Below are 56922 nucleotides of genomic sequence, written 5' to 3' on the forward strand. Positions count from 1 at the left end.
CTCCAGAGCCCCGCCGATGGCGGCGCCCAAGGGGCCGAGTTCTCTGGGCAAGGGCTTTTCGTCCTTGTCTCTGCCGAACCAGCCGATCATGATGCGTCTCCCATTCGAGCCCAAGCGATGGCAGCGGGATCTAGCCGCATTCCACTGATGTAGTAAAGGGTCTCGCCACCCCGCACCAGCACCTCGTCCCGGCAATTGAGGTCGGTGATGCCCTGGCTCATCAAGCCCACCAGTGTCACGTGATGCTCACGCTTGAGGCTTAAAAACACGTCTCCATAGAGCAGGGGCCGTTGCAAAGGCGGCACCGGCAGCGAAAACGCCGTGTCGGTGGAGGCAGCCGACAGCAGCCGTGCAGTGATCTCCGAAGAGCCCGGATCGCGGGCTGCACGCGACAAGAGCTCCTCGGCGAGCGAACCCACCGCCTCAACGCGCGGCCGCAGCTGTTTGACCATCTGGGCGGTGCGGTCATCGGCGAAATAAGCGACGATATGGGCATTCGGCGCATGGTCTTCGGCAATCAGCACGGCGGCCAGCGTCTCGTCGTCATTTGCTCCGCGCGCGATGATCGCGCGGGCCTGCGCCACCCCGGCCCGCATCAGAGCGTCGGCATCGGCGAGCCGCTCGGTTCTGATATAGTCGGCGTAGTCGCTGGCGGGATTTTCCGAAAGCTCCTTGGCAACCAGAACGCTCATCGGTTCGTTCGCCTGCCGTTCGGCATGCAGCAGCCGCAGCGTCTGGTGTGTCTGCCCCTCCTGCCAGCCGAGGACGATGATATGGCCGGTGCGTTCGCTGTAGTCACCCAATCCGCGCATACGGTTCCTCCAGATCGTGCCGATCGTTGTCAACAATTTGCCAAGAACGGCGGTGAATATGGCAATGCCGCCGGGAAGAACGAACAGGACGGCAATGATCCGGCCAAATCCCGATTTTGGGGAAAGATCTCCATAGCCGACAGTCGTTGCCGTCACCATATAGTAGTAAATAAAATCGATCGGATTGCCGACGAGATCGCCTTCGCCGACCAGCACAAAGAGCAGGTAGGAGGCGGCCAGATGGATCACCAGAAGAATAAAAAGGGCGGACCAGGCCAATTCGCTGAGCGAGAGATATACACGCCGCAGTAATGAAGCGATAAATGGCACGCGATTCGCCCCCGTTCCCGACGCGTAACCTAGCGAAATTTATTTAGCGCGCCACCCCTTTAAGTGGCATATCGAATACCCAGATATTTTTCGAAATTCTAACCGATGGAGGACTTTTTTTGGAGACCTGGAACCTGACCACCTTAACGCGCCTGTTCGCCGCCGATCCGGAGGCACTCGGCGATGTCGACGTCGCCGTACCCGAACAGGGCGACGTGATATGCGTGACTCTGAAGGAAAAAGGCGATCTCGACGTCTTCGTCGCGGTGAGCGGTGAGCGCGACATCCTTGTCAGCGCCGTTCTGTTGCCGTGCAAGGACGTGCCCAATCGCCAGGCCTTCGAACGCATGGTGCTCAAGACGCACAAATTCGTGCCGCTTTCCAGCTTCGGCATCACCACCATCGACGGTGAGGAATGGTATGAATTGTTCGGTTCGCTGTCGGCACACTCGCCGGCCGACACGGTGGTCGAAGAGGTGGCAATTCTCGCGGCCAATGCCGTCGATGCGGCACATATGATTGAAGAATGGAAAAGCGGGGAGATTGCAGCGTGAGCACCTGGGGAAAGATTTTCACCGCCATTCGCGGCGGCATCAACGAGGCGGCTGAAGCGGCCGCCGACAACCAGTCCATGCGCATTCTCGACCAGGAAATCCGCGACGCCGAACAGTCGCTGCGCCGGGCGCGCTCTGATCTGGCCGGCATCATGGCCTCCAACAAGAGCGTCATGCGCCGGCTTGAAGAAAACCGCGCAAAGGAAAGCAAGGATACCGTCAGCGCTCGCGCTGCGATCTCGGCGGGCCGCACGGATCTCGCTCAGGGTCTGGCGCAGCGCATCGCCACCAGCCGTTCCGAAGTGCAGCGCGACCAGGAAGAGCTCGATCGGCTGCTGCCCCGCCAGCAGCAGATGCTGCGCACGATCCAGGACACCGAAGCACGCATTGCGCAAATGAAGCGCGAGGTGGAGAACGTCAAAGCCAACGAGTCGCTGCTGCGTGCTCAGTCGGCGATCGCCCATAACCAGTCGGGCATCAATACCCGTCTCGGCAGCGCCGTCGAAAGTCTCGAACGCATCAAGAAACGCCAGGAAATCACTGCCGGGCGCATCGAAGCTGGCGCAGAACTCGCCGAACTGGAAAACGGCGGCGATCTCGATCGTCAGCTGCGCGAAGCCGGCATTGGCGGTTCCAGCCATTCCGCCGACGACATTCTCGCACAACTGATGCTCCCCAAACATTCGGCCGAGCCCGTCTTGCTGCCGGCGCCCGCCGGTAGGAAAGACTGATCATTTCCCCAGCGGCCGCCCAATCATTCGGGTGATCTCGAAGATGGGGCGGCCGCCCGTGGAAATTCACCGAAGTCTCCGCAAAGGCAATGGATATCTTCGGACCGAATTTCCGAGGCATATGGCAATGGATGAGGTGCGCACCTCACACGTAGCGGACTTTTCAGCCTCGGAGCGCGACGCTCTTTAGAGATTTTCCTTGAGAAGGACTTCGATCCTTATTCTCTCCTGAGCCGCCAGCGGCTCCCTTGCGTCGGCGCGAGCCCGCATAATGCGAATTGCACTGCGCACGGCGTGTCCGGGGTCCTGCCCGATAACGGCATCGATGCGGTCATCGCGCAACGCTTCCTCGCTGAAGGGCGTGCGCTCGTGGACGACGACCGCGAGGTTGACGAGATCAACGTTGGCGGCGGTTGCCATAAGCGGGATGCGTGCTTCCGAACTCAGAACGTAGACGGCGATAATATCCTTATTGTTTTCGACGACGCGGGCGATGATTTGGTTCGCGCGCCGTTCGTCGGCATGTGTCTCTATCGAGGGAAGAGACCTGAGGAACGGAAATTGCTCGTTTATTATACTGTCGAAACCATGCCGGCGTTGAATGCTGTCCAGCGATTGCATTGTTTCGGCAACGATCATCACCTTGCCGGGCGTCCGGCAGGCAAACCTGCCTATCAATTTTCCAGCCGTCGCCCCGGCTGCGAAGTTATCGACGCCAACGAAATCCGCCGCGGGAAGTTTTTCCTGCCCGGACAGAAATTGGACGACCTTGATGTCTCTTTCGAGAAGTCGCGCCAAGGCATCACGCACTTGAGGCGACTCGGGCGCCATCAGCGCCACGCCGTCGACCTCATCCTCATTTATTCCGGCGAGATACTTCGCGACCCCATGAGGGTCGTCGGCAGGAATCTGAACATAGTCGATTTCGGTCAGGTCGCCCTTGAGGACGTCCTTCAACTCCTTCACCCGCTTTAAGAGCTCCCGAAGATAAAGATCGCCTGACTTGGGCAGGACAAATCGAAACCGATAGCTCTTGTTCCGCGCCAGGCTGACGGCGGCAGGATTGCGAATAAAACCAATCCGTTCAATGGCTTCGTGGACACTGCGTGCTGCCTTCTTACTCACGTTCGGGCGATCGTTCAAAACGCGATCCACTGTCGCGAGGCTGACGCCGGCGGCTTCCGCGAGGTCTTTTGCTGTTGGCCGCATAAGGGCTCCTGCTCCGATTTGGTCGCTCACATTTCCCGCAGAATCGCAAAAAACGCAACAATTGATGTGCGGACCTCAAAAATTGCTTGCATTGAGGTGCGCACCTCAGTTATGGCTATTTTGCGATGGCCTGAACAGTCGGGCCTGAAAAGAGCAATCAAGGAACTTAAGTCGCGGCGCTCTGCCAAAGCCGTTTTATTTACCCCTCTCGATGGAGGTCGAGAGGTCAACGGGAGGACCCTACTGATGAAGTCCGTTTTGATGAACTCGGCATGTGCTGCCGGGATGTATATAGCCGTGTCTGCGACGATGGCGTCCCACGCCCAGGCCGCTGATCTCACCCTGTGCTGGGCGGCATGGGATCCCGCCAATGCTCTCGTCGAACTCAGCAAGGATTTCGAGGCGAAGAGCGGCAACAAGATGCACTTCGAATTCGTTCCCTGGCCGAATTTCGCCGACCGTATGCTCAATGAGCTGAATTCCGGCGGAAAGCTTTGCGACCTGTTGATCGGCGACAGCCAGTGGATCGGCGGCGCGGCGGAGAACGGGCAATACGTCAAGCTCAACGATTTCTTCGATAAAGAGGGAATCAAGATGGACGACTTCATCCCCGCGACCGTGGTCGGTTACGCCGAGTGGCCGAAGAACACGCCCAGCTACTGGGCAATGCCGGCCTTCGGCGACGTGGTCGGATGGACCTATCGCAAGGATTGGTTCTCACGGCCCGAGCTTCAGGCCGAATTCAAGAAGAAATTCGGCCGCGATCTTGCGGTTCCGAAGACCTGGGACGAGCTGATCGATATTGCTGCGTTCTTCCAGGGACGTGACATCGACGGCAAGAAAGTCTACGGCGCGGCAATCTACACCGAGCGGGGCTCCGAAGGCATTACGATGGGCGCCATGAACGCGCTCTACAGCTACGGCTTCGAATATCAGAACCCTAAGAAACCCTACGAGCTCGACGGCTTCGTGAATTCGCCCGCCGCAGTTTCCGGCCTCGAAGAATACAAGAAGCTCTACGATTGCTGCACGCCGCCCGGCCACTCCGATGCCTACATGACCCAGGACGTCGACGCCTACAAATCGGGCCAGGTGGCATTGCAGATGAACTTTACCTTTACCTGGCCGGGGATCAACGCTGACGCCAATGTCGGCGGCGACAAGTCAGGCTACTTCCCGAATCCCGCCGGCCCGAATGGCGCGCAGTTTGCGCAGCTCGGCGGCCAGGGCATCTCTGTTGTCGCTGCTTCCGACAAACAAAAAGAGGCGCTCGATTACATCAAGTGGTTTGCTCAGCCGGAAATCCAGCAGAAATGGTGGAAGCTCGGCGGCTATTCGGCCTTGCGGGCGGTGGTTGAAGACCCAAACTTCGCGTCCAGCCAGCCCTACGCAAAGCCGTTCCTGGATTCGATGGCGATCGTGAAGGATTTCTGGGCCGAACCGGCTTACGCCTCTCTCCTCCAGGCGTCGCAGAAGCGTTTCCATGACTACGTCGTCGCAAACCAGGGCACCGCAAAAGACGCGCTCGACGGTCTGGCCAAGGACTGGAAGGCCGTTTTCGAGGACGACGGAAAATACTGACGCAACTTCTTCCTCCCAGCGGTGAGCGTCACGCAGGGCCGGTCACGTGGACCGAGCCGGCCCTGCTTACTACCATCTTCATGCAAGGAGACGAACATGCTCCATTCATCGATCGACCGGGTCGCCAGCGCGACTCCGCCCGCAATCGCGGCCCGCGTCAGAGGTTTATCTGATCGCGCTATAGCCTGGCTCTTCGTGGCACCGTCGATCGTGTTGCTGCTTGCCATCAACATCTTTCCATTGATTTGGACGATTAGGCTAAGTTTCACGAATTTCAGGGTGAACCGACCCAACGCGCCAATCGAGTTTGTCGGCTTGCGGAACTACCTGAACATCCTGACCGATAACGATATTTGGCAGAGCATGCAGGCAACCGCCCACTTCCTGATCTGGACCATCGTCCTGCAGGTGCTGATCGGCTTCTCGCTTGCCTACCTCATCAACAAGAAGTTCCGCGGCAATGATCTTTGGACGACGATCATCGTACTTCCGATGATGCTGAGCCCTGCGGTTGTCGGCAACTTCTGGACCTTCCTGTATCAGCCGCAAATCGGCCTGTTCAATTACGTGGTCGGTTTCCTCACAGGCAACGATCCCTCCAGCTTCTCGATGATTGCGAGCACATCGCTGGCGCCATGGGCCATCGTCATCGTCGACACCTGGATGTGGACGCCCTTCGTGATGCTGATTTGTCTTGCGGGACTGCGCTCCATTCCGAGCAGCATCTACGAGGCGGCCGAATGCGATCGCGCGAGCAAATGGCGTCAGTTCTGGACCATCACCATTCCGATGGTGCTGCCATTCCTGATGCTGGCCGTTCTTTTCCGCGGCATCGAGAATTTCAAGATGTTCGATCTCGTGGTCCAACTGACGGGTGGCGGGCCTGGCTCCATCACCGAACTGACGTCGATCAACCTGAAGCGCGCCGCTTTCGAGCAATGGCGAACCGGCTACGCATCCGCCTATGCCGTCATTCTTTTCGTCACCGTTTTCGGCCTTGCGTCGATCTACGTCAAAGCACTGAACAAGGTGAAACAGAGATGAGCAGCTATTCCGTAACCGAGCCGTCGGGGCGTCAGAAGTGGTTTGCCGGTAGCCTGGTCGTCCTCTACGCCGTCATCACCCTCCTTCCACTGTTGTGGATCATCGGAACCGGGTTCAAATCGCCTGAAGATGCAATCGCCTATCCGCCCAAATTGATCTTCGAGCCGACGGTTGAAGGATATGTCAACCTCTTCACCACCCGCACTCGCGTGCCGGAGGATCAACTCAAGGCGCTGGGAGAGCCGACGACCTGGTACGATAAACTCGTTCGCAAGGAAGGAGTTGTCATTACCGGTGCTTCGCGCTTTGCCGAGCGGTTCTATAATTCCGTCATCATTGGATTTGGTTCGACCGTCTTGTGCATCGTGCTCGGCACGGCGGCGGCCTATGCCTTCTCGCGTTTCAAAGTGCCTCTGAAGGACGATCTCCTGTTCTTCATACTTTCGACGCGCATGATGCCGCCGATCGCCGTGGCGATCCCGATCGTCCTGATGTTCCGATCGTTGGGCCTCAGCGACACGCATGCCGGCATGATCCTGCTCTATACGGCGGTCAACCTGTCCCTGTCAGTGTGGCTGCTCAAGGGTTTCATCGACGAAATCCCGATCGAATATGAAGAAGCTGCGCTCATCGACGGCTACACGCGCTTCCAGGCCTTCTACAAAGTCGTGCTGCCCCAGGCCGTCACCGGCATCGCCTCAACCGCGATCTTCTGCCTGATCTTCGCATGGAACGAGTACGCTTTTGCCGTGCTCCTGACGTCCGGCAATGCGCAAACAGCGCCGCCGTTCATCCCGACCATCATCGGCGTCAGCGGCCAGGACTGGCCAGCCGTCGCCGCCGGCGCAACCATCTTCCTGGTTCCGGTCATGGTCTTCACCATCCTGCTTCGTAAACATCTCTTGCGCGGCATTACCTTCGGAGCGGTCCGCAAATGACGAAGTTTCTCAATCGCTTATTTCGTCTGCGCCGTGACGCCTGGGAAATGCTGGCATCAGCCCTGATCGCGCTCGGCGTCGTCATGCTGATGCAGCCTGTATCGCTGTCACTCTACTCCTACTCTTTCCTCGTGACGCTTGTGGGCACGGTGATGTTCATCATCGTCAGCCATTTCCCGGAGTGAACCATGGCACAGATCAGAATTCAGAATGTGCGCAAGGATTTTGGGGCCTTCAACGCTGTGAAATCTTCGACCTTCACCGTCGAAGACGGGGAATTCTTCATGCTTCTCGGTCCGTCGGGATGCGGGAAGACGACCACCTTGCGGATGATGGCCGGCCTCGAACTTCCCACCAGCGGCGAAATCTACATCGGCGGGGAAGAGGTGGGAATGAAGAGGGCAAGCGAACGCGATATCGCATTCGTCTTCCAAATGTTCGCGCTCTATCCGCACATGAACGTCCGCAAGAACATCTCCTATCCGCTGGTGAGCCAGGGCATGAAGAGGGCGGAGGTTATCTCGCGTGTAGCGGAGGTCGCAAAGATCCTTCAGATCGAAAGCATCCTCGATAAGCCGGTCGGAGGCCTATCCGGCGGCGACCGCCAGCGCGTCGCACTCGGTCGCGCGATCGTGCGTAACCCAAAGGCCTTCTTCATGGACGAGCCGCTCGGCGCCCTCGACGCCGAGTTTCGCGAGCACATGGCCGAGGAGTTGCGAGCGCTGCATGATCGCATGGGCGCCACCACGGTATACGTGACCCATGACCAATTGGAAGCCATGCAGATGGGTGACAAAATCGTGGTGATGAACCACGGGGTCGTCGAGCAGTTCGGCAAGCCTCAACAGATCTATGACTGGCCGGCGACGAAGTTTGTCGCGAAGTTCATCGGCTCGCCGTCTATGAATTTCCTGGAATTCGAAGGAGCGATCGCAGCCGGTGACAACGAGGTCAGCCTTTCCGGCAACGTCGTGAAGGTGCCGGTCTCTCGCGAAGAACGTCTTGGCAAGCTGGCTCTCGGCGTCAGGCCCGAGCACATCAGGTTCAGCGATGGCTCTGCTTTCAGAGGCCGCATTATCGCCGTCGAATATCTCGGGACGACTCAGATCGTCACGATCGAGACGGCGCACGGCGAGATCAAGGCCCGCACAGTATCCAACCAATCCGCCCGAGTTGACGAATTGATCGGTCTGGATTTCGATTCCAGGACATTGACGATATTTGACTCGGCGACCGGAAATGCTCTTGTTTCCGAGGCCAACCAGGGAGTGCTGCGCCGTGGCTGAGGTCATCCTGAAAAGCATCACGAAGTCATTCGATGGACATCGGGCTCTCGACGACGTTTCCATGATCGTACCGGACGGATCGTTCGTGGTTCTTCTCGGCCCCACGGGCGCCGGCAAGACAACGACGTTGCGGATGGTATCCGGTCTCGACAAGCCGGATAACGGCGAAGTCATGATCGGCGGGCGATCGATGCGCGGGCTGACCCCGGCGCAACGGAATGTCGCGATGGTGTTCCAGCAATATTCGCTCTACCCGCATCTGTCGGTACGGCAGAACCTGGAATTTCCTTTGAAGTCGCCGTTGTTGAAGACGCCGCAAAATGCCATCGATGCGAAGGTGAACACCATCGCGGAGATTCTGCAGATCTCTCATAAGCTCGACAACAAGGCGACCGCGCTTTCGGGCGGAGAAATGCAACGCGTGTCGATCGGGCGCGCCTTGGTCAGAAACCCGCAGATCTATCTGATGGACGAGCCGTTGAGTTCGCTCGACGCCAAGCTTCGCGCCGATCTGCGGATTGAGCTTAAAAACATTCAGGCCAAGTCCGGTGCCACGCTGCTTTATGTCACCCATGACCAGGTCGAAGCGATGACCATGGCGACACATGTCGGCGTCCTCCACGAGGGCAAGCTCGTCCAGTTCGCCTCTCCACGTGAAATCTATGAACAGCCGGTCAGTATCTATGCCGCGACGCGCCTGGGCCAGCCGCGCATCAATGTCGTTCCAGCGGAACTGTTCCCCGGCGCGCCGGCAAAAGCCAAGTCGATAGGGCTGCGTCCGGAGCACATCGCGCAAGGGGACGGCCAGGATGCGACTGTTACGCGCGTCGAGCATCTCGGCGATCAGACACGCCTGCATCTTACGTTCAAGAAACACAATCTGATCACCGTCACCGATGCTCATACCGAGCTTACGAGCGGCGAAACCATCAAGATCCAGCCGAACAAGCCGCTCTACTTCGACGCGGCCGGCATGCGCTTAGTTTAAGGGAGGCGAGAATGTCACAGTTCCTCAATAGCAAGGAAAACGCGGTCACCGAAGCAATCGATGGTGTTCTGGCCACATCGGGCGGCGCGCTCAGCCGGCTCGACGGATATCCTCATATCCGAGTCGTCGTCCGTTCTGACTGGGACAAGTCGAAAGTGGCGATCGTCTCGGGCGGCGGATCGGGACACGAGCCGGCTCATGCCGGCTTCGTCGGCAAGGGAATGCTGACCGCAGCCGTGTGTGGCGATGTCTTCGCCTCTCCAAGCGTCGATGCGATCCTTGCAGGTATCCTGGCCGTCACCGGATCGGCGGGCTGCTTGCTCATCGTGAAGAACTATACCGGTGATCGACTGAACTTCGGCCTCGCGGCCGAACGCGCCCGAGCCTATGGCCTGAATGTCAGCATGGTGATCGTGGACGATGACATCGCCCTGCCCGATCTCCCGCAGTCCCGGGGCGTCGCGGGAACATTGTTCGTTCACAAGATAGCGGGCGCCTTGGCAGAGAGCGGTGCCGACCTCGAGGCCGTTACCAAAGCCGCCCGCCGGGTCGTCGAAAACACGAGCTCGATCGGAATGTCGCTCGACACGTGCACCGTACCTGGCTCGCCGAAAGAGAACCGAATTCCTGAGGGACATGCCGAGCTCGGTCTGGGCATTCATGGTGAAGCCGGCGTCGAGCAGATCGAATATTCCGGTGCGAACGGTGCCGTCGCCGCGATGGTGGAGCGTCTTGCCGCCAGCATGAATGACAAACCCCATGTCGTCCTTGTGAACAACCTCGGCGGCACGTCGACCCTCGAAATGTCGGTCGTGGTTCATGAACTCGCCCGATCGACGATCGCCAGCCAGATTTCTCACATCATCGGACCGGCGTCGATGATGACCTCGCTCGACATGCAGGGATTTTCGATCTCGATTTTTCCTGCCGACAAGCACGAATTGGAGCTTTTGTCCCGTCCGGTCGCGCTCTCGGCCTGGCCCGGCGTGACGGCCGTCAAACCGGTTGCGGTGCTTTCGCTGCCGGACGGGCTGACGCCGATCGCGCCGCTTCCCTCAAAGCACGAACCCACTCGCCGGTTCCTGACAGACTGCTGCACGCTTCTTATCGATGCGGAAAGGGATTTGAATGCGCTCGATGCGAAGTCGGGTGATGGCGATACCGGTTCGACTTTGGCCGGTGCGGCGCGCGCGCTCATTGAAGCGCTCGATCGTCTGCCCCTCTCCGATCATACGCAGCTTTTCCGCGCGATGGGGCAGGAACTCAGCCAGACCATGGGCGGTTCGTCCGGGGTGCTTTTGGCGATCTTCTTTGCCGCGGCCGGCGACGGCGCGTCGAGCGGACTGACCATTCGGGATGCGTTGAAGGCGGGCCTCTCTCGAATGCAGGAAATCGGCGGTGCGCGGATTGGGGATCGAACGATGGTCGATGCTCTCTCGCCCGCCTTGGATGCGCTCGATGAAGGATTTATCGCGGCGGCGGAAGCGGCTCGCGGCGGCGCAAACCTGACCGCTACGCTTCTCCAGGCCAAAGCCGGGCGCGCAGCCTACATCAATGCGAAGCAACTCGAAGGTCACGTCGACCCAGGAGCGGAGGCCGTCGCTCGGCTTTTCGAACACTTGGCCCGTGTCGCGCCGGGCAGCCGGCTGCCGGGCGAACAAGCGCTCGGCGTCGGTGCGACGGGCTGAGCATTGACGATGGAAATTGGCCCAGCCTTACACAGCGCTGGTTGAAAGCATCGCGGCCTCAGCGGTCGCGGCGGCCGATCATCTGAAAGCCGATATGACCAGGCGTACCATCGCCAATTCGCAAGGCATGCCCCTACCCGGTCATCGGCATCTGGAAAATGAACGGGATCACCGCGAACCTCGCTCCGCTTCCAAATCCATATTAGAGCATGATGCCGAAAAGTGTGAGCGGTTTTCGGACGACATCATGCTCTAACTCTGTAATTGAGAACAGGATTCAGACTTTAGGCCGACCGGGCCTAAAATCATCCTGTTCTAGTGGAAACTCGAGGTCTTGAGGAATTCCGCGAGCCGTTCGGTCTTCGGCCGCACAAACATTTCCTTCGGGTCGCCCTCCTCGCAGATGACGCCCTGGTTCATGAAAATGACGCGCGATGAAACCTCGTAGGCGAAACGCATCTCATGGGTGACGAGCAGCATGGTCATGCCGTCGGCGGCAAGCCCCTTGATGACCTGCAGCACTTCGCCGACCAGTTCCGGGTCGAGCGCCGATGTCACCTCGTCGAACAGCATCAGTCGCGGCGACATGGCGATGGCCCGGGCGATGGCGACCCGCTGCTGCTGGCCGCCGGAAAGCTGACCGGGATAATGATTGGTGCGGGCGGAAAGGCCGACACGGTCGAGCCATTTTTCCGCGACGGCGCGGGCGTCCGGCTTGGTCATTTTCTTCACCTTGACGAGGCCGAGCATGACGTTTTCGGCCGCACTCATATGCGGAAAGAGATTGAACTGCTGAAAGGCCATGCCGGTCAGCGCGCGCTGGCGGGCAATCTCTTTCTCGCCCTTGCGGCGGCGGGTTGCGCCGTCGACGCGGTAGCCGATCTCTTCGCCATCGAGGCTGATCGTGCCGCCCTGGAATTCTTCCAGCATGTTGACGCAGCGCAGCAAGGTGGTCTTTCCGGAGCCGGACGAGCCGATAATGGAAATGACCTCGCCTTCCTCCACGGCGCAATCGACACCTTTGAGGACTTCGTGGACGCCGTAAGTCTTGCGCAGACCCTTGATGTCGAGAATGGTCTTGGCCATCGGGGAAACTCCTCAGGACGGCAGGGCGGTCTTGCGCTCGACATATTTGCCGAAATGCTCGATGCCGTAGTTGACGATGAAATAGAGACCGCCGGCCAGGAAATAAAACTGGAGGCTCATGAAATTGCGGGAGATGATCTCCTGCGTGCGCAGGAGCAGCTCCGCGACACCGATGACGGAGAGCAGCGTCGAGGCCTTGACCATCTCGGCCGCCGTATTCACCCAGGCCGGCAGGCACTGGCGCATAGCCTGCGGCCACAGCACCGAGGTGAAGGTCTGGGTAAAGGTCAGGCCGATCGCCTTGGCCGCTTCGGTCTGCCCCTTCGGGATCGCCTGAAGCGCGCCGCGGACAATTTCGCCGACATGGGAAGAGCAGAAAATCGCAAGGGCGAGCACGCCGGCGGAGAACGGCCCGAGATCGAGCCCGACGGCCGCGGAGACATAATAGCTTGCCAGCACCAGCACGAGCACCGGCGTGCCGCGGATGATATCGGTATAGGCGCGCACGATCAGACGCGAAACAAAGCCGCCATAGACGAGCGCCAGGCCGACGAACACGCCGAGGACGGAGCCGGCGAGAATGGCCAGCAGTGAGATCGATACGGTCACGCCGATGCCATTGATAATGACGTAGCGGGCGATCCAGAGTTGTTCGAGAAAGGTGTGGGACATCGGGTCTATCTCGGCAGGGCCAGACGGCGCTCGACGAAGCGCATCACGGCGGCGATCAGGAAACAGGTCGCGACATAGAGGGCGGAGGTGACCATCCAGGTTTCGATGACGCGAAAGCTTTCGACATTGATCTTGCGGGCAGCAAAGGTCAGTTCCGGCACGGCGATGGCGGCGGCAAGCGAGGTGTCCTTGAAGAGCGAGATAATCGTCGAGGACAGCGACGGCAGCACGTTGCGGAGCATCAGCGGGGCAATGATGGAGCTGCGGATCTGCATCCCCGTCAGGCCGATGGCGAGGCCGGCTTCCGTCAGCCCTTTCGGGATCGACAGCAGGCCGGCGCGGAACACTTCGGCCAGATAGGCGCCGGAATAGAGGGAGAGAACCAGCACAAAGCTTTTTATCTTGTCGAGGCGCAAGCCCATCTGCGGCAGCGCAAAAAAGGCGAATAGTACCAGGACGAGAATCGGCAGGTTGCGAATGACAGTGACATAGACCCGCGCCGGAACTACCGCCAGGCGGTTTTTGGACGTCAGCGCAAAGGCCACGACGAGACCGATCACGGCCCCGATCAGGATCGAGATCACCGCCAGGCCGAGGCTCAGCGCAAGCCCGCTCAACAGAAAATCGAAATTGCGCCAGACGGCACCGAAGTTCAACGTATAACCCATGCGGGCCGCCCTTTCAGACTAACGCATCGTGCACGATGCGCAGATTCAAAGTGTTGCAGCGTATTTTGTGCGTCTGGAAAGACGCGCGGCGCTGCAGCGGAGCGGGAGACAGGTCCCGCTCCGCATGGCCGTTACTTGAACTCGACGGGGAAGCCGATCTGCGGCGGCGTCAGATCCTTGCCGAACCAGGTCTTGAAGGACTTGGCGTAAAAGTCGAACTCGACGCCGGTCATGGCTTCGTGCAGGGCGGTGTTGACGAAGTTCAGCCAGTCCTGATCGCCGCGCTTGACGGCGCAGGCGTAGGTCTGCGGGTTCCAGCCGTAGCCGGCATCTTTGTAGCGGCCCGGATTCTGCGTCATGTACCAGGCGAGCGACGACTGGTCGGTGGCAACGGCATCGGCGCGTCCCGACTCCAGGGCCTGATAGATCAGGTCGACGGAATCATACTGATCGACGGTGGCCTCCGGCAATGCCGCGTGCACCATCGTCTCGGCATAGACGTTCTGCAGAACCGAGATGGTGACGGAGGAACCGGCAGCCTTGAGAGCGGCGTAATCGCCATATTTTCCGTCCGCCTTGAGCATCAGACCAACGCCCTCGCGATAATAAGGAATGGTGAAGGCGACCTGCTGGGCGCGTTCGCCGGTAACGGTCATGAACTGGCAGGTGATATCGACCTTATCGGTGGTGATGTTCGGTATGCGGGCGTCGGAGGACTGGTTTACATATTCGATCTTCTCAGGATCGCCGAATAGCGCCTTGGCGATGATATGGCCCATGTCGACGTCGAAACCCTGCAGCTTGTCGTCGGCGCTCTTGAAGTGCCAGGGCGCGTTGGTGCTGCCCGTGCCGAGCACGAGATGGCCGCGGGCCAGCACTTCATCGAGCTTGCTGCCGTCGGCCAGTGCAGGCGTGGAGAGCAGCGCGGCGGCGGCCAGCGACATCACGCCGGTGCGAAAGGAAATAGTCATGGCGTTCCCCTTATGGATGGTTCCCTTATTCCAGTATAATGGACGCTTGTCTGTTTTACTGGAATAGCCTATCAAGTGCCATCAAGGACGAATTGTCAATGGGTCATGCTGAAAAAACGCGCAGCGGCGCACGTGGTGATTTTTTCGGCAGTGCAGCATTTTCCTGCCGCTTGCGAGGCTGATCGCCTGGCTGCGTTCCGACGTGTCGGGGAATGGATATGGAGGCCGCATCGCAGCGGCCGGCAATGTCTTCATTGCCGAAGCGAGACAGAAGTCCAACCTTATGACAAGGGCAAGAGCGCGTGCTTCAGGTTATCCAGTGGGGTGCCACGCTCTACTCGAACCCGAGGCGCCGCCCCCCCGGAGCTGCCCTCAGACCCACGGCGCCGCGCCTTTAGGCGTGCAAGCAACGCTGTCGCTTTGATTTGAGCTAAATCAGAATTCTTCCCAATCGGACTTCAGCGCGGCAGCCGCCGATCCATGAGCCGAGCCCGTGCGGACAACTTTTAAAGCCGACGGCACCGAAGGGTGACGCCCCGCCTGCGACGACGAAGATCGTGTTTTCGGCCCGTCATCGAAACGGAACTGCTCAAGGAGCTTGAACAGCGCGGCAGCCTCCCGGGCAAGGCCATGGCTTGCAGCAGTCTGCTCCTCGACCATTGCGGCATTCTGCTGCGTTCCCTGGTCGACGGTGTTGATGGCCTGGCTGATGCCGCCGAGCGCCGTCGATTGCTCGCGCGCCGCCTCGACAATCGCCGTGACGTTGGTATTGATTTCGTGAACCTGAGTGGCGATTTCCCGCAGCGCCGATCCAGCGTTCGTCACCAGGGCGACGCCGTTTGCGACATGGGAACCGGACGCCGTAATCAGGCTCTTGATTTCTTTCGCCGCCTTCGCCGAGCGCTGCGCCAGTTCGCGCACCTCCTGGGCGACGACCGCAAACCCCTTGCCGGCCTCCCCTGCCCGCGCCGCTTCTACGCCGGCATTGAGCGCCAAAAGGTTTGTCTGGAAGGCAATCTCATCGATGACGCCGATGATGTTGGAAATTTCGCGAGACGAGGTTTCGATCTGATCCATCGCTCCGATCGCATCCCGCACCACCTGGCCGGAATGCTCCGCATGGTCCCTGGTGCGCGCCACCAGTTGACCGGCCTCCTCGGCGCGGCGGCTCGAATCCTTGACCGTGGTGGTAATCTCCTCAAGCGCGGCCGCCGTCTCTTCGACGGATGCCGCCTGCTGCTCGGTGCGTTTTGCCAGGTCATCGGCTGCCGTGCGGATTTCGTTGGAACCGGCCGAAATCGCCTTGGCGTTTTCCGCCACCGTTGCCATCGCGTCCTTCAGCTTCTCCGAGGCGCTGTTGAAATCGGTGCGCAGCCGCTCCAGCGAAGGAATGAAAGGCTTCACGATCGTCTGCGACAGGTCGCCGTCGGCAAAGTTCGTCAGGCAGTAAGCAAGTTGTTCGACATTCTCGACGCGTGCCGTCACGTCGGTTGCGAACTTGACGACTTTGAACACTTTGCCGTTCAGGTCGAAGATCGGATTGTAGGAGGCCTGGATATAGACTTTGCGCCCGCCCTTCCCCACCCGCATGAATTCGTCGGCAATCAGCTGGCCGCTCGCAAGCTTTCGCCAGAATTCCTTGTAGGCCTCCGACCTCGAATAGTCGGCTTCGCAGAACATCGAATGATGTTTGCCCTGGATCTCGGCAAGCGAATAGCCGAGGGCGGCAAGGAAATTGTCGTTGGCACCAAGCACTTCGCCGGCCGGCGTGAATTCGATGATCGCCTGAGCCCGCGACAAGGCGTTGATCTTGCCCGCATCCTCGGCGGATTTCAGCTTCTGCGCGGTGATGTCGGTTGCAATCTTGATGACCTTGACCGGTCTTCCGCGCCGGAACACGGGATTGTAGGACGCTTCGATCCAGACCTCGCGGCCGCCTTTTCCGAGCCGCTTATATTGCTGCTGATCGAATTTCCCGGCTGACAGCTTCGTCCAGAAAGCCTTGTATTCCGCCGAGGATGCATAGGCAGGTTCGACGAACATGCGGTGATGTTGTCCGGCGATCTCCCGCAACTCATAGCCGAGCGCCCGGCAGAAGTTTTCGTTCGCGGTGAGGATCATGCCTGACAAGTCGAATTCGATCATGGCTTGCGAGTTCGATAGAGCGGCGAGAGCCGCAACAGCATTTGCACCACGATCGAGAATATTCATCGCAATCCCCCCAGATTTCATAACCGGCAATTCGGACACGTCGCGAATATTTGCCTATGCTTATTAATGGGGATTTAATGATTAATATAAGGTTTAACGGGTCTTCTGAAGAGAATATTACACTCATCAAGAGATAAGGCCAAAGATCACTCAACCGGTTTTCAATTGCGCCATCGCAAGCAGTGTGTCCGCGCTGATCGACGCTGAGCCGGTCAGGATCGAAAGTGCCGACGACGTGGTGCCCGTGCCGTTGGCGACATCATACATGGCAGTGAAGCGTTTGATCAGATCGTCGACTTTGTCAGGATCTGCCAGATCCTTGATGTCGATGAAGTTGTTGACCATCTCGGCTTGCTTGTCGACGTCCATGTTCGAGACATAACTGGACAGATTGAAGGTCGTGGTAAAGAACTGGAAGAGCGCGCTGTCGCCCAGAATGCCATAGGCGCTCGAGATCTCCGGCGCCTTGCGCTGGAAGTAGAGCGCCAGGCGCACGCCGGTGTTGCTGTCACCCTGGTCGTCTTCGAGCGTCAGCCTGACATAGGAGTCGATCGTTTCCAGCACGTCGCCGCGCTGCTGCACCGTCCCGGTGGGATCGGCGAAAATATTGCCGTTCTGATCGAAATTGAACGAGCCGACGAGTTCGGCGAAGCGACTGTCATCCAGCTTGTTGACGTAACTGTCTTCGTCGTCGAGATCGGAAGAAAACATCTTCTTCAATTGGTCTGAGGTGACATCGTCCGGGTTGAGCCCCTTTGCCTCGAGCGCAAGGCTAACCAGGCGATCATCGGCCAGAAATTCGCTCGCCGTCGTGATCGTCGCCATCTGCTCGCGGAAATAGCTGATCTCGTCATCCGCCGCGTCGGTCGCCTCGGTCAGTTCGTCCCCGTCGAGGTAGCGGATCTTGTTCTGCTTGTAATAGGCGGCATAATCGTCGACGACGGATTCGGACATGGCCTGCAAAGGAACGGTAACGTCGCCATCGCTGTCGAAGTTGAATGCTTTGCGAAAGGCGACGAACCGGTCGTCGTCCAGGCTATTGACATAGCTTTTCGAGTCCGTTGGATCGCTTTCGAGAATTTTCCGCACCTGGCTTCTCGAAACGCTGTCCGGATCGATGTCGAAGGCGCGCAACGCCATTTCCCACATTTCCGGAAGATCGTCGTTGCCGTCAACGTCGTCATCGGCATTGGAGACGAGGAAATCGTCGATCGAGGTAACGCTGGCGATGCGCGTCGTATAATTGTCGACGGCATCTTCTGTGTCGGTGTTGGCGATCAGTGTCTGATAATTATCATCGAAGGCCGCCGTGGTCGTGGCGGTCTGTTCCGAGGTCTGGGCGGTGTCGCCATTGGCAAGCGCGCCGTCCTCGTCGAAATTGAAGGCGTCGTGCAGATCCGACAGGCCGATCGCGTCGGCGGTGTCGGCGCTTTTCAACGCCGCGGAAATGAAGCTATCGGTTTCGTCGTCGGTCAGTCCGTAGGCGATCCTGAGATAGCCGACCAGCTTGTCGTCGTTCATCAACTGATCGACGGAGGTGACGTTGCCAATCTCCGCGGCAAAATAGGTGTCATAGGCCTCTCCGGTGTCCGAAGAAGCAATCGTCGAGGAGGCTACCGCATAACCGCTCGTCACCAGCGAGATCTGGTCTTCCGACATCACGTCGCCGTTGGTCGAGCCGTCCTCGTTGAAGTTGAAGGCTTTTGCGAGGCTGACATAGACGTCGTCGCCGAGCTGGTTGACGAAACTGTCGGGATCGTCGAGATCGCTCGTCAAAACCTGCTTGAGGAAACTGGTGGAGGTGTATTCGGTGCTGAGACCGAAGGCCGTCAGCGCATAGTTCTTCAGTCTCGAACTCGACAGAAGGTCATCGACCGACGTGATTGACGAGATATTCTCTTCGAAATAATCCGTCTCGTCGGCAATGTCTTCCGCCTCGGTGTCGAAGGAACTCTCATAAGCATCGAGCAGAGTGTCCCGCTGCACGTCCGATTGCGCCGTCTTCGTCTCTCCGCCGAATTTGAAGGCGGCGGCGAACTCGGCATAGCGACCGTCGCTCAAACTGTTGGCGAAGCTCGATGAATCGCTGAGATCGCTTTCCAGCACCTTCTTCATGAAGGCCTTGGCATAGGTCATGTCGTCGAGCCCGTAGGCCTTCATGGCATAGGAATAGAGCTTGTAATCGCCCATGAACTCGTCGACCGTGGTGACCTTGCCGATGTTTTCCTTGTAATAGGCGCTGTCGCGGGCAACCGTGCCCTGGGACGCCACGCTCGAGAGGCTGGCGTTGAGATTACGCGCGACTGCGAGATAGCTTACATAGGTGGAAACCAATGCTTGTCCCTTTTCATGGGCGCGGCAGCGCGCGCGAAAGCCTGCCGGCAGCCGCGGTGATAATTTCGATCCTGCTGGGATGTCGTCGCCGGTCATGGCGATGCGCAGCCACATTCATGTGGCCGAATCAATTTAATAGAACTATATAGTTCTATAATTCATTCAATGGGGAATTGGAAGACAAAAGTCGAAGCATCGCTTTTCGGGTCTACGAAGCCCCGACGCCGGCGGCGAAGATTGCGATGCAGCGGCGAAGATGGGCGAGCAGTCCGACCCGGTCGGGCCATGCCTGGGCGCGCCCTTCCGGCGGACCCATACCGCCGAAGATCATGTCCATCAGCATCCGGGCTCCGCTCGCCGGATCATCAAGCGTCAATCTGCCTTCCGCCCGGCGATCGCTCAACCAGTCGGCGAGGTGTTGACGGCTGGCAAGCATGCCTTCGCGCTGGAGAATGTCGATAAGCTCTGGAAACTGCGCCGCTTCGCGAAAGACGAGCTGCAGAAAACCGGCGCGGTCCGCATCCTTCGCCTCATCCATGTCGATCATGAAGATATGCTCGAGGCTTTCGGCGATCGGAAGGTCTTCCGCGGGCCTCGGCAGGTCGAGCATCAGGCGCCGATGCGCGCCCACCACGGCGGCAAACAGCTCTTCCTTGCTCTGAAACAGCTTGTAGAGCGTCTGTTTCGAGACACCCGCCTCGGTGGCCACCACCGCGGTGGTGCTTCCGGCATAGCCGTACTTTACAAAAACACGGCGGGCGATTTCGACGATATGCGTCCGCTTGTCCTCATCGCTGGAGACTTTCGGCCGGCCTCGCTTGCGCGGCTCATCTGCGGGCTCGTCGACACCATCCATGACGATCTAAACCGCTTTACAGAAGCGCACGCCGACGGCCCGGAAAAGCGGACTGCGATTTCTGAGGGATGAGTTTTTCGGTTGTGGCATTAGTAATTTCGATTTAGAGAACTAATCAGTTCTGTAATGCGTTGCATCCCCACCCTCTTTAGCGATGGAGCGCTTATGACGACCATTTCCGCCGCAACATCGATTTCTTCCTATTCCTATAGCAAGAACTCGACATCCGCATCCCAGGACATCCTATCCTGTAATACGGTTTCGGCAAAAAAATCAACCACAAGCCAGCAGCTCGGCGAAGACTCGACCAACAGCGCCGAAAAACTCATGTCCCAGCTGATGTCGCTGACGATGAACGGCCTTAGCGGACAGTCCGGCTCCAGCGGGGAGCAGGACGGTGATGAAGGCATGGATGTTGCGCAGCTGGACACCGATGGCGACGGCTATGTGAGCAAGGCCGAGTTCGTCGCGGCCAGGCCATCAGACGTGACCGAGGATCAGGCGGGTTCGCTGTTCGACAGCTTCGACAGCGAAAGCGCCGGCTCGCTGTCGGTCGATGCGCTCACCGAGGCCATGTCCGCCCAGAGATCGGAGCGGGCGGGCGGGCCACCGCCGCCGCCGCCCGAAGGCGATGACGAGCTTTCATCGCTGCTCTCCGATCTCGATACCGATGGAGACGGGCTGGTGAGCAAGGCGGAATTCGTCGCAGGCCGGCCGTCCGATGTGAGCGAGGATCAGGCAGGCACGCTGTTCGACAGCTTCGACAGCGAAAGCGCCGGCTCGCTGTCGGTCGATGCATTGACCGAGGCGATGTCCGCTCAGTCGTCGCAACGGCCCGACGGACCGCCACCGCCGCCGCCCGCCGAGGATGAGCAGACCGCATCCCTGCTGTCCGATCTCGATACCGATGGAGACGGGCTCGTATCATTGGACGAGTTCATGGCCGGCAGGCCGGACGACGTCACCGAAAGCCAGGCGAGCCAGCTATTCGATCTTCTCGACACATCGGGCAGCGGTTCATTGTCCACAAGCACCACGAGTTGACAGCCGATAAGGAGCGTCGCGTCGCAGTCACTGGAGAAGCTGCAATGCGGCGGTCTGACAGCGGCCCGGCAATCGAGCCGGCAGAGCTTTCAGCCGGGCCGCTGAACTATCGAAGTATTTACATGGTGCGCCGTGACAGGCGCACCGCACCAGCGCGCGGATGAGCCGCAGCGCCTATCGCCATCACGGGGTCAATCCAGACAATCAGATCATCCACCGGTGTGGGCTTTGCCCGGCGCCAGTGATGTCGTGCGCCCGTTATTCGGGCCTGGAGGCCTCTCGTCACATGGCATGTTCCCAAACCTTAAAGGATTGAGCCATGAGCATTTTTGGAAGCATGAAAACCGCCGTCTCCGGCATGAGCGCCCAGGCAAACCGGCTGAGCACGGTTTCCGACAATATCGCCAACGCAAACACGGTCGGCTACAAAGCCGTCTCCACATCCTTCTCGTCGCTAGTGCTGCCGTCGTCCTCAGGCAATTACAATTCCGGCGGCGTCCAGACATCCGTGCGCCAGGCGATTTCTCAACAGGGCGACATTTCCTATACGACCTCGGATTATGACCTGGCGATATCAGGAGATGGCTTCTTCATCGTGCAAAGCGCCGACGGCACCCCGGTCCTCACCCGGGCCGGCGACTTCTCCGTCGACAGCGACGGCAACCTGGTCAACGGCGCCGGTTTTACCCTCATGGGATATTCCTATGATTCCGGTGTGCCGGCGGTTGTTGTCAACGGCTTCGATGGGCTGGTGCCGGTCAACGTATCCCAATCGGGATTGAGCGCGGTTGCTTCGACCAGCGCCTATTTCAGCGGCAACCTGAATTCCGAGGCAACCGTCGTCACCGATACGACGACGCTGCCGAGCGCCAACACGTCCGATGTCACCGACGATACGCAGAAGATGTCGCTCGTTGCCTATGACAGCCTCGGCGGCACCGTCCAGTACGACTACTATTTCACCAAGACTGGTGTGACGACGGATTCCACCGGCGCGGTCACCGGAAGCACCTGGGAGGTAGCGGTTTACCGCAATGCCGATGCCTCTACCGGCGGCACGACGTCCTTCCCTTACTCCTCCAGTGCCGTGAGCGTCGCGACGCTCTCCTTCGACGCCGACGGCCAGCTGACCTCTTCGGCCGACACCGATATCGTCGATCCGGTCACTGCAAAGACGATCACCATGGATTATTCGGACTTCACCCAGCTTGCCTCCGACTTCTCGGCGACAGGCTCTGCCGATGGTCAGGCCGCAAGTGCGGTGAGTTCGGTGTCCATCGGCACGGACGGGGTGGTGTCGGTTTCCTATGCGAACGGGGCGACCAAGGCTCTCTATCAGATCCCGCTTGCGACGGTCGCCAGCCCCGATAATCTGACGCTGCTCAGCGGCAACGTCTACAGCGCCAACGGCCAGTCGGGCGTTACCGTCACCGGCTTTCCGCAGACAAACGGGCTCGGCTCCATTCAATCAGGCGCCCTCGAGAGCTCGAACGTCGATCTCGCCGGCGAACTGACGGAGATGATCGAGGCACAGCGCAGCTATACCGCCAATTCGAAGGTGTTTCAGACCGGCTCCGATATCATGGATGTCCTCGTCAACCTGAAACGATAGAGGGAGCGCCTAGATGTCGCTTACCTCCGCCTTGAACAGCGTCCAAAGTATTTTCAACAATACGGGCCAGCAAAGCAGTGTCGTCTCGACCAACATCGCCAATGTCGGAAATTCCGACTATGTGAGACGGGAGGCGTCGATCACGACGTCTCTCTCCGGCGCCCAGGTCGTCAGCATCAGCCGGGCGCAGGAAACTGCGCTGCTGGCGCAATATCTGCAATCGAACTCTAAGGACAGCGCGCAGCAGACGCTGGTGACCGGCCTCGAAAGCTTGAAGTCGCTGATGGGCGGCAACGATTACGAGACCTCGCCGAGCACATACCTCTCGGCATTTCAGCAGGCGCTGCAGACCTTCGCCACATCACCGAGCAGCACGACCGCGGCGCAATCGGCCGTCACCTCCGCGCAGGATCTTGCCAATTCGCTGAATACCGCAAGCGACGGCGTCCAGTCGATCAGGGCCGATGCCGACGCGGAGATCGCCACGCAGGTCTCCTCGCTGAATACGCTGCTGTCGCAGTTCGAGACGGCCAACAATGCCGTCAAGCTGGCGACGGCGACGGGCGCCGATACCTCCTCGGCGCTCGACGAACGAGAAAAGCTGTTGAAGCAGATCTCCTCGATCGTCGGCGTCACCACCGCGGTGCGCGACAACAACGACATGGCGCTCTACACCTCCGACGGCACGGTGCTGTTCGAGACCGTACCGCGCACCGTCACATACGTGCCGACGACAACCTATGTGGCCGGAACGGAGGGCAATTCGGTCTATATCGACGGCGTTGCGCTCGACGCCGGCGCGGGATCGACGACCAGCGCCTCGGGCAGCCTCCAGGCGCTGCTGCAGCTTCGCGACGACATCGCGCCGACATTCCAGGCCCAGCTCGACGAGATCGCCAAGTCGCTCGTCCAGGCCTTCTCGGAAACCGACGGCAGCACCAGCGCGCCCGGACTTTTCGTCTGGACCACCGCGTCGGGGACATCAGGGGGAACACCGTCGGATTCCGACGATATCACCGGCATCGCGTCGTCGATCTCGGTCAATCTTGCCGTCGTTACCAGCGAGGGCGGTGATGCCACGAAGCTGCGCGACGGAACGATCAGCGGCATCACCGATCTCAACAGCGCGGGAGACAGCGGGTTCTCGGACAATCTCGACGCCCTCTATACGGCGTTGACGGAACAGCGCTCGTTCTCCTCAGACGCCGGTCTTTCCTCGTCGTCTCCGCCCTCTTCGGCCAGGATCTGAGCTCCGACGCGCAGAGCACCGTCGCGACGAAGGCGATCGGTTATGCGGCGCAGGCGACATCGGGCATCGTCACCCAGCAAAGCCAGCTCGGCCTCTCGCAGGAGCGGCTCGAAAAGGCGAATGACGCCCTCGATGCCCAGTCGAGCCTGCTCCAGGGAAAACTCGTCGATCTCCAGGGCGTGGATGCCTACGAGGCATCGACACTCGCCAACCAGCTGCAGACGCAGCTGGAAACAGCCTACACGCTCGTCTCGAAACTCCAGGGCCTGAGCCTGGTCAACTATCTCTGACGGATTGAACATGCGGGAATTAAAACGGCTGCAAATACCGGCCTTAACCAGAGAGCCCAACGCGAGCTGCTCCGAAATCGTGGCGGAGGCGGCCTTCGCGCTTGCCTCCGGCATCATCAATACGATCCCTTTCGTCGGCAACAAGCTCGACGAACAACAGGCCCAGGCCTGGCCGCGATCGGGGATTTTCACCGATGACGGCGTCGAGATGACGGGCACACCCCCTGAAATATTCGAGCTTTGCGAGCTTTTGGCCTCCTATATCGAGAAAGGCTCGTCATTCGACGTCTTCGAGGTTTTCCACAAGATTGCTCGGATCGACCGCTTGATCGACTGGCGTCAGGGCGCCTTGCTTTCCCCAGAGTCTGAGAACACAAGGCATTGATAGACTAATGTAAAATATCTTCCGGAAGGTGTTGTAGTCATGCCCGCGTCGCCAGGGGGCATGGCATAGGCCGGGCTTGCATGTCGCCTGTGCGTTGCGGCAGGGTGGGCCTTGCCTTAAAGGAGACCGAGGCTGCTGCCGAAGGTCTTTCGGCAACGGTCTTTCAGGGACCAAGTGTGTTGTCGATGTCAAAGCCGCGCGCGAAGCTGCCATTCTCCGAAGAGACCTTGCAGGCCATGCTGATCCGCGTGCTGCGCCCGCTGGTTAAACTCGCTCTCGCCTCCGGTTTCAACTTCACCGCCTTTACCACCGTGCTTCGCCGCCTTTACATCGAAGTGGCGGAGAAGGAATTCGCGCTGCCGAACAAGCAGCAGACGGATAGCCGCATCTCGCTCCTGACGGGCATCCACCGCAAGGACGTCAACCGGCTGCGCGGACTGGCGCTCGATCCCTCATTCCTCACTGTCGGCGTTTCACAGACGAGCCGCATCCTTGCCCGCTGGCTTGCCGACCCGCTCTATTGCGATGCCGAGGACAGACCGAGCGCCCTGCCGCGAACATCAAGCGACGGCAGTCCGTCATTCGAAAGCCTGGTGAGCGACATCACCAAAGACGTCCATCCGCGCTCCATCCTGGACGAATGGCTGGACCGAGGCATCGTCGTTCTTGATGAGAACGGCCGGGTCCAGCTCGACCTCTCATCGATCGTCCCGAATGCCGGCGACGACGCCCGCCGGCATTATTTCACCCGCAACCTTCGTGATCATGTGCAGGCGTCGGTCATGAACCTGATGAACGAGCCTCCTCCCTATTTCGAACGCGCCGTTCACTATGACGGCATGTCGCCCGCGCTGGCGGCCCGGCTCGACGAACTTGCGCGCCAGGAAAGCATGACGCTGCTCCTGAAGCTCAACAAGATCGCCCATCAGGCGATCAAGGACGATGCCGGCGGCAACAGCCGCTGGATCGCGGGGCTCTATGTCATGACCGAGGAACGCGAAACGGATCCTGCAGCAGAAACCGCCTCCAAGCAGGAGATCGACGAATGAGCCCGTCGGCGATCTCGAGAAGACAGTTTCTGCTGGGCGGCATCGCGCTTCAGGTCCTGCGGCCGGAACTTGCCGCCGCGCAGCCGACAAGCACCAGCGATCACGGAATCGGCGGGTCCGGTCTTGCCATACAGGGAGGCGAGAACGAAGATCACGGGATCGGCGGAACCGGCATTGTCGGGACCATCCAGGGTTTCGGCAGCATCATCGTCAACAATATCCACATACCGTTCAGCGCGACGACGCCGGTGGAGATCGATGGGCGGCGCGTACCCGCGAGCGCGATGAAGGTCGGCCATGTCGCCCGGGTGCTGCTGACAGGAAAACGCGCCGCCCGCATTACGATCGTCAGCGAGGTCCAGGGCCGTATCGACCGGATCGATAAGACCGGCATGACCATATTGGCGCAAACCGTCGACACATCAGGTTTAGCGACGAAGGGCCTACGGAAAGGCAAACGGGTTGCCGTGTTCGGCATCCGCAAACCCGACGGTACGATCATTGCCCGGCGTATCGAGCCCCGTTCCGTGTCCGACGGCGCCCATCTCCGCGGTGTTCCCGTCAAGAACGGTAACCGCGTCGTGATCGGCGGCCTTTCGCTTGGAAGCACGCATGGCTACCTCGCCGGCAAACAAACGCTCGTGCGCCTCAAGGCGATCGCCGATCGCTCGGTGATTACCCGCGTTCAGACCGAACCGGTGGTGCCAGGCCTCAAACGCGGCATTGTCAATATCGAGGCCTTCCGGCCCACGGACAGAGGCGAGGCGGGTTCCGGACCGGGTTCGGCGCCTTCCGGCTTCGTCGATATCGGCGTCCGGGATTCGAGCAGAATGACCGGCTTTCCCGGACCTGGTCCCGATGGCTTCGGTTCCCGCCCGCCGCACGCCCCGGGGGATGGACCGCGGCCCGATCACGCGCCTTTCGGCAGAGGTGGGCCGGACGGAGATTTTCCGGCTCCGGACAGGCGAGGCCCGCCACCCGGCCCCGGCGGCCCGCCTCCGGGGTCGCCGCCCCCGGATCCGGGTCCGCACTGAAAACGCAGTCACCCATATTGACATATGGGAAATTTTCCCATTTTATTGCTCTTGCGAATTCGCATTGGGTGATTCCAGGACGGGTTTGCCGATTGGCTAGCGGGTTCGCCCCACGCCCGCTAGCCAATCGTTTGATTTTAAAACGCTTTTTAAGTCAAACCATGTGCACGCGTAATTGCGGGAATGGCCCACGCTCGATGGGGCCATCCGAACCAGTCATCATTGCCCAAGAGGAATCAGAAATTGCTTTTGCTGGAACGCGAACCGGATATTTCGATCGAGATGGATGAGCCGGCCGTCGTCGCGACCTGGGAAAACCGCACGCAAATCATCGAAATCATGCAGAGCGCGCGTGAGATGAGCCAGGAATTCCAAAATCTTTGGAAGAACAGCGGCGAAACGGGTCGGCTCAGCCAGGACGATACGGATAGATTGGTCGAGCTGCTGCGCGAGATCGGTGACCTCAACAATACGCTGATGCGATTGGCGTGAAAGGCGTCGTTGCCGGACTATCACTGACGGCCGACTGCTGCTGAACGTCGGCAACTGAACAACCGTCCGCCAGGATTTGGCTCGTTACTTCCTCTCACCGCCAGGCATCAAAAGGTCCATGGGGAGATTAATTCAAGCCCAGTGGTCGCGAAATCGTCGAGGTTTCGCGTGGCAAGTCGACTGCCATTGACCCGCGCAATTGCGGCGATCATACCATCCGGCGCCGACATTCCGCGCCCCCGACGAGCGGCATCGCCCATTATGTCGCCGTAGGCGAGAGCAGCCTCCTCGGTCAAACCAAAAATCCGATCCGCGAAACGGCGGCGCCATTCAGACAGCCCCCGTTCGAGGCGTTCGGCTCGCTGATCGGGCCGGATCTTCTGGATGCCGAAAGCGATTTCGGCAATCGTCACCGTCGGCAGCGCCAATTCAGCATCATGACGGACGAGCCATGCGGTCACGGCTTCGTTGGGAAATTTTTTCAAGGTTTCCGAAACAACGTTGGTATCGAGAAAAATCAAAGCTCAATGCCCTTATGAACCTGCCGGCCTTTCCCGATGACTGCTTCAAGGTCGATGTCCGTCCCGCTTTGCTGCGACAGCCTATGATAAAAGGACGCAGCCGGCTCTCGACCAGCTTCACGGATTTCGTAAGATTCGAGGGCGCGCTCGACAATGTCGGCTATCGAGCGGTTTTCGCGGCGCGCAAGCCGGTGCGCGAGATCACGCGCCTTTGCGCTTCTTACCGAAAGCTGCGGCTCGGCCATATTGATCTCCTTTTCCAGTAAATATAGCCACTGCTACGCCTGCCATCAAGATGGCAAATGATGGCTTGATATTGGGAGCTCTTAGCAACGCATGATTACCCCAATTTTGGACAATCGACGGGCGAGAAAAAAGCCGGCCAATCCCCGACCACTAAAGGAATTAACTATATTTCAGTGGTCTTGCGAAATAATGCGGTACGTAGATCAGGCCTTTCGACGTGGAAAGGCCACAAGTTATTTGGAGAAAAGCCTTGGCTTTTACTATTGCCCGTAGCCTGGTGGCATTTGGTGTCGCCGTTTCAGCAGGCCTTTTCATGTCGATCGGATTGCAGCAATCGGCCCTCGAACGGCTGAAGGTCAACGGCCCGGTTTACGAGCAGGTCGTCTACGGTAAGGATCTGATCGCCGATATTCTGCCGCCGCCGCTGTTTGTGGTCGAATCCTACATGCTGTCCTTCGAGGCGAGCAAATTTCCCGAACTCACCGACACCAATCTAGCCAAGATCGCCAATCTCAAGGCCGCTTACGACGACCGCCGCGCCTATTGGAAAACCACCCGGCTGCCACAGACTTTGAAGGACGAACTTGAAAACGATGTCCTCGCCAAGGGTGATACATTCTGGGACGTGATGAACAGTCAAATCATCCCGGCCCTGAACGCCAAGGACGAAGACAAGGCGCATGGGGCGATCGAGCAGTTGCGCGTCGCCTTTCATTCGCACCAGGACGCGGTGGAGAAGCTCGTCGCCAATTCCGATGCCTTCCTGAAGGGCGAGGAGCACAATGCCGCCTCGGAAATCGTCACCTGGACGATCTATGCCGGGGCAGCAGGCTTCGGATCCTTCGCTCTGTTGCTGGTCGGGCTCTACCTCCTGCGCCGACGCGCCATCGTACCGCTCGACGGCATGAAAGCCTATATGGGCAACCTCGCAGACGGCGATTTTTCGACCGAGGTTCCCTATGCCAGCCGCTCCGACGAGATCGGCGCCATGTCCAAGGCCGTGGCGGTCTTCCGCCGCAACGCGCTCGAGCGGCAGGAGGCGCAGAAGCGCGAGACGGCGCTTCGCGATGCGGAATTCGAACGCGAACGCAGCCAGATGGCCGACAAGGCGGCCGAAGAGCAGGTCCGCGAAACGGTGATCGCTCAATTGACCCACGGCTTGGACCAGCTATCGCACGGCAATCTCGATTGTCGGATCGCCACACCCTTTGCCGCCGCTTACGAGACTTTGCGCGCCAAGTTCAACGACAGCATGGACGCGCTTTGTGCCTCGATGGCCGAGATCGCCCAGACCTCCAAACAAGTGGACAGCGCCTCGGCCGACATTACGGGTGCAACCGAGAGCCTCGCATCGCGTACGGAACAGCAAGCCGCGATGCTCGAAGAGGCCACAGCCGCGCTCGGCGAGATGAATGCCAAGGCGAAAGACGCCTCCGATCATGCCGGCAAGGCGACCGGCATGATGGCCGAGACCCGCAACAGCGCCGAACATTCGGCGGCCGTCGTTCGCGAAGCGATCGCCGCCATGGAACGGATCGAGGGCTCGTCCTCGCAGATCGGCGACATCGTCAACGTCATCGACGAAATCGCCTTCCAGACCAATTTGCTGGCGCTGAATGCCGGGGTTGAAGCGGCCCGGGCAGGCGAAGCCGGCAAGGGTTTTGCCGTCGTGGCGCAGGAGGTGCGGGAACTTGCTATGCGCTCGGCCAACGCCGCCAAGGAGATCAGGGCTCTGATTTCCACATCCTCGTCGCAGGTTTCCAACGGGGTGGAGCTTGTCAACCGCACCGGCAAGGCGCTTCAGGAAATCGAAGGACAGGTCGAGCAGGTTGCTGGGCTCATCGCCCGGATCGTGTCTGTATCCTCCGAGCAGGCGGTGGCGATCCGCGAGATCAATGCCTCCGTCAATGCTCTCGACCAGGTGACGCAACACAATGCGACGATGGCCGTCGAAACCGCTTCGGCCTGCCGCGCGCTCGGCACCCAAACGCAGACATTGGCAGGGGTCGTCAGGCGCTTTCAGATCGACGCGGCAGCGAGCATGTCAAGGCCTCGTCAAGCGGCTTGATTGCCGGCCTCTTCAGCCGGTAACGATCGCGACCACGGCGACGCAATCGCCTGACTTGACCAGTCCGGGAAAATGCCGGGCGCAGAGGATGCCATCCATGCCGGCGCGGACCTCGTGGGGGGCCACTCCGGTCCGCCCGGTCGGATAGATGCGAGCGATGACGGCATCCTTACCGACGGCTTCACCGAGATCGATGATGGGCTCGATCAACCCGCCCTCCTCAGCGAAGGAAAAACACCGGCCGTCCGGCATGTCGAGCCAAGTGGTCGGACCGACATCGGCGGCGCCCGCAACGATCCCGGCGTGGCGCAGCACGTTCATGTTGCCGCGCTTGGCAATCGCCGCACTCTTGGCCGTAGCCGTCCCGCCGCCGCCGAGTTCCGTGGTGATGAAGACCTTGCCCATCTCCTCGGCCGCGGTGTCGTACATGCCGACCGCATCGATCTCCAGCATCTTCATCGAATAGGGCGCGGCAAAGGCTGTCACATATTCCAAAGCCTGTGCCTCTTGTTGCTTGTTGGACAGGATATGACCTGCGCAGAACGGCAGAAAATCGAGCGTCTTGCCGCCGGAATGGAAATCGAGAACCAGATCGGCCATCGGCAGGAGCACTCGCTGGAAATAGTCGGCGATCTTCTGCGTCACCGTGCCGTCCGGCCGGCCCGGAAAGCTGCGGTTCATGTTGCCCCTGTCGATCGGCGAGGTCCTGGTTCCCGCAAGGAATGCCGGATAATTCATCGCCGGCACGATGATGACGGCGCCGCTCACCTCCTCGGCCTTCAGCGAGCGGGCAAGGTCGAAAAGCGCGATCGGTCCTTCATACTCGTCGCCGTGATTGCCGCCGGTCAGCAGTGCCGTCGGTCCCTCGCCGTTCCTGACGACCGTTAGAGGGATCATCACCGAGCCCCACGCGGAATCGTCGCGGCTGTAAGGCAGCCTGAGGAAGCCATGCTGGACGCCCTCGGCGGTGAAATCCACCGTCGCGCTGATCGGCGACGGCCGCAAGCCAATCTCTGTCATGACGGCCTCAATCCTTGACCATCAGCTTGCGCGGCACATTGGCGAAGCATTCGACACCGCTTTCGGTGATCAGGATACTCTCGGTCGTTTCGAAACCCATGTCGTCGAGCCAGAGGCCGGTCATGAAGTGGAAGGTCATGCCGGGCTTCAACTCCGTCCGGTCGCCCGGCCGCAGACTCATGGTCCGCTCGCCCCAGTCCGGCGGATAGGACAGCCCGATCGGATAACCGGTGCGGTTGTCCTTGACGATGCCGTATTTCTTCAGCACCGCGAAGAAGGCGTTGGCGATGTCCTCGCAGGTATTGCCGGGCTTGGCGACGGCAAGACCGGCTTCCATGCCCTCGAGCGTTGCTTTTTCGGCATCGAGAAAAGCCTGTGTAGGTTTGCCGAGGAAGACGGTGCGCGATAGCGGCAGGTGATAACGGTTGTAGCAGCCGGCAATCTCGAAGAAGGTGCCCTCGCCCTTTTTCAGCGGCCGGTCGTCCCAGGTCAGATGCGGCGCGGAAGCTTCGACGCCGGACGGCAGCAGCGGCACGATCGCCGGATAATCGCCGCCGATGCCGTCGACACCGCGAGTGCCGGCATCATAGATTTCCGCGACTAGATCGCATTTGCGCATGCCGACCTCGATCTTGTCGAAGATGCGGGCATGCATCGCTTCGACGATGCGGGCGGCATTGCGCATATATTTGATTTCGGTCTCGCTCTTGACCGCGCGCTGCCAGTTGACCAGCGCGGTCGCGTCGACCAAGCGCGCATTCGGCAGATGTTTCTGCAGCGCCGCGAAGGCGGCCGCCGAGAACCAGTAATTGTCCATCTCGACCCCGATCGTCAGCTTGCTAGAGCCGCGCTCCGTCAAGATGCAGGCAAGGTAATCCATCGGATGCCGCTCGGTCGACTGCACGTAATGATCGGGATAGCCGACGATGTTGTCGTGCTTCAGATAGGTGGTGAACTTGGCGCCGTTGGCATCCTGGCCGCGGCCGAACCAGATCGGCTCGCCCTGCGGCGGCACGATCACTGCCTGGTGCACATAGAAGGACCAGCCGTCATAGCCGGTCAGCCAGGCCATGTTCGACGGGTCGCTGACAACAAGCAGGTCGACGCCCTTCGCCTCCATGGCGCGCCGTGTCTTTTCCAGCCGCGCGGCATATTCGCCGAGCGAGAATTTGAGTTTGGGCTGGGTCATGTTTCTTCCCTTCTTTCCGTCGGTCAGCTTTCGAATGTGGTCCCTGCCTTCGCCGCATTGGCGCGGGCAAAAGCGAGGGTGGCGATGGCGGTGTCCTGGATGCCGGTTCCCGTGAGGTCGGCGATGGTGATCTGGTCGTCGCTCGTCCGTCGCGGCACCCTGCCGGCAATGATCTGGCCAAGCTCGGCGAAGACCGCGTCGGGTGCGACCAGGCCGGCGTCGATTGCGTGATGCAGCTCGCCGAGACGACGCGCCTGCTTCAGGCTGTCGGCGACATAGAGGCCGGCGTCGGCGATGGCGGTCGGGTCGATCTCGTTCTTGTGCTCCGCATCCGAGCCCATGGCCGTCAGATGCTGCCCGGGTTCCAGCCACCCGGCCTTGATGATCGGCGCTTCCGAGGGTGTGGTGGTCACGACGATATGGGCGCCGGAGATTGCGCGCCCTGGATCCGATATCGCAGCGACGGGAAAGCCGAGCCTTGCGGCCAGTTCCGCTGCGGTGCTCTCGGCTTTTGCGGCATCGCGCGCCCATATCCTCGCTTCGCGGATCGGCCGCACCAGCGTCAGTGCTTCAAGCTGCAGCCGCGCCTGCATGCCTGCCCCGAAGATGGCGGCCACGGACGCATCTTCACGCGAGAGGTGCTTGGCCGCAACCGCGCCGGCTGCCGCGGTGCGTATGTCGGTGAGATAACCATTGTCCAACAGCAGCGCCTGCACCAGCCCGGTCCGGGTCGACAACAGCACCATCATACCGTTGGTGCTCGGCAGCCCGATCTTGGGATTGTCGAAGAAGCCAGGGCTGATCTTGATCGCGAAACCTTCGATCCCCGGGATATAGGCGGTCTTCACATCGACTTCGCCGCGATGTTCCGGAATGTCGAGCCGCAGGATCGGCGGCATGGCAACGGCCTTGGTCGCAAGCGCTGCGAAAGCCTCTTCGATACAGGCGACCGCATCGCGGTCGAGCCCGACGATCTTTCGCAATTGCGCTTCCGTCAGAATGATCATCTGGCTCATCGGTTATCCTCTCCGAACGGCACCGTCTCGCCGCTGATCACCCGACGGTGCTGTTCCATGTCGACATTCCGCCCAGACAGGATCGCAACGACGGGACCGCCGGAGCTGATCTTTCCCGCAAGCAGTGCGGCGATGCCGATCGCGCCCGCACCCTCCAGAATCTCGCGTTCGGCGGTATAAGCGTGGCGCATGCCGGCAGCGATTTCCGCCTCCGTCAGCAGGATGACGTCGTCGAGAAGGGCGCGGCACATGGCGAAGGTCACGTGATTGTCGAGGCCGATGCCGCCGCCGAGCGAGTCGGCAAGGCTTGGTAACTCCTCGACCTCAACGGGCCGGCCGGCATCGAGGCTCGCCTTCATCGCCGCACCCCGTTCCATCGTCAGGCCGATCACTCTCGTCGTCGGATTGACGCCCTTGATCGCGGCCGCAACGCCCGCCGCAAGACCGCCGCCGGAGAGAGGCACCAGAACCGTGGCCGCTTCTGGCAAGGCGTCGATAATCTCGAGCCCCAGCGTCCCCTGCCCGGCCACGACAGCTGGATGATCGAAGGGCGGCACCATGACAAGCCCTTCTTCGCCCACCAGCCGGTCGACCTCTAGCTGCGCCTCATCCTGCGACAATCCGACGATGCGGATATCGGCGGCGAGGCGGCGGATTTCCGAGATCTTGTTCTCCGGCACCAGCTGCGACATGCAGATGGTTGCAACTGCACCTTCAGCCTTCGCCGCATAGGCAAGCGCCCGGCCGTGATTTCCGGTCGAGGCGGCGACGACGCCGAGCGAGCGTTCCGCCGGCGATAAGGAGAGTACCGCATTGGTCGCCCCGCGCAGCTTGAAGCTGCCGGTCGTCTGATGATGTTCTAGCTTCAGCCAGACAGGAACGCCGGCAATGTCGCAAAGCGATGCCGACTGCACCATCGGTGTTTCGACAATCCGGCCGGCGATCCGCCGCGCCGCCGCGCGAATATCCTCCAGCGAAACGGGCAAGGAGCTGACCATGATCTCAGACTTTCCCGTAGGGTTTGGTCATCAATTGCCCGAGTTCGGGCCGCGCCCGGTCATCGCCGCAAAGCCTCAGGCAGGCCCAGCCGGTTGCGAGATTGCTGGTAACCACGGGCTTGCCGGTCTGGGCTTCGATCCGGCCGGCGACCTCAGCTGCGCGCACGGCGGTACAGGAGATGAACAGCGCATCGGATTGCGGATCCAGCGCTTCACACGCGAAGGCTGCGATATCATCCGGCGCAATCCGCGCCATCTCACGATCGTCACTCAGGCCGAGGCAGGTGAAGCGGTCGATCGTAAAGCCGAGATCGACGAAATAATCCGCCATCGGCCGGCTGGTCTCGATCGTATAAGGCGTCAGGATCGAAATCCGTTTTGCGCCAAGCGCCTGCAGGCCTTTCACAGCCGCCGCTGTCGGCGTCACCACGGGAACACCGGGTTTGGAGGCATGGATCGCCGTTTCGATGTTGCGGTCGCCGATCACCACAGAGGCGGAGGTGCAGGAATACATCACCGCATCCAGCGTCTCATCCGGCAGGATCAGCCCTGCGCCTTCCGTCAGCGACGGCTGCATTTTCAAGAGGTTTTCCGGTGTGACCGGATTGGCGTAACGGATGCGGCTGACATAGACGCCGATGCGGTCGCCGGCGACCATGCGCCGGAAGTCGACCTCGGTCGTATGGTCGGTTGCCAGGATGATCAGGCCGATGCGCTTTTCCAGCGGCCGGTCGTCCAGCCGCGGCCGGCGTCCGGCGGGAATGATGTCGATCTTTGCGGTCATATCAATCATCCATCCTGGCGTAGCGTTCCTCGAGCCAGCGCAAGCCCACGACCGAGATCAGGCTGATGATGAGGAAGAAGATGCCGACCAGCGTCATCGGCTCGATGTAGCGGTAATTGCTGTTGGCGATGCTCTTTGCCTGGTTCATCAATTCGAGCACGGTGATCGCCGAAAGCAGCGGCGTCTCCTTGAACATGGCGATGAAATAATTGGCGAGCGCCGGGATCATCGGCGGGATTGCCTGCGGCAGGACGACGTGGATCCAGGCCTGACGCGTCGTCAGATTGGTGGCCTTGGCGGCTTCCCATTGTCCGCGCGGCACATTCTCGATGCCGGCGCGATAGACCTCGGCGGTATAGGTCGCATAGTGAATGCCCATGCCGATGACACCGGCGGTGAGCGGCGACAGCCGGATGCCGATATCAGGCAACACGTAGAAGATGAAGTAGAGCTGCACCAGCAGCGGCGTGCCGCGGATAAATTCCGAGACGAAGCCGACCGTTCTGGAAACGGCGGCGACCGGTGACCGCCGGGCGATGGCAAGGCCCAGGCCCGCGACCATGGCGACGGCAGCGCCAAGGATGGTCGCGAGAATGGTGATCTTGAACCCTTCGAGAAGGGTCGGCATGATCTGCCAGACGAAGTCCCAATCCCATTCCATCCGATCAGGTCCTTATGCCGTCGAGGCTGCGAGCCATGCGCCGCTCCAGCCAGCGCATCGCAGCCGAAATCGCCAAGGCCATGAGGAAGTAGAGGATGAGGATCGTTGCGAAAGGCACCAACGTACTGCCGGTCTGCGCCCGCACCACCTGCGCCTGGAAGGTCATATCCGTCAGCGAGATCAGCGACACGACGGCCGTGCCCTTCAGGAGCTCGATCGCATTGTTGCAGAAGGTCGGCAGCATCAGCGGCAGCGCCTGCGGCAGGATGACGTGGCGCATACGCTGGTAGCGTGACAGGTTGAGCGCAACACAGGCTTCCGACTGCTCGCGTCCGACGGCCTTGACGGCGCCGCGCACCACTTCCGCCGCATAGGCGCCGACATTCAGGCCGAGCGCCAGGACACCCGCCTGCAGCGGCGTCAGGGTCAAGCCGGCAAAAGGCAGCACGAAATAGACCCAAAATAGCTGGACGAAGATCGAGGTGCCGCGGAAGAACTCGATATAGGCGGTCGCCAGAGCCCTGACGGCAAAGAAGCGCGACAGGCGGCCGAGCCCCGCCAGGAAGGCCATCACCAGCGCCAGCGCGGACCCCATGACCGTCAGTTGGAGCGTCACCAGGGCGCCCTCAAGGATCAGTGTCAGATAGCCGGACCATACCGACATCGGCAACTCACTTCTCTGGAGATGGTGCGAAGGGCAAACCGGCCATGGCAGGACGCATGGCCGGCTGCTCTCATCAGGTTACTTGGCTGCGGCGCAAAGCTTGTCGCGGCTGGTCGACATCGCCGCCTTGGCCGAGAAGCCGTAGGGCTCGATGATCTTGGCGAATTCGCCCGATTCCTTCAGTTTCTTCAGCTCGACGTCGAAGGCGTCGCGCAGCGCGACATCCTGCTTGCGGAAGGCGGCGCCATCGCAATAGACCGGCGCATTAACGACCGGAGCGACGGTTTCGAGACCGGGATCATTCGCCTTGGCCATCAGGTCGTGGATCGACAGGACCGGCAGCGAGTAGACGTCGATGCGGCCGTCCTGCAGCATCTTGATGCCGCTCTGACCGTCCGGAACGACGATGACGCGGTCGCGCGGCACGCCGGCCTCGAGCGCCAGCTTCTCCTCGGTGCCGCCGCCCGGCGCGCCGATCTTGGCATCGGGATTGTCGGCGATATCCTTGTAGCTGGTCAGCTTCAGTGGGTTGCCCTTCTTGAGGGCGAAGGCTTCGGCGTCGCAGAGGATCGGTTCGGAATAGGCGACGGCATTGCAACGCTCGGGCTTCATGAACAGGCCGGCTGTGATCGCGTCATGGCGGCCGGCCTGCAGACCGGGGATCATCGCGCCATATTCCGAAATCGAGGCGACCACTTCCTTGACGCCGAGCTTTTCGAAGATCACGCGCGCAACGTCGGGCGCAGCACCCGACACCTTGCCGTCGGCGCCGACGGCCGTGAACGGCGGCTCGTTGGCGATGGCGATGCGGGCAAAACCCTGCTCCTTCAGCTGCTCGAGCTTGTCATCGGCGGCGGAAGCCGGGCCGGCGGCCGCGGCCAGAAGCACCGACAGGCTGACGGCGCTCAAAACATATCCTGCTTTCATCGTTCCCAACTCCTCTGGCTTTCCTTTGAGTTTTGTTCTTGCGGGCAATGTCTGAGGTCAGACGCGGTGCCCAGCCGCAATGATCTTGCGCAGGAAGGTCTGTGTCCTCTCCTGCGTCGGATTTCGGAAGATATCGCCCGGCTTGCCTTCCTCGACGATCTTGCCGCGATCGAAGAACAGCACGCGGTCGGCAAAATCGTGGGCAAAGCCCATCTCATGGGTGACGAGAAGCATCGTCATATCGGTCTCGGAGGCCAGCCGCCGCATGACGCTCAGCACCTCCTCGACCAGTTCAGGATCAAGCGCCGAGGTGACTTCGTCGAACAGCATGATCTTCGGCGACAGCGCCAGCGCCCGGGCAATGGCGACGCGCTGCTTCTGTCCGCCGGAAAGCTGCGCCGGGACGCTTTTCGCCTTGTCGGCCAGGCCGACCATGTCGAGAAGCTCCATCGCCCGCTTTTCGGCCTGCGGCCGCTTGATGCCCTTGGTCAGCATCGGCGCCAGCGTCACATTGTCGAGCACGCATTTGTGCGGAAACAGATTGAAGTGCTGGAAGACCATGCCGATCTTTTCGCGCATGCGATGCAGATGCCGTTCATCGGCTGGCACCAGCCCGCTGCTGCCAGCCATATGGTAGAGCTGTTCGCCGTCGACCTCGATATGGCCGCCGCTGATCGTCTCCAGCGTCATCAGAATGCGCAGGATCGTCGTCTTGCCGGAGCCGGACGGCCCGATCAGCGCCAGCTTCTCACCCGGCATGACATTCATCGACAGCCCATCGAGCACGGTCAGCGGGCCGTATCTCTTGACGATGTTGTCGATGCGGATGATGGGCTGAGGCATTCATGTCTCTCCCTGTTGAGACAAGCAATGTCCTAACGATGACGGCGCATCGAAATCATGTCAATTCGCAAAATAATATCATGACAATTATTCTGCGAATGCTCAAACGAGGGGCAGCGCCATCAAATCGCCAGCAGCAGCTCTTCCGGATTTCCCTGCGCCAATGCGGCGACGATCCCAAGACCGGTCCGCATTTCGCTTTCGGTCGTCGAGCCGAGCGAGATGCGCACGGCCGGCGTCGAGCCCTGGTCGGCGGTGCGGAATGATTTGCCGGGCGCGATCGCCACTCCGCGCAGCCTTGCCTGCGAGACAAACCCGTCCTCCGCATGGTGGCCGGAGAGCGGCAGCCAGACGTGCAGGCTTTGCGGATGCGCCCGGTAAGGTAGCCCGGCCAGCATCTCGGCCGCGATCGCGTGGCGGCTCGCGAGGGCGCGGCGCTGCCAGTTGACCAGTTCCATCGCCGTACCGTCGCTGACCCAGCGGCTGGCGATCTCGGCCATGGCAGGCGTCGCCATCCAGCTGGAAACGAGATGACGGTTGGCGACGGCGGCGACATAACGGTCGGGGGCGACGAGATAGCCGATCCTGAGGCCGGGAACAGTGATCTTCGTGAAACTGGTGACGTAGAGCGTCCGCTCCGGCGCAAACGCCGCAATCGGCGGCGCCCGGTCCTCGACCATCGGGCCGAGAATGTCGTTTTCGATGATCGCTATGTCATGCTTGGCGGCGACGGCGGCCAGCGCCTGGCGCCGCTCCGCGCTCATCAGCGCCGCCATCGGATTGATCACCGAGGGCTGCAGGAAAATCGCCCGGATCGGCCCCGTGCGGCAGGCTTCATCCAGCGCTTCGGGGATCATGCCTTGCTCATCGATTGCCAGCCCTTCGAGGTGCAAGCCGAGATAGCCGCAGAGCGGCACCAGCGTGTGGTGGCTGACCGCCTCGGTCGCAATCGTCGAACCGGGCGGCGCGACGCTCATCAGCGCCACCGTCATGCCCGAGGTCGCACCATTCGTCACACTAACGTTCAGCGGTGATACCTCGAGCCCGCAGCGCGCCAGCCATTCGGTGGAGACAGTACGGTGGCGCGGGAACACCATGTTCGGCCGGAACGACAGGGCCGAGCTGGAGGGCAGGTTTTCCGAAAGCCAGCCGAAGGCCTGGCGCAGCCTTTCCAGATGGATCTGTTCGCAGACCGGCTTCAGGATCGACAGATCGATCACCTCGCCCAGCCGCTCCGGCAGATAGGGCGGCTCCGGCTCGCGCGGCCTGGTCTGGACGAAGCTGCCGCGGCCGATCTCGCCTGATATCAGCCCACGGCGGCTGAGCTCATCATAGGCGCGGCTTACCGTCTGCACCGAAAGATGCAGGTCATCCGCCAGCTTGCGGTGCGGCGGCAATTGCGCCCCGTCGGAGAGCTTGCCGTCGGTGATCGCATTGGCGATCTGTTCGGCAAGCGAGAGGTAAGCCGGCCGGCGGAGTTGCGAGGGATCGGGGCGCCACTTTGTCATGATTTTACACTGCTGAAAATCAGTTCAATTGACAATGCCAAAATGCGCTTCCATTGTCTTTTCGCTGCGTTTGAAATGATTTCTTTCCAAAGAAAGCACCATGAAGCTCGACGCCATCGACCTGCGCATTCTCGACGCCGTCCAGCGCGACGGCCGCATCACCAAGCTGGCGCTGGCCGAAAAGGCGGGCCTGTCGCCGACGCCGTGCTGGATGCGGCTGCGCAAGCTCGAAAAAGCAGGGATCATCACCGGATACCACGCCCGCATCGCCCCGCGGCGCATCGCGCCGGTCGCCAGCGTGATGATGGAAGTGACGCTCGCCAATCATCGCCAGGCGGATTTCGAGCGCTTCGAGCGCGCCGTCGCCGCAATCCCGGAGATCGTCGCCTGCTGGTCGGTCGGCGGCGGCGTCGATTACATCCTGAAGATCATCGCCCCCGATATCGACGCCTATCAGCGGCTGGTCGACGGGCTGCTCGACCGAGAACTCGGTATCGACCGCTACTTCACCTACATCGTCACCAAGACGGTGAAGGAGGAAACAGTGCTTCCGGTCTCTTCCTTTGCCGCATCCGACGAGGAACAGAGTGCGTTGTAGACAATCTCTCTATCCGCCGGCTGCGGTTTAGACCGTTTCTCTCTTTTCGCCATCGCCAAAGGACAATCTCTCGCCCGCTCCCGTGGAAGACTTGCATCACCGCCACGAGGAGACTGGACATGACCGCCGTTTTTGCCCGCCCCGCCTATCATGACGCGCTGTCGCGGCTTTCCGACCGCCATCTCCTGCGCGATCTCGCCTATATCGGCGGCCGATGGATCGCCGGCAAAACCGGTGAAAGTTTCGAGGTTACCGATCCGGCCTCCTCCGCGACGCTGGCCTGGGTTGCGAACCTCGGTGCGGACGAGACGGCAACCGCAATCGAGGCAGCATCGGAGGCCTTTGCTGCCTGGCGCGCGATGCTGCCGCAGAGCCGTGCGGCGATCCTGCGGACGTGGCATGAACTGATGCTCGCGGCCAAGGACGATCTGGCGCTGATCATGACGCTCGAACAGGGCAAGCCGCTGGCGGAAGCGCGCGGCGAGATCGATTACGCCGCCTCTTTCATCGAGTGGTATGCCGAGGAAGGCAAGCGGCTGAATGCCGAAAGCGTCACCAGCCACCTGCCCGGGGCGGAAATGATCGTCCGGCGCGAAGCGCTCGGCGTCGTCGGCATCGTCACGCCCTGGAATTTCCCTGCTGCCATGGTCACGCGTAAAGCGGCGGCCGCACTCGCTGCCGGCTGCACGGTCGTCGCTCACCCGTCCTCCGAAACGCCGCTTTCCGCACTTGCTCTTGCCGAACTCGGCGAGCGGGCCGGCATTCCCGCCGGCGTCTTCAACGTCGTCACCGGCCATGCAGCGACGATCGTCGGACGCATGTGTGCCGATCCTCGCCTGCGGGCCATGAGCTTCACCGGCTCCACCGAAGTCGGCCGCCTGATCGCCGCTCAATGCGCGCCGAACATGAAGCGGCTGGTGATGGAACTCGGCGGCCACGCACCGCTGATCGTCTTCGATGACGCCGATATCGCCAAGGCGGTCGAGATCGCCGTCGATGCCAAGTTCGCCACATCGGGCCAGGATTGCCTTGCCGCCAACCGCATCTTCGTCCAGCGCGGCATCGCCGATGCCTTCGCCAAGGCTTTTGCCGCCCGTATCGGGGAGCTGAAGGTCGGCGCCGGGCTCGAGGACGGCGCCGAGCTCGGACCGCTGATGCATGAGCGCGCCGTCGTCAAGGTCGAGGAGCAGGTCGCCGACGCGCTGGCGCAGGGCGCGCAGCTCGTGACCGGCGGCAAGCGCCATAAGGCCGGTCGGCTCTTCTACGAGCCGACGCTTCTGAACGATGTGCCGGCAAATGCGCTGATCATGCGCGAGGAGACCTTCGGGCCTGTGGCGGCACTGACCACCTTCGACACGGAAGAAGAGGTCGTCGCCCGCGCCAATGATACCGAATACGGCCTTGTCGCCTATGTCGTCACCGAAAACGGCGCCCGCCAGATGCGTCTCGGCCGCGCGCTGGAATATGGCATGGTGGCGGTCAACCGCGTGAAGATCACCGGCGGCCCCATTCCGTTCGGCGGCTGGAAGCAGTCTGGCCTCGGCCGCGAGGGCTCACGCCATGGGCTCGAGGCCTTCACCGAGCTCAAATATCTCTGCATCGACACCGCCGCTTAAAGCTCTTTGTTTTTATGCATGTCGTTATTCCGGAACCGCTGCACACTTCCGGGCGACATGCACTAACCCCCATTCGAAAAGAGGACAGGACATGCTCGACAAAAGCAACGAACTCACCGCCTGGGACCGCGATCATTTCTTCCATCCCTCCACCCATATGGGCATGCACGCCCGCGGCGAGACGCCGACCCGCGTCGTCGCCGGCGGCGAAGGCGTCTACATCACCGATACGACGGGGCGGACAAGCCTCGACGCCTTTGCCGGGCTCTATTGCGTCAATGTCGGCTATGGCCGCCAGAAGATCGCCGACGCGATCGCCGAACAGGCAAAGAACCTGGCCTATTACCACGCCTATGTCGGCCACGGCACCGAGGCCTCGATCACGCTTTCGAAGATGATCATCGATCGTGCGCGTGATGGCATGAGCCGCGTCTATTTCGGCCTGTCGGGCTCGGACGCCAACGAGACCAACATCAAGCTCATCTGGTATTACAACAACATCCTCGGCCGGCCGGAGAAGAAGAAGATCATCTCGCGCTGGCGCGGTTATCACGGCGCCGGCGTCATGACCGGCAGCCTCACCGGCTTGGCGCTCTTCCACAATGCCTTCGACCTGCCGCGCGCGCCGATCCTTCACACCGAAGCGCCCTATTATTTCCGCCGGCCCGACCGCTCGATGGACGAGCAGCAGTTCTCGCAATATTGCGCTGACAGGCTCGAGGAGATGATCCTCGCCGAAGGCCCGGACACGATCGCCGCCTTCATCGGCGAACCGATCCTCGGCACCGGCGGCATCGTGCCGCCGCCGAAGGGTTATTGGCAGAAGATCCAGGCCGTGCTCGACAAATACGACATCCTGCTCGTCGCCGACGAAGTCGTCACCGGCTTCGGGCGTCTGGGCACGATGTTCGGCTCGGATCACTATGGCATGAAGCCGGACCTGATCACCATCGCCAAGGGCCTGACCTCGGCCTATGCTCCGCTTTCCGGCACAATCGTTTCGAGCAAGATGTGGCAGGTGCTGGTGCAAGGCTCCGACCAGTTGGGAGCGATCGGCCACGGCTGGACCTATTCCGCCCATCCGATCTGTGCTGCCGCCGGCATTGCCAATCTCGAACTGATCGACGAACTCGGCCTCGTCGAAAATGCCGGCGCGACCGGCGCCTATTTCCGCTCGGAACTGGCAAAAGCGGTGGGCAGCCACCGCAACGTCGGCGAGGTCCGCGGCGACGGGCTGATGGCGGCGGTCGAATTCGTCGAGGACAAGGACGACCGAAAGTTCTTCGATGCCGGCCGCAAGATCGGCCCGCAAATCGCCACCGCCCTTCTCGAACGCGGCGTCATCGGCCGCGCCATGCCGCAGGGCGATATCCTCGGCTTTGCCCCGCCGCTCTGCCTCACACGCGAGGAGGCCGATATCGTCGTCAAGGCCGCGGCCGATGCCATCGAAACCATCTTCAAGTCTGTCTGAGGAGGAGAACAGCATGACGATCCCGGAAAAGATGGCGGCCGTCCTGCTCACCGGCCATGGCGGGTTGGACAAGCTCGTCTATGTCAGGGACGCGCCCGTCCCGACGCCCGCCGACGGCGAGGTTCTGATCCGCGTCACCGCCTGCGGCATGAACAACACCGATGTCTGGGTACGCCAGGGCGCTTACGGTACAGAGGACGACCCCTCCGCCGTCTCCAGCTGGCGCCGGCAGGGCAATACGCTGAGCTTCCCGCGCATTCAGGGCACCGATACGGTCGGCCATATCGTTGACGTCGGCGCCGGCGTCGATCCGGCACGCATCGGCGAACGTGTCATGGTCGATTTCTCGATCTACAACCGCGACGACGACAGCCTTGCCGACATCGACTATATGGGCCATGGCCGCGATGGCGGTTATGCCGAATATATGGCGCTGCCGGCCGAGAACGCCCATGTCGCCGCGACCGATCTGACCGACGTCGAACTCGCCACCTTCTGCTGCGCCTATCTGACTGGCGAACGCATGCTGGAACGGGCAAGGCTTGCCGCCGGCGAACGCGTCCTCGTCACCGGAGCCTCGGGCGGCGTCGGCTCGGCGATCATCCAGCTGGCGCGCGCCCGCGGCGCCATCCCGATCGCGGTCGCCGGTCCCGGCAAGGAGGCGGCGATGCTCGGGATCGGCGCCGAAGCGGTGGTGACCCGCGGCAAGGACGATCTGGTCGAAGCCGTCCAGTCCGTCAGCCGGGGTCAGCCGATCGACGTCGTCGCCGATCTCGTCGGCGGGCCGTTGTTCAATGACCTCCTGAAGATCCTGCGCCCCGAAGGCCGCTATACCACCGCCGGCGCCATCGCCGGCCCGGTCGTCCAGCTCGACCTCAGGACGATGTATCTGAAGCAACTGGAGCTGCACGGCTCGAGCCAGGGAAGCCGCGCCGATTTCCGCCGGCTCGTCGGCCACATCGAAAGCCGGAAGATCCGGCCGCTCGTCGGCGGCGTCTATCCGCTGTCGGAATTCCACCGCGCCCAGACCGATTTCATGGCGAAGAATTTTGTCGGCAAACTGGTCGTGGTTCCGGACTAAAGCGCGTCGCGATCTTTCAGATTCGCTCCCCGCGCTTTAGCTCTTTGTTTTTGCGCATGTCGTTGCCGCAAAACCGCTGCGCACTTTTGCGCGACATGCTTTAGAGATAAGCGCGATCGCTTGTCGCGCGGCAGGCGAACCTTATCGGTTTTGCGGCGTTTCACGGCCATGGACACGGGCAAGACGACATACCTCACCTCTGCCGAACTCGGGCGAATTCGGCGCGCTGTCGGCATAGCCCGTCTGATGGATACGGCCGTTCGATTGCCGGTCATCGGTGTACGGATCGGCGCAGACTCGGTCCTCGGCCTCATCCCGGCCGTCGGCGACATTGCCGGTTCGCTCATCGGTCTTTTCATCATCGACGAGGCAAGGCGGCTTGGCCTTCCCGGCCACAAACTCGCCCGCATGGCCGCCAATCTCGGCGTCGATGCCGCCTGCGGCACAGTTCCGCTGATCGGCGATCTCTTCGACGTCTATTTCAAGTCTCATCGCCGCAACGTCGGCATCATCCTCGACCATTTCGGCGTCAGCGAAGACGAGCTGAATCGCCGAATTTGACACGGTCGGCCGCGCCCCGTGCTGTTCCCTTGGCGAGGAGCCTCCACGAGACCGACGCCGATCGACCAACAGACTCTAAAGATCAGTCAAAGCGCCAGCCGTCTTTACCGCGTGATCAAGAACAAATTGCAGCTTGGCAGCGTGAGCGAAACCTGGCTCGTCCGGCTGTTCTTTTCGCACGGCGTTTGCAAATCGCTGGAAATTGGTGATGACCGGTTCGACCTCGATCTTGCGCCAGATCGCCTTGTCGGCGTCAGCACCTTCACAGGTCCTCAGCGTCGAGCCCTCGGGCGTATGCACCACCTCCAGCGCACCCTTGTCTCCATGCAGGCGCAGGCGCAATTCATTCAGATGGCCGGTCGCCCAGCGCGTTGCATGGATAACGCCCGCCGCACCGTTTTCGAGTTCAGCCATCATCAAGAAACTGTCATTTGCATCGAGGTCGTATTCCCCGATCCGGTTCCCTGGGCTTTTGTCGAACACTTTAAGATGCGATGCCGCCGCCTTGACGTCGCTTCCGGCGGCAAAAACCGCGAAGTCGAGAATATGGATACCGACATCACCCAGCACACCATTGGAGCCGTGTTTCGTCGACAGCCGCCAAAGCCACTGCGACTCTTTGGTCCAGTCGCCCCAGGCCTTTGAGACCAGCCAGCTTTGCAGATAGGAGGCTTCGAAGTGCCGGATCGCGCCGAGGCGCCCGTCCAGCACCATCCTGCGGGCTGCTTGCAGCGGCGCCACGTTGCGATATGTGAGGTTTACCATCGTGACCTTGCCGGACGCCGCCGCGGCGTCGGCCATCTCCTTGGCTTCGCGGTAGTTGACCGCCAGCGGCTTCTCGCAGAGCACATGCTTGCCGGCGCGAAGTAACTTCATCGTCGTGGAATGGTGGGCGCGATCCGGCGTCACATTGGTCACGGCATCGAATTCCCCCCACGCAAGGGCATCATCGAGCGATGTGAACGTCAGCGGGATAGCATGCCTGAGCGCGAACGCCCGCAGCCGGACCTCGTCCGTATCGACGGCGGCAACGATTTTCACGCCGGCAATTTCCGAAAAATTCATGGCATGGGTATTTGCCCATCCTCCGGTTCCGAGAATGATCAAGCGCATCTTTGTCCTCATTTGTTTGTCGAACTGTTGGCAGCAAAATCGGTCGTCTTTCGCAAGCGCCCGACGCTCTTGCCGAGGAAGAGATCAGCCCGTTTCTTGCGGGCCAATCCCCTGTCTTGGCGTCCACGCGAGTAAGGTGTCTCAGCTCCTCAGCGGTAACCGGCTTCGCCGGCCTGGTGCAGTTTCGGGCCGCGTTCGACGATCGGCTCCAGTGCCTTTTCTACCGGCACATTTGGGGCGTCGGTAATGCCAGTCAACGACCCTTGCGGGTTGTACGCCCATTTGACGCCGTTGATCAGCACCTTCTGGACAGTGGCGTCGTGATAGGTCGGATAGGTCTCGTGGCCGGGGCGGAAATAGAAGATGTTGCCGGCGCCGCGCCGCCAGGTCAGGCCGGAGCGGAACACTTCCCCGCCCTGGAACCAGGAGATGAACACCGTTTCGAGCGGCTCCGGCACCGAGAACTGCTCGCCGTACATTTCCTCGTTCTCCAGTTCGAAATGCTCGCCGATGCCGGCGGCGATCGGATGGCGCGGGTTGATCGTCCACAGCCGCTCGCGCTCGCCCGCCTCGCGCCATTTCAGCGCGCAGGGTGTGCCCATCAACCGCTTGAAGATTTTCGAGAAATGGCCGGAATGCAGGACAAGCAGACCCATGCCTTCCCAGACGCGCTTGGCAATCCGCTCGACGACGATGTCGGAGACCGCGCCGTGATCCTTGTGGCCCCACCAGGTCAGCACATCGGTTTCGGCAAGGCGGGCCTCGCTCAGCCCATGCTCCGGCTCCTGCAGCGTCGCCGTCGTCGCCGAAATGCCGGGGTCTGTATTCAAAGCATTGGCGATCGTCGTATGCATGCCCTCGGGATAGATGCCGCGGACGATTTCATTGGTAGTCTCGTGGATGTTTTCACCCCAGACAATGGTGCGAATGGTCACGTTGTTTACTCCTGGTGGTTAAACGGATCGAGCCTTGGGAAGAGCATCGACCCTGGGAAGATCAGGCAGCCTGCAGGGATGCCCGCTCCAGCGCCCGGCCCGAGCGGTCGAAACGGTGGACATGGCCGGCAAGCGGTGCAAGGCCAAGCGTCTGGCCTGGCTCGTGACGGGAGACACCGGCCTCCCGCACGATGAGCGGCTCATCCGCCCCGATATCCACATAGACAAAGCTATCGGAGCCGAGGATTTCCGAATGGATGACCGTGCCGCTCCAAACCGGCGACTCGGCCGTGATGTGAACATGCTCTGCGCGCACGCCGATTGTATGGCTGCCGTAGGGCTGTGCCAGCCCGCCCGACAGGAAGTTCATTTTCGGCGAACCGATGAAGCCGGCAACGAAGAGCGAATTGGGGCTTTCGTAAAGTTCGAGCGGCGTACCGATCTGCTCGACGACGCCGTCCCTCAACACGCAGATCCGATCGGCCAGCGTCATCGCCTCGACCTGATCATGAGTCACATAGATCATCGTCGTGTTGTGCATGCTGCGATGAAGCTTGGCGATTTCCAGCCTGGTCGCGACGCGAAGCGCCGCATCGAGGTTGGACAGCGGCTCGTCGAAGAGAAACACCTTGGGATCGCGGACGATCGCCCGCCCGATTGCGACGCGCTGGCGCTGTCCGCCGGAAAGCTGGCGCGGCAAGCGATCCAGATAGGGTGAGAGCTGCAGCATGCCGGCCGCCTCTTCAACACGCTGGCGGCATTCGTCTCTGGTGCGCCCGGACAGCTTCATGCCGAAAGCCATGTTGTCGAAGACCGTCATATGCGGATAGAGCGCATAGGACTGGAACACCATGGCGACCCCTCGCTTCGATGGCGCGTGCTGGTTCACCGTCGTGCTGTCAAAGGAGAGGGTTCCCGACGTAATGTCCTCCAGGCCGGAGATAAGCCGGAGCAGCGTGGACTTACCGCATCCCGACGGCCCCACGAACACCATGAACTCGCCCCTGCGGATGTCCATCGTCACGCCCTTGATCACCTCGAAAGCACCGAAGCTCTTGCGGATGTTCTCCAGTCGGATTTCTGCCATGTCCTACTCCCTCAACCCTTGACGCCGCCGGCGGTCAATCCCGAAATGATCCGGCGCTGGAATATCAAAACAAGCACGACAACCGGGACGGTGACGATGACCGACGCCGCCATGATGTTGCCCCAGGGGATCTCGAATTCGCTGTTGCCCGACAGCAGGGCAATCGCCACCGGGACGGTCCGCTGCGTATCCGATGATGTGAATGTCAGCGCAAAAAGGAACTCATTCCACGCGGCGATGAAAGCAAGCAGCCCGGTCGTCACCAGCGCCGGCCACATCAACGGCATGAACACCTGGGTGATAATGACCCATGGCGAAGCGCCATCGACGATCGCCGCCTCCTCGATCTCGATCGGCAATTCCCGCATGAAGGTCGTCAGCACCCAGACGGTGAACGGTAGCGTGAAGATCATGTAGGAAAAGATCAGTGCGAAAGGCGTGTTGAAAATGCCGAACCAGCGAATGAGTTCGAAGAGGCCGGCAAGAACGGCGATCTGCGGAAACATCGACACCGAGAGGATGGTCAGCATCAACAGCGCCCGCCCGCGGAAATTCACCCGCGCCAACGCGAATGCGGCGGTGATCGAAAGCAACAGCGATGCGGAAACCACGACGCAGGCGACCATCGCGGAATTCGCAAGACTGCGAACGAACCCACCTTGACCCATCACGGAAGTGTAGTTGGCAAAAGAGATCGAGGTCGGCCAGTAATCGACTTGGAAAAGCGCCGTGCCGGTCTTCAGGCTCGTCAGGATGGCATAGTAGAACGGAAACACCGCAATGATGACGATGATCGTGACGAGCAGGTAGAAGAGCGTATTCTTGGTGATCGAAAGCAGCATCAGCGTTCCTCCCCACCGAGCTTGACGCGGCCGAGCCAGATATAAAGGACGGTGACGGAGGCAATGATCAGGAAAAGCACCGTTGAGGCGGTGGCGCCGTAGGCGAACTTGTCAAAGTCGAACAGGTTCTCGCGCGCCATCACCGACATGGTTTTGGTCTGCGCATTGTTGGGCGTCAGGACATAGATCAGATCGAAGATGCGCATCGCATCCAGCATCCGGAAGATCACGGCAACCATGATGGCCGGCCGGATCAGCGGCAGCGTCAGACGCCAGAACACCTTGATCGGATTGACGCCGTCGATCTTGGCGGCTTCATAGATGTCGCCCGGGACCATCTGCAGTCCCGCAAGGATCAGAAGCGCCATGAAAGGCGTCGTCTTCCAGACGTCAACGATCAGCACGGCGATCATTGCCGTTTCCAGATTGGCGGTCCAGGCAATCTTCTCGTTGATCAGGCCGAAGCCGAGCAGAAGCTCATTCAAGATACCGAACTGGTCGTTGAGCATCCAAGCCCACATCTTGGCCGAGACGATCGTTGGGATCGCCCAAGGAATCAGGATTGCGGCCCGTACGATCCCCCGTCCGACGAACCGGGCATTCAGCACGAGGGCGACGATCAGTCCGAGCACGGTCTCGATCACGACAGAAAGGACGGTGAACTTGGCGGTATTCCAGACAGCATGCCACCAGACCGGATCGGCAAGCAGCCCGCGATAGACAGTCCTTCCGCTCTTCAGCGTCACCCACGACAGATAATTGGAAAAGCCGACGAACTGCGCATTGCCAAGGTCGTTGAGCGACGCATTGGTAAAGCTGAAATAGATCGTTCTGAACAGCGGCCATCCGGCGACGATCGCCAGGATCAACAGCGTCGGCGCCAGAAACATCCAGGCAGATCGAATGCGTTCGGATTGCAGCTCCGTAGAGGCTCTGAGCTTGGAAAGCCTTGGTTCAATCGCTTGTGGAACTACGATTTCTGTCATGAAACGCCCCTCCTCGTTGACGCAGGCCGAAGACCGGACCGACGGCTTGACAGCCGCCGGTCCCGATAGTCACCAGGCGTCGCCCTTGAGGGTCGTCAGGTCGGCTTCGAGAAGCTCGAGGTTCTCGGCAGCTGAGCCGCTGCCGGACAGAGTATTGTGAACTGCAGTCCAGAACTTCGAGGACACTTCATTGTACTTGATTTTGGCCGTCGCCGAAGGACGCGGCACCGCGTCCTGGAAGATGGGTTTCCAATTCGGCATGAAGGGCTGCGCCGCGGCAACATCCTTGTCGTCATAAAGGTCCGTCAGCGTCGGCAAATTGGACAGCTCGACGGCACGCGCCTTTTGAACGTCCTTCGACGCCAGGAATTTTACCAGCGCGATGGCCGCTTCCTGCTTTTGGGAGTATTTCGACACCGCCAGATTCCAGCCGCCGAGCGTCGAAGACGGCTTGTCGCCGGCGGCCGCGACCGGTAGCGTCATCACGTCGAACTTGCCCTTCACGGCGCTGTCGGCACCATTGCCGAGGGAATAGGCATAAGGCCAGTTGCGCATGAAGACGGCATTGCCGGTCTGCCAGACGCCGCGCGATTCTTCTTCCTGATAGGCGAGCACGCCTGGCGGTGAGATCGTGCCGATCCAGCTCTTGGCGCGTTCGATTGCTGCAGCCGCCTTCTCATTGTTGATGGAGATCGTCCCGTCCGTCTCGACGATCTGGCCGCCGCCCGACGACTTCACCCATTCCAGCGCGTTGCAGGTCAGCCCTTCGTAGGAATTGCCCTGAAACACGTAGCCCCAGAGGTCCTTCTGTCCGGCCTGGCGTTCTTTATCCTGAACCTCTTTGGCGGTGGCGGCCATCTCGTCCCAGGTCTTCGGCGGCTGCTTGCCGTATTTGTCGAGCAGGTCCTTTCGGTAAAACAGCGCTGGAGCATCGGTAAACAACGGCAGCGCCACGAGCCGGCCATTGACGGTCTGCGACGCGATGATCGACGGGAAGAACTGAGCGACCACGTCTTTGGTGGCCTCCTTCAGATCGATGAACTGGTCGGCAAGCTGCGGCGCCCAGATCACGTCGGTCTGATAGACATCGATGTCCTTGTTTCCGGCCGCAAGCCACAGGCGGTATTGGGAGAACTGCTCGCTGCTCGATGATGGCATAGTGACGAGCTTGACATGATTGCCGGTCTCCTTCTCGAAAACAGCAACCTGCTTCTGCAGGAATTCGATGCTTTTCCCGGTGGTGTTGGCGGCGAACGAAATTTCGGCGGCGCGGATCGGGCCGGCGACCGCGACGGCGAGCGCGGATAAGGCCAAGGCAAACTGTTTCATGATCTCCTCCCAGAAATTGAAATCGATTTGGCCCGCAGAACATTGCAGAAGGCCTTGGCGGCGTCAAGCCAACAAACTGGCACTTCACAGTTGCGCAACATGTCAATGATGGCATCATATACAGCTTAAGAGGCAATTTATGGTGCCTACACGCGACATTTCAAGTCAGTAGAATTGAAATCGATTTCAATTGCCATCGAATTGGGCGCTTGCCCGTTGCGCATCGCCTAAGCATCGTCCATTGATTGCCGAGATAAAGAAGACACCCGATGAAACTTCGTGAATTTGCAAAGCAGCTTGGGCTTTCTCCGACGACGGTCAGCCGTGCGCTCAGCGGCTACCCAGAGGTGAGCGAAGCCACGCGCGCCCGGGTTGCAAGCGAAGCAATGCGGCTTGGCTATCGCCCCGATATCAATGCCGTGCGGCTAAAGACCGGACGAGCCGGAGCGATAGGCGTTATGATGGGACGTTCGGGAGAAATTCATTTCGCTGAATTCGTGTCGGGAATGGCGCAGCGCCTGGAAACGGCCGATACGGATATTCTCATCACGCCCATCACCGCACACAATGATGACGACGAGATCCAGGCCTATCGACGCCTGGTCGAAAGCCGCCGGGTGGATGCAGTGATCATTCATTCGCCACGCCCCCGGGACCCTCGGATCGAGATGCTGAACAGCCTCGGCGTGCCTTTCCTGGTTCACGGCCGCTCGGAAACCGAGCACGTTCACGCCTGGCTCGATATCGATAATGAAAATGCCGTGCGCAGGTCCACCGAACACCTGCTCGACCTCGGGCACCGGCGCATCGCCATGATCAACGGCCTCAGGGGCAAGACCTATTCGATCCATCGCGAGCAGGGTTTTCGGCTGGCGCATCAAGAGCGTGGGCTGACTGCCGATCCTAACCTGATGGTCTGCGATAAATTCTCCGACGAAAGCGGCTTTCGCCATGCCCGCTCCTTCCTCGAGAGAGCGAATGCGCCGACCGCCATCGTCGCTGGCTCCACGATGACGGCGCTTGGGGTTTACCGCGCCGTCCGTTCGCTTGGGATGACGGTGGGACAGGATGTTTCGGTCATCGCCCATGACGACGTCTTCCCTTATCTGACGGCCGAAAACATGGTGCCGTCGCTCTCGACGACGCGATCCTCGATGCGTGCTGCGGGCACGCGCTGTGCTGAGTTAACGCTACAGCTTATCGCCGGACGTGCCGCGGATGAGGTCCATGAATTGTGGCCGGTCGAACTGATCCTCAGGGAAAGTACCGCCCCACCGCCCTGACGGAGCAACCTATCGACGCGTACAGGACCCGAGTGTTCTCTAAGGATGATCGATCGGAGCGACCTTCCCCGCCAGAAACGCCAGAGCCGCCGCGCCGACAAGGCCCGAGTTCTGATCCAGTGCCGCCAGCATCACCCTGACATCCTTGAATGCCGGCATTGCCCATTGGCTGATATAGGCTTGGATACCCGGCTGCAGACGGTCGAATTGGTGGGAGAGCCCTCCCCCCATGACGATGATATCGGGACTGAAGATATGGATCAGGCTGGTGAAGCCGCGGCCGAGAATCTCCGCTTCCTCGTCGACCAGTTGATTGGCGAGACGGTCTCCATCTCGGGCCGCCGCGAAAACGCTGCGGCTGTCGATGGCGCCGCCATTGCTGCCCAACGTCGTGTCGCGGCTTTCCATCGCCCGCATTTGCGCGCGCCGCGCAAATGCCGGCCCAGATCCATAGGCCTCGAAACAGCCTCTGTTGCCGCAAGGGCAAAGCTCGCCGTTCGGCACCACCGACATGTGCCCGACATGAGCTGCCATGCCCTTGCGGCCGCGCACCACGCGACCATCCGAGATAACGCCGCCGCCGATCCCGGTGCTGACCGTGACATAGACGAGGTTATCAAGCCCCTTGCCGATACCGAACTGCCACTCGCCGATCGCCGCGGCAATGGCGTCGTTTTCGAGATCGACCGGAAAGGCAAAGCGCTTCTGCAACTCCTCCTTCAGCGGAAAATCAACGAAGCCCGGAAGGGTCGGGATATCGGTTGCGATACCGGCGACCGTATCGAGCGGGCCTGGGGCGGATACGCCGACGCCCACCACCGAAGCAGGCTTCGATGCGGCAAACAGCCGATCGGCGAGGCCGCAAATCTGGGCAAGCACCCGGTCGGGGCCGGCCAGCGCATCCGTCGGTTCGGCCAAACGCGTCAGGATCCTGCCGTGCTCGTCGACAAGGGCGGCGCGCACCTGCGTTCCGCCGAGGTCTATGCCAATGGCAACCTGCTGCATGTGAAGACCGCCGGTTAGAGTGCGCGCATCCATGCCATCCGCTCATCGAGCGACGGCGCATTGAAAGCCAGGGAACCAAGAACGACCGTTTCCGCGCCGGACTGGCGCAGGAGCGGCACCGTGTGCTCGCGAATGCCGCCATCGGCCGCCAATACGATCCGATCGGCCGCACCGCAGCCGGCGATGATCCGCTTTGCCTGTTGAAGCCGGGCGCCGGCCTTCTCGTCGAGGCCCTGGCCCTTCACGCCGATCGCCGTGCCAAGCAGCGTCACGAAACGCAGCCGGGAAGCGTATGTCTCGATCCGCTCGACGGGGGTGTCGACCTTGAGAACCATGCCGGCTGCGACACCGCGGCGATCGAGAAGATCGAGAGCCTGGTCGGCGACGCGTTCGTTTTCGACATGAAGACTGATAAGGTCGCTGCCGGCATCGGCGAACTGCTCGATCTGCGACAGGATGATGCTGTCGGCAACCATCAAGTGAACATGGATGGGGCGCGCGGAGACTTTGCGCACACCGGCCACGAGATCGGGGAAAAACAACATCGCCGGCGCGAAATGGCCATCGGCGACATCGATATGGAGGATGTCGACGTGAGGATCGACACGTCCGAGATCATCGGCGAGACGCATGAGATCGGCCGACCAGACGGAGAATTCAGCAATCAGCCGATCCTTCGGAAGATCGTCGATCCAGATCTTGGAGGTGGTAGACATCGTTTCAGAGCTCCTTCAGAAAATTGCCGACGGCAAGCCGAAAGTCGGCGACATATTGCGGACGGCTCTCGGTTTTCGGCGTGATCTGCACGAAACGCGCGCCGGCAATCCGCGCGGCAAGAGCATGCGCGTGGCCAAGAGGATGAATGCTGTCGCGATCATGGCCGATGACGAGCGTCGGCAGGACGAGATTGCCGACTTCATCATCGGTCACATCAGGACCGTCATTTGAGATCCTGGTCAGCAGCTCGGCGGTCACATCCAGAGGCGAGCGGGAGAAAAACCCGGCAAGCGAGGCGAGATTGTCCGGCGCCTCGGCGGCGAGCCGCATGCCCACAGGCCCGGCAAGGAATGCCTGCCTTGCCTCATCCGGCGGCACGGTTTTCAGAAGCCGGCCGACTTCGGCATTGGGCGTCATATTGTCCGGCGCCGATGCCGTCAGCCAGGCCGGCCTTGCCAGGATCAGCGCCTTGACGAGATCGGGCCGTTTGACGGCGAGACGCAAGGCGATCGCGGCGCCCATCGAAATGCCGCCAACCACAACCGGCCGCCTAAGGTTCTGGTCGATATAGGCGGCGATATCGTCGCAGAAGGTCGAAATCGACAACTGCTCGACATTACCGGCCGCGGAACGGCCATGGCCGCGGGCTTCGACCGTAACCCGGCGATATCCGGTTTCGAGCGGAAAGACCTCGTCCGTCTGCGCCGCGTCTCCGCATAGACCATGCTGGAAGATTGCCGGGGCGCCCTCGCCCGCCATATCGACGTTGAGAATGGTCCCGTCGCTGGTTGCGAACGGTTGAGCCCGTCTCATCGTCCTCTCCCCGCGCCGTCGCCGTCGAGAGTCTTTTTCAGAAAGGATGCCGCACCGGCAGCCTCGGAGGCCGAAAGACCGTGTGTGACGAGACTGCCGCCAAAGCCGATTGCCTTGAGACGGCCGAGATAATGCGCGTAGTCGAGGATGCCCTTGCCGGCGGTCGCGAAACTGCCGTCGGGGTTGCGGTCTTTCGCATGCGCCATGACGATCCGATCGGCGAGAAGATCGATGGCTGAGGAAACGATGCGCCGCTGCTCCTCCAGCGTCGCAACCTCGAAAAGATTGGCCGGATCGAGCACGATCTTGATGCGCGGGCTCTTCAGCGCGGCGATCAGCCGATGGGCTTTCTCAGCCGAGTTGACGACATTGGCAAGCTCGGGCTCGATGCCGAGATCCACGTGATAACGCTCGGCGATCGCGATGGCCGCTTCCATGGCGTCGAGGAGATCGCGCCAGGCCGCCGGCGTGTCGTTGTCGGCGTGCGCCTTCCACTGGTCAATGGGGTCGCGTGTGCCGGTGCAGAGCGTGATCAGGGCGGTCGACATGCCGGCGCAGCGCGCAGCCAGCGTCGCCAGCCTGCGAAGGCCTGTTTCGCGCACGGCGGGATCGGGATGGATCATGTTGTAGGTGCCGGAAACGGCGACGATCTCGACACCCGTTTTGCGCGCCGCCTCCGTCACCGCGCGGGCCTCAGCCTCGGTAATCGTCTCCGGCATCGGCGGCAGACCTGAGCAGGCCATATTGTATTGTGCTGCGGTAAACCCGGCCTGCGCAACCGAATTGAGGACAGTCGAGGGCTCTGTTCCGTCGAAGGTCTTTGCGAAAATGCCGAGCTTCATCACACGCCACCCGTGACATCAGCCAGCGCGACCGGCTTGCCGCTTTCGGCGGAGCGTGCGACGGCGACCATGGCTCGTACGGAGGCCAGGCCGTCATCGGTGTCGGCACCTTCCATCACAGCGCCGTCCAGAATGGTGCGGGCGAAACCTTCGACCTGACGGCGATAGAAATGGCCGTCGGCACCGAGAACGCGATGGGTCGCGCCATCGGCTTCCCGGAAAATGTCGACCTCGCTGGTTTTGTAGTACCACGGGTTATAGGTCTTGCCCAAAATGCTGCCGTTCTTGCCATAGATCTGGAAACCTTCGTGCCAGTCCATGCGCACCTGGACGGTGAGATCGAGGTGGCCGAGCGTGCCGGAGGCAAATTCCACGTCGACGAACCAGCACCAGATGCCGGCCCGCTCGGAGAGGCGCGCGGTGACGGAAAGGATGTCGCCGGCGAAATAACGGGCCGTGTCGATCAGGTGGCAACCATGCGCCAGCATATAATAGCGGCGCAGGTCGGCTTTCGGATTGCCGGAGGGTTTACGCGCATTGGCGCTGGCAACGATCAGGGGCTGGACCGCATCGGTCATCGGATAACGGTGCGTGCTGTCGCAATACCACGCTTTCAGGGCAACCATCTCACCCATCTCGTCACGGATGAAGGATTTGGCCGCCTGGAGCCCTGCGTCGAAACGCTTCATATGCCCGACCTGAAACACCTTTCCCGACCTGTCGACTTCAGCCTTCAGTTCCAGGCATTCCTCGACGGTGACACCGACGGGTTTTTCGCACAGCACATGCTTGCCCGCCTGAAGGGCGCGAATGGAGGCCGGGACGTGAAAGGCATCGGCGGTCGCGATGATCACCGCATCGAGGTCGGGATCGGCGAGCATCTTGTCGTAGTCGTCGTAGGTTTTACCAGCTCCATGGGTGATTGCCATCCGTTCGCGCAGATCCGCGGCGACGTCGCAGATCGCATAGAGATCGGCATTGGCGGCCTTCGTGCAGCTCTCGAAGTGCGCGGCCTGGGCAATCTGGCCCGCTCCCAGTACGCCGATGCGGAGGCGTCGTTGCTGTTTTGCTGGCATCGATAAGC

General features: G+C 60.8%; 57 protein-coding genes and 2 pseudogenes (1 of these 59 cut by a window edge). 26 read left to right on the forward strand and 33 right to left on the reverse strand.

Features of this window, described 5'->3' with window-relative positions; all coding sequences use genetic code 11:
- Both CO657_RS25910 and CO657_RS25915 read right to left on the reverse strand, forming a co-directional pair.
- Positions 1-90, reverse strand: the start of a protein-coding gene (locus CO657_RS25910; protein ID WP_054185219.1) for a YjfK family protein. The gene continues 570 nt to the left of window position 1, outside the view; the window shows 90 of its 660 coding nt (coding positions 1-90); its start codon is at positions 88-90; its stop codon lies beyond the left edge, outside the window.
- Positions 87-1142: an ion channel gene (locus tag CO657_RS25915; RefSeq protein WP_054185220.1), complete on the reverse strand. Its 1056-nt coding sequence runs from the start codon at positions 1140-1142 to the stop codon at positions 87-89. The genes CO657_RS25910 and CO657_RS25915 overlap by 4 nt, the downstream gene beginning before the upstream one ends.
- Before the next feature lie 119 nt (positions 1143-1261).
- Between CO657_RS25915 and CO657_RS25920 the strand changes: the two genes are divergently transcribed.
- Together CO657_RS25920 and CO657_RS25925 are read left to right on the forward strand one after the other, a co-directional pair.
- Positions 1262-1696 (forward strand): YjfI family protein, encoded by a 435-nt coding sequence (locus CO657_RS25920; protein WP_054185221.1) that lies wholly within the window; start codon positions 1262-1264, stop codon positions 1694-1696.
- A complete protein-coding gene (locus tag CO657_RS25925; protein ID WP_054185222.1) occupies positions 1693-2427 on the forward strand; it encodes a PspA/IM30 family protein in 735 nt (244 codons plus the stop codon). Before CO657_RS25920 ends, CO657_RS25925 begins: the two co-directional genes overlap by 4 nt.
- A 186-nt stretch (positions 2428-2613) precedes the next feature.
- On the opposite strand, the gene CO657_RS25930 is transcribed toward CO657_RS25925, so the two are convergent.
- On the reverse strand, positions 2614-3636 hold the full coding sequence (locus tag CO657_RS25930) for a LacI family DNA-binding transcriptional regulator (protein WP_054185223.1): 1023 nt from the start codon (positions 3634-3636) through the stop codon (positions 2614-2616).
- 246 nt (positions 3637-3882) lie between these two features.
- On the opposite strand from CO657_RS25930, the gene CO657_RS25935 reads away from it, so the two are divergent.
- The 8 genes from CO657_RS25935 (at position 3883) to CO657_RS36930 (ending at position 11417) form a co-directional block, all read left to right on the forward strand.
- Complete coding sequence (locus CO657_RS25935) at positions 3883-5217, forward strand: ABC transporter substrate-binding protein (protein ID WP_054185224.1); 1335 nt, start codon at positions 3883-3885, stop codon at positions 5215-5217.
- A gap of 96 nt (positions 5218-5313) precedes the next feature.
- Positions 5314-6261, forward strand: a complete 948-nt coding sequence (locus CO657_RS25940; protein WP_054185225.1) for a carbohydrate ABC transporter permease — start codon at positions 5314-5316, stop codon at positions 6259-6261.
- Complete coding sequence (locus CO657_RS25945) at positions 6258-7199, forward strand: carbohydrate ABC transporter permease (protein ID WP_054185226.1); 942 nt, start codon at positions 6258-6260, stop codon at positions 7197-7199. The genes CO657_RS25940 and CO657_RS25945 overlap by 4 nt, the downstream gene beginning before the upstream one ends.
- Positions 7196-7384 (forward strand): hypothetical protein, encoded by a 189-nt coding sequence (locus CO657_RS25950; protein WP_054185227.1) that lies wholly within the window; start codon positions 7196-7198, stop codon positions 7382-7384. Before CO657_RS25945 ends, CO657_RS25950 begins: the two co-directional genes overlap by 4 nt.
- A gap of 3 nt (positions 7385-7387) precedes the next feature.
- Complete coding sequence (locus tag CO657_RS25955; RefSeq protein WP_054185228.1) at positions 7388-8485, forward strand: ABC transporter ATP-binding protein; 1098 nt, start codon at positions 7388-7390, stop codon at positions 8483-8485.
- Positions 8478-9473 (forward strand): ABC transporter ATP-binding protein, encoded by a 996-nt coding sequence (locus CO657_RS25960; protein ID WP_054185229.1) that lies wholly within the window; start codon positions 8478-8480, stop codon positions 9471-9473. The genes CO657_RS25955 and CO657_RS25960 overlap by 8 nt, the downstream gene beginning before the upstream one ends.
- Positions 9474-9484: 11 nt before the next feature.
- Entirely contained in the window at positions 9485-11161 is a 1677-nt protein-coding gene (locus CO657_RS25965) for a dihydroxyacetone kinase subunit DhaK (protein WP_054185230.1), read from the forward strand.
- A 16-nt stretch (positions 11162-11177) separates the two neighbouring features.
- Entirely contained in the window at positions 11178-11417 is a 240-nt protein-coding gene (locus CO657_RS36930) for a hypothetical protein (RefSeq protein ID WP_054185231.1), read from the forward strand.
- A 59-nt stretch (positions 11418-11476) separates the two neighbouring features.
- On the opposite strand, the gene CO657_RS25970 is transcribed toward CO657_RS36930, so the two are convergent.
- The 7 genes from CO657_RS25970 to CO657_RS26000 form a co-directional block, all read right to left on the reverse strand.
- Positions 11477-12247 (reverse strand): amino acid ABC transporter ATP-binding protein, encoded by a 771-nt coding sequence (locus CO657_RS25970; RefSeq protein WP_054185232.1) that lies wholly within the window; start codon positions 12245-12247, stop codon positions 11477-11479.
- 12 nt (positions 12248-12259) lie between these two features.
- Positions 12260-12919, reverse strand: coding sequence for an amino acid ABC transporter permease (locus CO657_RS25975; RefSeq protein ID WP_054185233.1), 660 nt, complete (start codon positions 12917-12919; stop codon positions 12260-12262).
- A gap of 5 nt (positions 12920-12924) precedes the next feature.
- Positions 12925-13587 (reverse strand): amino acid ABC transporter permease, encoded by a 663-nt coding sequence (locus CO657_RS25980; RefSeq protein WP_003591525.1) that lies wholly within the window; start codon positions 13585-13587, stop codon positions 12925-12927.
- 131 nt (positions 13588-13718) lie between these two features.
- Positions 13719-14558 carry a transporter substrate-binding protein gene (locus tag CO657_RS25985; protein WP_054185234.1) on the reverse strand — a complete coding sequence of 280 codons (840 nt, stop codon included), beginning with the start codon at positions 14556-14558 and terminating at the stop codon, positions 13719-13721.
- A gap of 435 nt (positions 14559-14993) precedes the next feature.
- Entirely contained in the window at positions 14994-16769 is a 1776-nt protein-coding gene (locus tag CO657_RS25990) for a methyl-accepting chemotaxis protein (protein ID WP_054185235.1), read from the reverse strand.
- Positions 16770-16919: 150 nt separating this feature from the next.
- Positions 16920-19103 (reverse strand): DUF1217 domain-containing protein, encoded by a 2184-nt coding sequence (locus tag CO657_RS25995; protein WP_054185284.1) that lies wholly within the window; start codon positions 19101-19103, stop codon positions 16920-16922.
- 208 nt (positions 19104-19311) lie between these two features.
- The gene (locus tag CO657_RS26000) at positions 19312-19959 is read right to left on the reverse strand and encodes a TetR/AcrR family transcriptional regulator (protein ID WP_054185236.1); all 648 of its coding nucleotides are present in this window, start codon (positions 19957-19959) and stop codon (positions 19312-19314) included.
- Between the two features lie 165 nt (positions 19960-20124).
- On the opposite strand from CO657_RS26000, the gene CO657_RS26005 reads away from it, so the two are divergent.
- The 8 genes and pseudogenes from CO657_RS26005 (at position 20125) to CO657_RS26040 (ending at position 27114) form a co-directional block, all read left to right on the forward strand.
- Positions 20125-21003 carry an EF-hand domain-containing protein gene (locus CO657_RS26005; protein ID WP_054185237.1) on the forward strand — a complete coding sequence of 293 codons (879 nt, stop codon included), beginning with the start codon at positions 20125-20127 and terminating at the stop codon, positions 21001-21003.
- A 319-nt stretch (positions 21004-21322) separates the two neighbouring features.
- On the forward strand, positions 21323-22615 hold the full coding sequence (locus tag CO657_RS26010; RefSeq protein WP_054185238.1) for a flagellar hook protein FlgE: 1293 nt from the start codon (positions 21323-21325) through the stop codon (positions 22613-22615).
- A 13-nt stretch (positions 22616-22628) separates the two neighbouring features.
- Positions 22629-23837: pseudogene (flgK, locus tag CO657_RS26015) on the forward strand (flagellar hook-associated protein FlgK); the annotation flags it as partial.
- A pseudogene (locus tag CO657_RS26020) lies at positions 23834-24154 on the forward strand (flagellin); the annotation flags it as partial. The pseudogenes flgK and CO657_RS26020, both read left to right, overlap by 4 nt.
- 10 nt (positions 24155-24164) lie before the next feature.
- The gene (locus tag CO657_RS26025) at positions 24165-24539 is read left to right on the forward strand and encodes a hypothetical protein (RefSeq protein ID WP_054185239.1); all 375 of its coding nucleotides are present in this window, start codon (positions 24165-24167) and stop codon (positions 24537-24539) included.
- Positions 24540-24724: 185 nt separating this feature from the next.
- Positions 24725-25588 carry a DUF6502 family protein gene (locus CO657_RS26030; RefSeq protein WP_054185240.1) on the forward strand — a complete coding sequence of 288 codons (864 nt, stop codon included), beginning with the start codon at positions 24725-24727 and terminating at the stop codon, positions 25586-25588.
- Entirely contained in the window at positions 25585-26622 is a 1038-nt protein-coding gene (locus tag CO657_RS26035) for a DUF5666 domain-containing protein (RefSeq protein ID WP_054185241.1), read from the forward strand. The genes CO657_RS26030 and CO657_RS26035 overlap by 4 nt, the downstream gene beginning before the upstream one ends.
- Before the next feature lie 243 nt (positions 26623-26865).
- Positions 26866-27114: a hypothetical protein gene (locus CO657_RS26040; RefSeq protein ID WP_054185242.1), complete on the forward strand. Its 249-nt coding sequence runs from the start codon at positions 26866-26868 to the stop codon at positions 27112-27114.
- A 107-nt stretch (positions 27115-27221) separates the two neighbouring features.
- Here CO657_RS26040 and CO657_RS26045 read toward each other — a convergent pair whose 3' ends face one another.
- Both CO657_RS26045 and CO657_RS26050 read right to left on the reverse strand, forming a co-directional pair.
- Complete coding sequence (locus CO657_RS26045) at positions 27222-27635, reverse strand: type II toxin-antitoxin system VapC family toxin (RefSeq protein WP_054185243.1); 414 nt, start codon at positions 27633-27635, stop codon at positions 27222-27224.
- Positions 27632-27880: a type II toxin-antitoxin system VapB family antitoxin gene (locus tag CO657_RS26050; protein WP_082366349.1), complete on the reverse strand. Its 249-nt coding sequence runs from the start codon at positions 27878-27880 to the stop codon at positions 27632-27634. Before CO657_RS26050 ends, CO657_RS26045 begins: the two co-directional genes overlap by 4 nt.
- Before the next feature lie 251 nt (positions 27881-28131).
- On the opposite strand from CO657_RS26050, the gene CO657_RS26055 reads away from it, so the two are divergent.
- Complete coding sequence (locus CO657_RS26055; RefSeq protein ID WP_054185245.1) at positions 28132-29949, forward strand: methyl-accepting chemotaxis protein; 1818 nt, start codon at positions 28132-28134, stop codon at positions 29947-29949.
- 12 nt (positions 29950-29961) lie between these two features.
- On the opposite strand, the gene doeB is transcribed toward CO657_RS26055, so the two are convergent.
- The 10 genes from doeB to ehuR all read right to left on the reverse strand — a co-directional run bounded on the left by doeB (position 29962) and on the right by ehuR (position 39559).
- Positions 29962-30969: a N(2)-acetyl-L-2,4-diaminobutanoate deacetylase DoeB gene (doeB, locus tag CO657_RS26060; RefSeq protein WP_054185246.1), complete on the reverse strand. Its 1008-nt coding sequence runs from the start codon at positions 30967-30969 to the stop codon at positions 29962-29964.
- 7 nt (positions 30970-30976) lie between these two features.
- Positions 30977-32158, reverse strand: a complete 1182-nt coding sequence (gene doeA, locus CO657_RS26065; protein ID WP_054185247.1) for an ectoine hydrolase DoeA — start codon at positions 32156-32158, stop codon at positions 30977-30979.
- 23 nt (positions 32159-32181) lie between these two features.
- Positions 32182-33174 carry an ectoine utilization protein EutC gene (gene eutC / locus CO657_RS26070; RefSeq protein WP_054185248.1) on the reverse strand — a complete coding sequence of 331 codons (993 nt, stop codon included), beginning with the start codon at positions 33172-33174 and terminating at the stop codon, positions 32182-32184.
- Positions 33171-34172 carry a hydroxyectoine utilization dehydratase EutB gene (eutB, locus tag CO657_RS26075; protein ID WP_054185249.1) on the reverse strand — a complete coding sequence of 334 codons (1002 nt, stop codon included), beginning with the start codon at positions 34170-34172 and terminating at the stop codon, positions 33171-33173. The genes eutC and eutB overlap by 4 nt, the downstream gene beginning before the upstream one ends.
- Before the next feature lie 4 nt (positions 34173-34176).
- Complete coding sequence (gene eutA / locus CO657_RS26080; RefSeq protein WP_054185250.1) at positions 34177-34956, reverse strand: ectoine utilization protein EutA; 780 nt, start codon at positions 34954-34956, stop codon at positions 34177-34179.
- 1 nt (position 34957) lies between these two features.
- Positions 34958-35617, reverse strand: a complete 660-nt coding sequence (ehuD, locus tag CO657_RS26085; protein WP_054185251.1) for an ectoine/hydroxyectoine ABC transporter permease subunit EhuD — start codon at positions 35615-35617, stop codon at positions 34958-34960.
- A 4-nt stretch (positions 35618-35621) separates the two neighbouring features.
- Complete coding sequence (ehuC, locus tag CO657_RS26090; RefSeq protein ID WP_003591479.1) at positions 35622-36281, reverse strand: ectoine/hydroxyectoine ABC transporter permease subunit EhuC; 660 nt, start codon at positions 36279-36281, stop codon at positions 35622-35624.
- Between the two features lie 78 nt (positions 36282-36359).
- Complete coding sequence (gene ehuB, locus CO657_RS26095) at positions 36360-37208, reverse strand: ectoine/hydroxyectoine ABC transporter substrate-binding protein EhuB (RefSeq protein ID WP_054185252.1); 849 nt, start codon at positions 37206-37208, stop codon at positions 36360-36362.
- A gap of 57 nt (positions 37209-37265) precedes the next feature.
- Positions 37266-38051 (reverse strand): ectoine/hydroxyectoine ABC transporter ATP-binding protein EhuA, encoded by a 786-nt coding sequence (gene ehuA / locus CO657_RS26100; RefSeq protein ID WP_054185253.1) that lies wholly within the window; start codon positions 38049-38051, stop codon positions 37266-37268.
- Positions 38052-38173: 122 nt separating this feature from the next.
- The gene (ehuR, locus tag CO657_RS26105; RefSeq protein ID WP_054185254.1) at positions 38174-39559 is read right to left on the reverse strand and encodes a MocR-like ectoine utilization transcription factor EhuR; all 1386 of its coding nucleotides are present in this window, start codon (positions 39557-39559) and stop codon (positions 38174-38176) included.
- 100 nt (positions 39560-39659) lie between these two features.
- Between ehuR and CO657_RS26110 the strand changes: the two genes are divergently transcribed.
- From CO657_RS26110 to CO657_RS26130, 5 genes are all read left to right on the forward strand, one after another.
- On the forward strand, positions 39660-40157 hold the full coding sequence (locus CO657_RS26110) for an Lrp/AsnC family transcriptional regulator (RefSeq protein WP_054185255.1): 498 nt from the start codon (positions 39660-39662) through the stop codon (positions 40155-40157).
- A 119-nt stretch (positions 40158-40276) separates the two neighbouring features.
- A complete protein-coding gene (locus CO657_RS26115) occupies positions 40277-41773 on the forward strand; it encodes an NAD-dependent succinate-semialdehyde dehydrogenase (protein WP_054185256.1) in 1497 nt (498 codons plus the stop codon).
- Positions 41774-41864: 91 nt separating this feature from the next.
- Positions 41865-43244 (forward strand): aspartate aminotransferase family protein, encoded by a 1380-nt coding sequence (locus tag CO657_RS26120; RefSeq protein ID WP_054185257.1) that lies wholly within the window; start codon positions 41865-41867, stop codon positions 43242-43244.
- Positions 43245-43257: 13 nt separating this feature from the next.
- Positions 43258-44325, forward strand: coding sequence for an alcohol dehydrogenase family protein (locus CO657_RS26125; RefSeq protein ID WP_054185258.1), 1068 nt, complete (start codon positions 43258-43260; stop codon positions 44323-44325).
- Positions 44326-44493: 168 nt separating this feature from the next.
- Positions 44494-44886: a DUF4112 domain-containing protein gene (locus CO657_RS26130; protein ID WP_054185259.1), complete on the forward strand. Its 393-nt coding sequence runs from the start codon at positions 44494-44496 to the stop codon at positions 44884-44886.
- A gap of 75 nt (positions 44887-44961) precedes the next feature.
- On the opposite strand, the gene CO657_RS26135 is transcribed toward CO657_RS26130, so the two are convergent.
- A complete protein-coding gene (locus CO657_RS26135; RefSeq protein WP_245293019.1) occupies positions 44962-45951 on the reverse strand; it encodes a Gfo/Idh/MocA family protein in 990 nt (329 codons plus the stop codon).
- Here CO657_RS26135 and CO657_RS37595 point away from each other — a divergent pair.
- Positions 45865-46134, forward strand: a complete 270-nt coding sequence (locus CO657_RS37595) for a hypothetical protein (RefSeq protein ID WP_245293020.1) — start codon at positions 45865-45867, stop codon at positions 46132-46134. The two genes, CO657_RS26135 and CO657_RS37595, sit on opposite strands and share 87 nt — an antisense overlap.
- Before the next feature lie 14 nt (positions 46135-46148).
- Here the strand turns inward: CO657_RS37595 and CO657_RS26140 are convergent, their stop codons facing one another.
- The 5 genes from CO657_RS26140 to CO657_RS26160 form a co-directional block, all read right to left on the reverse strand.
- Positions 46149-46934, reverse strand: coding sequence for a ThuA domain-containing protein (locus CO657_RS26140; protein WP_054185261.1), 786 nt, complete (start codon positions 46932-46934; stop codon positions 46149-46151).
- A 61-nt stretch (positions 46935-46995) separates the two neighbouring features.
- The gene (locus CO657_RS26145) at positions 46996-48021 is read right to left on the reverse strand and encodes an ABC transporter ATP-binding protein (RefSeq protein ID WP_054185262.1); all 1026 of its coding nucleotides are present in this window, start codon (positions 48019-48021) and stop codon (positions 46996-46998) included.
- A gap of 11 nt (positions 48022-48032) precedes the next feature.
- Positions 48033-48863: a carbohydrate ABC transporter permease gene (locus CO657_RS26150; protein WP_003591439.1), complete on the reverse strand. Its 831-nt coding sequence runs from the start codon at positions 48861-48863 to the stop codon at positions 48033-48035.
- Entirely contained in the window at positions 48863-49849 is a 987-nt protein-coding gene (locus CO657_RS26155) for a carbohydrate ABC transporter permease (RefSeq protein ID WP_054185263.1), read from the reverse strand. Before CO657_RS26155 ends, CO657_RS26150 begins: the two co-directional genes overlap by 1 nt.
- A 69-nt stretch (positions 49850-49918) precedes the next feature.
- A complete protein-coding gene (locus CO657_RS26160) occupies positions 49919-51178 on the reverse strand; it encodes an ABC transporter substrate-binding protein (protein ID WP_054185264.1) in 1260 nt (419 codons plus the stop codon).
- A gap of 269 nt (positions 51179-51447) precedes the next feature.
- On the opposite strand from CO657_RS26160, the gene CO657_RS26165 reads away from it, so the two are divergent.
- The gene (locus CO657_RS26165; RefSeq protein ID WP_054185265.1) at positions 51448-52461 is read left to right on the forward strand and encodes a substrate-binding domain-containing protein; all 1014 of its coding nucleotides are present in this window, start codon (positions 51448-51450) and stop codon (positions 52459-52461) included.
- 39 nt (positions 52462-52500) lie between these two features.
- Here the strand turns inward: CO657_RS26165 and CO657_RS26170 are convergent, their stop codons facing one another.
- From CO657_RS26170 to CO657_RS26190, 5 genes are read right to left on the reverse strand one after another with little or no spacing between them, the layout of a single operon-like run.
- Positions 52501-53466 (reverse strand): ROK family protein, encoded by a 966-nt coding sequence (locus CO657_RS26170; RefSeq protein ID WP_054185266.1) that lies wholly within the window; start codon positions 53464-53466, stop codon positions 52501-52503.
- 14 nt (positions 53467-53480) lie between these two features.
- Positions 53481-54182 (reverse strand): ribulose-phosphate 3-epimerase, encoded by a 702-nt coding sequence (locus tag CO657_RS26175; protein ID WP_054185267.1) that lies wholly within the window; start codon positions 54180-54182, stop codon positions 53481-53483.
- A 4-nt stretch (positions 54183-54186) separates the two neighbouring features.
- Entirely contained in the window at positions 54187-54996 is an 810-nt protein-coding gene (locus tag CO657_RS26180; RefSeq protein WP_054185268.1) for an alpha/beta fold hydrolase, read from the reverse strand.
- Positions 54993-55838 carry a sugar phosphate isomerase/epimerase family protein gene (locus CO657_RS26185; RefSeq protein WP_054185269.1) on the reverse strand — a complete coding sequence of 282 codons (846 nt, stop codon included), beginning with the start codon at positions 55836-55838 and terminating at the stop codon, positions 54993-54995. The genes CO657_RS26180 and CO657_RS26185 overlap by 4 nt, the downstream gene beginning before the upstream one ends.
- Positions 55838-56914 (reverse strand): Gfo/Idh/MocA family protein, encoded by a 1077-nt coding sequence (locus CO657_RS26190; RefSeq protein WP_054185270.1) that lies wholly within the window; start codon positions 56912-56914, stop codon positions 55838-55840. Before CO657_RS26190 ends, CO657_RS26185 begins: the two co-directional genes overlap by 1 nt.
- Between the last annotated feature and the right edge of the window lie 8 nt (positions 56915-56922).

This window comes from Rhizobium acidisoli (assembly GCF_002531755.2).
In the GTDB taxonomy this organism is placed as follows: domain Bacteria; phylum Pseudomonadota; class Alphaproteobacteria; order Rhizobiales; family Rhizobiaceae; genus Rhizobium; species Rhizobium acidisoli.

Coding starts and splice junctions, on each gene's coding strand:
- CO657_RS25930 (WP_054185223.1), bottom strand. CDS start 3,636: ATGCGGCCAACAGCAAAAGACCTCGCGGAAGCCGCCGGCGTCAGCCTC.
- CO657_RS25935 (WP_054185224.1), top strand. CDS start 3,883: ATGAAGTCCGTTTTGATGAACTCGGCATGTGCTGCCGGGATGTATATA.
- CO657_RS25940 (WP_054185225.1), top strand. CDS start 5,314: ATGCTCCATTCATCGATCGACCGGGTCGCCAGCGCGACTCCGCCCGCA.
- CO657_RS25945 (WP_054185226.1), top strand. CDS start 6,258: ATGAGCAGCTATTCCGTAACCGAGCCGTCGGGGCGTCAGAAGTGGTTT.
- CO657_RS25950 (WP_054185227.1), top strand. CDS start 7,196: ATGACGAAGTTTCTCAATCGCTTATTTCGTCTGCGCCGTGACGCCTGG.
- CO657_RS25955 (WP_054185228.1), top strand. CDS start 7,388: ATGGCACAGATCAGAATTCAGAATGTGCGCAAGGATTTTGGGGCCTTC.
- CO657_RS25965 (WP_054185230.1), top strand. CDS start 9,485: ATGTCACAGTTCCTCAATAGCAAGGAAAACGCGGTCACCGAAGCAATC.
- CO657_RS25970 (WP_054185232.1), bottom strand. CDS start 12,247: ATGGCCAAGACCATTCTCGACATCAAGGGTCTGCGCAAGACTTACGGC.
- CO657_RS25975 (WP_054185233.1), bottom strand. CDS start 12,919: ATGTCCCACACCTTTCTCGAACAACTCTGGATCGCCCGCTACGTCATT.
- CO657_RS25980 (WP_003591525.1), bottom strand. CDS start 13,587: ATGGGTTATACGTTGAACTTCGGTGCCGTCTGGCGCAATTTCGATTTT.
- CO657_RS25985 (WP_054185234.1), bottom strand. CDS start 14,558: ATGACTATTTCCTTTCGCACCGGCGTGATGTCGCTGGCCGCCGCCGCG.
- CO657_RS25990 (WP_054185235.1), bottom strand. CDS start 16,769: ATGAATATTCTCGATCGTGGTGCAAATGCTGTTGCGGCTCTCGCCGCT.
- CO657_RS26000 (WP_054185236.1), bottom strand. CDS start 19,959: ATGGATGGTGTCGACGAGCCCGCAGATGAGCCGCGCAAGCGAGGCCGG.
- CO657_RS26005 (WP_054185237.1), top strand. CDS start 20,125: ATGACGACCATTTCCGCCGCAACATCGATTTCTTCCTATTCCTATAGC.
- CO657_RS26010 (WP_054185238.1), top strand. CDS start 21,323: ATGAGCATTTTTGGAAGCATGAAAACCGCCGTCTCCGGCATGAGCGCC.
- CO657_RS26025 (WP_054185239.1), top strand. CDS start 24,165: ATGCGGGAATTAAAACGGCTGCAAATACCGGCCTTAACCAGAGAGCCC.
- CO657_RS26030 (WP_054185240.1), top strand. CDS start 24,725: ATGTCAAAGCCGCGCGCGAAGCTGCCATTCTCCGAAGAGACCTTGCAG.
- CO657_RS26035 (WP_054185241.1), top strand. CDS start 25,585: ATGAGCCCGTCGGCGATCTCGAGAAGACAGTTTCTGCTGGGCGGCATC.
- CO657_RS26050 (WP_082366349.1), bottom strand. CDS start 27,880: ATGGCCGAGCCGCAGCTTTCGGTAAGAAGCGCAAAGGCGCGTGATCTC.
- doeB (WP_054185246.1), bottom strand. CDS start 30,969: ATGACAGAGATTGGCTTGCGGCCGTCGCCGATCAGCGCGACGGTGGAT.
- doeA (WP_054185247.1), bottom strand. CDS start 32,158: ATGACCCAGCCCAAACTCAAATTCTCGCTCGGCGAATATGCCGCGCGG.
- eutC (WP_054185248.1), bottom strand. CDS start 33,174: ATGAGCCAGATGATCATTCTGACGGAAGCGCAATTGCGAAAGATCGTC.
- eutB (WP_054185249.1), bottom strand. CDS start 34,172: ATGGTCAGCTCCTTGCCCGTTTCGCTGGAGGATATTCGCGCGGCGGCG.
- eutA (WP_054185250.1), bottom strand. CDS start 34,956: ATGACCGCAAAGATCGACATCATTCCCGCCGGACGCCGGCCGCGGCTG.
- ehuD (WP_054185251.1), bottom strand. CDS start 35,617: ATGGAATGGGATTGGGACTTCGTCTGGCAGATCATGCCGACCCTTCTC.
- ehuC (WP_003591479.1), bottom strand. CDS start 36,281: ATGTCGGTATGGTCCGGCTATCTGACACTGATCCTTGAGGGCGCCCTG.
- ehuB (WP_054185252.1), bottom strand. CDS start 37,208: ATGAAAGCAGGATATGTTTTGAGCGCCGTCAGCCTGTCGGTGCTTCTG.
- ehuA (WP_054185253.1), bottom strand. CDS start 38,051: ATGCCTCAGCCCATCATCCGCATCGACAACATCGTCAAGAGATACGGC.
- ehuR (WP_054185254.1), bottom strand. CDS start 39,559: ATGACAAAGTGGCGCCCCGATCCCTCGCAACTCCGCCGGCCGGCTTAC.
- CO657_RS26110 (WP_054185255.1), top strand. CDS start 39,660: ATGAAGCTCGACGCCATCGACCTGCGCATTCTCGACGCCGTCCAGCGC.
- CO657_RS26115 (WP_054185256.1), top strand. CDS start 40,277: ATGACCGCCGTTTTTGCCCGCCCCGCCTATCATGACGCGCTGTCGCGG.
- CO657_RS26120 (WP_054185257.1), top strand. CDS start 41,865: ATGCTCGACAAAAGCAACGAACTCACCGCCTGGGACCGCGATCATTTC.
- CO657_RS26125 (WP_054185258.1), top strand. CDS start 43,258: ATGACGATCCCGGAAAAGATGGCGGCCGTCCTGCTCACCGGCCATGGC.
- CO657_RS26130 (WP_054185259.1), top strand. CDS start 44,494: ATGGACACGGGCAAGACGACATACCTCACCTCTGCCGAACTCGGGCGA.
- CO657_RS37595 (WP_245293020.1), top strand. CDS start 45,865: ATGCCTGAGCGCGAACGCCCGCAGCCGGACCTCGTCCGTATCGACGGC.
- CO657_RS26135 (WP_245293019.1), bottom strand. CDS start 45,951: ATGAATTTTTCGGAAATTGCCGGCGTGAAAATCGTTGCCGCCGTCGAT.
- CO657_RS26145 (WP_054185262.1), bottom strand. CDS start 48,021: ATGGCAGAAATCCGACTGGAGAACATCCGCAAGAGCTTCGGTGCTTTC.
- CO657_RS26150 (WP_003591439.1), bottom strand. CDS start 48,863: ATGCTGCTTTCGATCACCAAGAATACGCTCTTCTACCTGCTCGTCACG.
- CO657_RS26155 (WP_054185263.1), bottom strand. CDS start 49,849: ATGACAGAAATCGTAGTTCCACAAGCGATTGAACCAAGGCTTTCCAAG.
- CO657_RS26160 (WP_054185264.1), bottom strand. CDS start 51,178: ATGAAACAGTTTGCCTTGGCCTTATCCGCGCTCGCCGTCGCGGTCGCC.
- CO657_RS26165 (WP_054185265.1), top strand. CDS start 51,448: ATGAAACTTCGTGAATTTGCAAAGCAGCTTGGGCTTTCTCCGACGACG.
- CO657_RS26170 (WP_054185266.1), bottom strand. CDS start 53,466: ATGCAGCAGGTTGCCATTGGCATAGACCTCGGCGGAACGCAGGTGCGC.
- CO657_RS26175 (WP_054185267.1), bottom strand. CDS start 54,182: ATGTCTACCACCTCCAAGATCTGGATCGACGATCTTCCGAAGGATCGG.
- CO657_RS26180 (WP_054185268.1), bottom strand. CDS start 54,996: ATGAGACGGGCTCAACCGTTCGCAACCAGCGACGGGACCATTCTCAAC.
- CO657_RS26185 (WP_054185269.1), bottom strand. CDS start 55,838: ATGAAGCTCGGCATTTTCGCAAAGACCTTCGACGGAACAGAGCCCTCG.
- CO657_RS26190 (WP_054185270.1), bottom strand. CDS start 56,914: ATGCCAGCAAAACAGCAACGACGCCTCCGCATCGGCGTACTGGGAGCG.